The organism is Chryseobacterium sp. RU37D (assembly GCF_900156075.1).
Taxonomy (GTDB): domain Bacteria; phylum Bacteroidota; class Bacteroidia; order Flavobacteriales; family Weeksellaceae; genus Chryseobacterium.
In genome coordinates this window covers 1-44,670 of the sequence record NZ_FTMM01000025.1, presented here as the reverse complement: position 1 = coordinate 44,670, position 44,670 = coordinate 1, and the positions used below count along the sequence as shown (strand labels likewise).

General features: G+C 35.2%; 41 protein-coding genes and 1 riboswitch. Of the genes, 17 read left to right on the top strand and 24 right to left on the bottom strand.

Annotation, left to right across the window (positions count from 1 at the left end):
- Nucleotides 1-234: 234 nt before the first annotated feature.
- On the bottom strand, nt 235-1,548 hold the full coding sequence (gene ahcY, locus BW926_RS11760; protein WP_076447295.1) for an adenosylhomocysteinase: 1,314 nt from the start codon (nt 1,546-1,548) through the stop codon (nt 235-237).
- 54 nt (nt 1,549-1,602) lie between these two features.
- On the opposite strand from ahcY, the gene BW926_RS11755 reads away from it, so the two are divergent.
- On the top strand, nt 1,603-2,217 hold the full coding sequence (locus BW926_RS11755) for a 4'-phosphopantetheinyl transferase family protein (RefSeq protein WP_076447294.1): 615 nt from the start codon (nt 1,603-1,605) through the stop codon (nt 2,215-2,217).
- 103 nt (nt 2,218-2,320) lie between these two features.
- On the opposite strand, the gene BW926_RS11750 is transcribed toward BW926_RS11755, so the two are convergent.
- Nucleotides 2,321-4,594, bottom strand: a complete 2,274-nt coding sequence (locus BW926_RS11750; protein WP_076447292.1) for an FUSC family protein — start codon at nt 4,592-4,594, stop codon at nt 2,321-2,323.
- Nucleotides 4,595-4,840: 246 nt separating this feature from the next.
- Here BW926_RS11750 and BW926_RS11745 point away from each other — a divergent pair, with 246 nt between their 5' ends.
- Nucleotides 4,841-5,221 (top strand): cupin domain-containing protein, encoded by a 381-nt coding sequence (locus tag BW926_RS11745; RefSeq protein WP_076447291.1) that lies wholly within the window; start codon nt 4,841-4,843, stop codon nt 5,219-5,221.
- 75 nt (nt 5,222-5,296) lie between these two features.
- On the opposite strand, the gene porV is transcribed toward BW926_RS11745, so the two are convergent.
- Together porV and porU are read right to left on the bottom strand one after the other, a co-directional pair.
- Entirely contained in the window at nt 5,297-6,460 is a 1,164-nt protein-coding gene (gene porV / locus BW926_RS11740; RefSeq protein ID WP_076447289.1) for a type IX secretion system outer membrane channel protein PorV, read from the bottom strand.
- Nucleotides 6,461-6,520: 60 nt separating this feature from the next.
- Nucleotides 6,521-10,420 carry a type IX secretion system sortase PorU gene (gene porU / locus BW926_RS11735; protein ID WP_076447288.1) on the bottom strand — a complete coding sequence of 1,300 codons (3,900 nt, stop codon included), beginning with the start codon at nt 10,418-10,420 and terminating at the stop codon, nt 6,521-6,523.
- A 164-nt stretch (nt 10,421-10,584) separates the two neighbouring features.
- Here porU and gldJ point away from each other — a divergent pair, with 164 nt between their 5' ends.
- Complete coding sequence (gene gldJ, locus BW926_RS11730) at nt 10,585-12,183, top strand: gliding motility lipoprotein GldJ (protein ID WP_076447286.1); 1,599 nt, start codon at nt 10,585-10,587, stop codon at nt 12,181-12,183.
- Nucleotides 12,184-12,245: 62 nt separating this feature from the next.
- On the top strand, nt 12,246-13,517 hold the full coding sequence (locus BW926_RS11725) for a UDP-N-acetylmuramoyl-tripeptide--D-alanyl-D-alanine ligase (RefSeq protein ID WP_076447285.1): 1,272 nt from the start codon (nt 12,246-12,248) through the stop codon (nt 13,515-13,517).
- Here BW926_RS11725 and BW926_RS11720 read toward each other — a convergent pair.
- Nucleotides 13,510-14,121, bottom strand: a complete 612-nt coding sequence (locus tag BW926_RS11720) for an NUDIX hydrolase (protein WP_076447283.1) — start codon at nt 14,119-14,121, stop codon at nt 13,510-13,512. The genes BW926_RS11725 and BW926_RS11720 overlap by 8 nt on opposite strands.
- 39 nt (nt 14,122-14,160) lie before the next feature.
- Between BW926_RS11720 and BW926_RS11715 the strand changes: the two genes are divergently transcribed.
- Nucleotides 14,161-14,550 (top strand): orotate phosphoribosyltransferase, encoded by a 390-nt coding sequence (locus BW926_RS11715; protein ID WP_076447282.1) that lies wholly within the window; start codon nt 14,161-14,163, stop codon nt 14,548-14,550.
- Nucleotides 14,551-14,601: 51 nt separating this feature from the next.
- Here BW926_RS11715 and BW926_RS11710 read toward each other — a convergent pair whose 3' ends face one another.
- From BW926_RS11710 to BW926_RS11695, 4 genes are read right to left on the bottom strand one after another with little or no spacing between them, the layout of a single operon-like run.
- Nucleotides 14,602-14,859, bottom strand: coding sequence for a hypothetical protein (locus BW926_RS11710; RefSeq protein ID WP_076447280.1), 258 nt, complete (start codon nt 14,857-14,859; stop codon nt 14,602-14,604).
- A gap of 31 nt (nt 14,860-14,890) precedes the next feature.
- Nucleotides 14,891-15,934, bottom strand: a complete 1,044-nt coding sequence (locus tag BW926_RS11705; RefSeq protein WP_076447279.1) for an anhydro-N-acetylmuramic acid kinase — start codon at nt 15,932-15,934, stop codon at nt 14,891-14,893.
- A 3-nt stretch (nt 15,935-15,937) separates the two neighbouring features.
- Nucleotides 15,938-16,531 carry an LPS export ABC transporter periplasmic protein LptC gene (locus tag BW926_RS11700; RefSeq protein WP_076447277.1) on the bottom strand — a complete coding sequence of 198 codons (594 nt, stop codon included), beginning with the start codon at nt 16,529-16,531 and terminating at the stop codon, nt 15,938-15,940.
- Between the two features lies 1 nt (nt 16,532).
- The gene (locus tag BW926_RS11695; RefSeq protein WP_076447276.1) at nt 16,533-17,828 is read right to left on the bottom strand and encodes a hypothetical protein; all 1,296 of its coding nucleotides are present in this window, start codon (nt 17,826-17,828) and stop codon (nt 16,533-16,535) included.
- 365 nt (nt 17,829-18,193) lie between these two features.
- Here BW926_RS11695 and BW926_RS11690 point away from each other — a divergent pair, with 365 nt between their 5' ends.
- The 6 genes from BW926_RS11690 to BW926_RS11665 all read left to right on the top strand — a co-directional run bounded on the left by BW926_RS11690 (nt 18,194) and on the right by BW926_RS11665 (nt 25,717).
- Nucleotides 18,194-19,312, top strand: a complete 1,119-nt coding sequence (locus BW926_RS11690) for a DNA polymerase III subunit (protein ID WP_076447274.1) — start codon at nt 18,194-18,196, stop codon at nt 19,310-19,312.
- Between the two features lie 420 nt (nt 19,313-19,732).
- The gene (locus BW926_RS11685; protein WP_076447273.1) at nt 19,733-20,359 is read left to right on the top strand and encodes a TetR/AcrR family transcriptional regulator; all 627 of its coding nucleotides are present in this window, start codon (nt 19,733-19,735) and stop codon (nt 20,357-20,359) included.
- Nucleotides 20,343-21,656: a TolC family protein gene (locus BW926_RS11680; RefSeq protein WP_076447271.1), complete on the top strand. Its 1,314-nt coding sequence runs from the start codon at nt 20,343-20,345 to the stop codon at nt 21,654-21,656. The genes BW926_RS11685 and BW926_RS11680 overlap by 17 nt, the downstream gene beginning before the upstream one ends.
- 19 nt (nt 21,657-21,675) lie before the next feature.
- On the top strand, nt 21,676-22,779 hold the full coding sequence (locus BW926_RS11675) for an HlyD family secretion protein (RefSeq protein WP_076447269.1): 1,104 nt from the start codon (nt 21,676-21,678) through the stop codon (nt 22,777-22,779).
- 362 nt (nt 22,780-23,141) lie between these two features.
- Nucleotides 23,142-24,719 (top strand): DHA2 family efflux MFS transporter permease subunit, encoded by a 1,578-nt coding sequence (locus tag BW926_RS11670; RefSeq protein ID WP_076447268.1) that lies wholly within the window; start codon nt 23,142-23,144, stop codon nt 24,717-24,719.
- Nucleotides 24,720-25,165: 446 nt separating this feature from the next.
- On the top strand, nt 25,166-25,717 hold the full coding sequence (locus BW926_RS11665; protein ID WP_076447260.1) for a DNA-3-methyladenine glycosylase I: 552 nt from the start codon (nt 25,166-25,168) through the stop codon (nt 25,715-25,717).
- Between the two features lie 236 nt (nt 25,718-25,953).
- Here BW926_RS11665 and BW926_RS11660 read toward each other — a convergent pair whose 3' ends face one another.
- From BW926_RS11660 to BW926_RS11645, 4 genes are all read right to left on the bottom strand, one after another.
- The gene (locus tag BW926_RS11660; RefSeq protein WP_179078012.1) at nt 25,954-27,222 is read right to left on the bottom strand and encodes a voltage-gated chloride channel family protein; all 1,269 of its coding nucleotides are present in this window, start codon (nt 27,220-27,222) and stop codon (nt 25,954-25,956) included.
- 31 nt (nt 27,223-27,253) lie between these two features.
- Nucleotides 27,254-27,322: riboswitch (Fluoride riboswitch) on the bottom strand.
- 16 nt (nt 27,323-27,338) lie between these two features.
- Nucleotides 27,339-28,181, bottom strand: coding sequence for a GLPGLI family protein (locus BW926_RS11655; protein WP_076447300.1), 843 nt, complete (start codon nt 28,179-28,181; stop codon nt 27,339-27,341).
- Between the two features lie 19 nt (nt 28,182-28,200).
- Nucleotides 28,201-28,611, bottom strand: a complete 411-nt coding sequence (locus tag BW926_RS11650) for a sugar phosphate isomerase/epimerase family protein (protein ID WP_083672313.1) — start codon at nt 28,609-28,611, stop codon at nt 28,201-28,203.
- A 19-nt stretch (nt 28,612-28,630) separates the two neighbouring features.
- Nucleotides 28,631-29,098, bottom strand: coding sequence for an acyl-CoA thioesterase (locus BW926_RS11645; RefSeq protein WP_042722539.1), 468 nt, complete (start codon nt 29,096-29,098; stop codon nt 28,631-28,633).
- Nucleotides 29,099-29,189: 91 nt separating this feature from the next.
- Between BW926_RS11645 and BW926_RS11640 the strand changes: the two genes are divergently transcribed.
- Together BW926_RS11640 and BW926_RS14265 are read left to right on the top strand one after the other, a co-directional pair.
- Nucleotides 29,190-29,546 (top strand): arsenate reductase family protein, encoded by a 357-nt coding sequence (locus BW926_RS11640; RefSeq protein ID WP_076447258.1) that lies wholly within the window; start codon nt 29,190-29,192, stop codon nt 29,544-29,546.
- Nucleotides 29,547-29,738: 192 nt separating this feature from the next.
- Nucleotides 29,739-29,993, top strand: coding sequence for a hypothetical protein (locus BW926_RS14265; RefSeq protein WP_143756545.1), 255 nt, complete (start codon nt 29,739-29,741; stop codon nt 29,991-29,993).
- A gap of 59 nt (nt 29,994-30,052) precedes the next feature.
- On the opposite strand, the gene gcvT is transcribed toward BW926_RS14265, so the two are convergent.
- Genes gcvT through idi form a run of 3 tightly spaced genes read right to left on the bottom strand, consistent with a single transcriptional unit; the run spans nt 30,053 to nt 32,132 of the window.
- Nucleotides 30,053-31,129 carry a glycine cleavage system aminomethyltransferase GcvT gene (gene gcvT / locus BW926_RS11630; RefSeq protein ID WP_076447255.1) on the bottom strand — a complete coding sequence of 359 codons (1,077 nt, stop codon included), beginning with the start codon at nt 31,127-31,129 and terminating at the stop codon, nt 30,053-30,055.
- Nucleotides 31,130-31,143: 14 nt separating this feature from the next.
- Nucleotides 31,144-31,620, bottom strand: a complete 477-nt coding sequence (locus BW926_RS11625; RefSeq protein ID WP_228403442.1) for a hypothetical protein — start codon at nt 31,618-31,620, stop codon at nt 31,144-31,146.
- A gap of 2 nt (nt 31,621-31,622) precedes the next feature.
- On the bottom strand, nt 31,623-32,132 hold the full coding sequence (idi, locus tag BW926_RS11620) for an isopentenyl-diphosphate Delta-isomerase (protein WP_076447254.1): 510 nt from the start codon (nt 32,130-32,132) through the stop codon (nt 31,623-31,625).
- Between the two features lie 648 nt (nt 32,133-32,780).
- Here idi and BW926_RS11615 point away from each other — a divergent pair.
- The gene (locus BW926_RS11615; protein ID WP_076447252.1) at nt 32,781-33,185 is read left to right on the top strand and encodes an LNS2 domain-containing protein; all 405 of its coding nucleotides are present in this window, start codon (nt 32,781-32,783) and stop codon (nt 33,183-33,185) included.
- An 81-nt stretch (nt 33,186-33,266) separates the two neighbouring features.
- Nucleotides 33,267-34,226, top strand: a complete 960-nt coding sequence (locus tag BW926_RS11610) for a D-2-hydroxyacid dehydrogenase (RefSeq protein ID WP_076447251.1) — start codon at nt 33,267-33,269, stop codon at nt 34,224-34,226.
- A gap of 417 nt (nt 34,227-34,643) precedes the next feature.
- Here BW926_RS11610 and mscL (BW926_RS11605) read toward each other — a convergent pair whose 3' ends face one another.
- Complete coding sequence (mscL, locus tag BW926_RS11605; RefSeq protein WP_076447249.1) at nt 34,644-35,021, bottom strand: large conductance mechanosensitive channel protein MscL; 378 nt, start codon at nt 35,019-35,021, stop codon at nt 34,644-34,646.
- A gap of 103 nt (nt 35,022-35,124) precedes the next feature.
- Nucleotides 35,125-35,499 carry a large conductance mechanosensitive channel protein MscL gene (mscL, locus tag BW926_RS11600; protein ID WP_076447248.1) on the bottom strand — a complete coding sequence of 125 codons (375 nt, stop codon included), beginning with the start codon at nt 35,497-35,499 and terminating at the stop codon, nt 35,125-35,127.
- Between the two features lie 205 nt (nt 35,500-35,704).
- Between mscL (BW926_RS11600) and BW926_RS11595 the strand changes: the two genes are divergently transcribed.
- Nucleotides 35,705-37,216: a bifunctional ADP-dependent NAD(P)H-hydrate dehydratase/NAD(P)H-hydrate epimerase gene (locus BW926_RS11595; protein ID WP_076447246.1), complete on the top strand. Its 1,512-nt coding sequence runs from the start codon at nt 35,705-35,707 to the stop codon at nt 37,214-37,216.
- Between the two features lie 110 nt (nt 37,217-37,326).
- Here BW926_RS11595 and lgt read toward each other — a convergent pair whose 3' ends face one another.
- A complete protein-coding gene (gene lgt, locus BW926_RS11590; protein ID WP_076447297.1) occupies nt 37,327-38,193 on the bottom strand; it encodes a prolipoprotein diacylglyceryl transferase in 867 nt (288 codons plus the stop codon).
- A 433-nt stretch (nt 38,194-38,626) separates the two neighbouring features.
- Nucleotides 38,627-38,869, bottom strand: a complete 243-nt coding sequence (yidD, locus tag BW926_RS11585) for a membrane protein insertion efficiency factor YidD (protein ID WP_076447245.1) — start codon at nt 38,867-38,869, stop codon at nt 38,627-38,629.
- Between the two features lie 210 nt (nt 38,870-39,079).
- Between yidD and BW926_RS11580 the strand changes: the two genes are divergently transcribed.
- Entirely contained in the window at nt 39,080-40,357 is a 1,278-nt protein-coding gene (locus BW926_RS11580; protein ID WP_076447243.1) for a replication-associated recombination protein A, read from the top strand.
- 50 nt (nt 40,358-40,407) lie between these two features.
- On the opposite strand, the gene BW926_RS11575 is transcribed toward BW926_RS11580, so the two are convergent.
- From BW926_RS11575 to BW926_RS11560, 4 genes are all read right to left on the bottom strand, one after another.
- Complete coding sequence (locus tag BW926_RS11575) at nt 40,408-40,842, bottom strand: hypothetical protein (RefSeq protein WP_076447241.1); 435 nt, start codon at nt 40,840-40,842, stop codon at nt 40,408-40,410.
- A 107-nt stretch (nt 40,843-40,949) separates the two neighbouring features.
- Entirely contained in the window at nt 40,950-43,169 is a 2,220-nt protein-coding gene (locus BW926_RS11570) for a DUF2339 domain-containing protein (RefSeq protein ID WP_076447240.1), read from the bottom strand.
- A 114-nt stretch (nt 43,170-43,283) separates the two neighbouring features.
- A complete protein-coding gene (locus BW926_RS11565) occupies nt 43,284-44,039 on the bottom strand; it encodes a hypothetical protein (RefSeq protein ID WP_076447238.1) in 756 nt (251 codons plus the stop codon).
- A 139-nt stretch (nt 44,040-44,178) separates the two neighbouring features.
- Nucleotides 44,179-44,670 (bottom strand): IS982 family transposase (locus tag BW926_RS11560; RefSeq protein ID WP_143756544.1); only part of this gene is annotated, 492 nt, incomplete at its 5' end.

The window sequence follows — 44,670 nt, the reverse complement described above, 5'->3', positions numbered from 1 at the left end:
TTAAAAGCTGGATCATAGATTTTTCGCCCTTGTTTCATACGTTAAAATTAAGGTTTTATGCTTAACTCTAACTGGAAGCTAAATTAGTATATCCAAAGGAAGTTTAAAAGACAAAAATATAGATATTAATAAGATAATTATTCAGAGATAAAAAACTGTGAACCTTTATAATAAATATATCAAAAAAGCCCCACAAAACGTGAGGCTTTTCTTTTATTTCTTAATAAAGGATTCTTAATATCTGTAATATTCCGGCTTGAAAGGACCTTTCACATCTACACCGATATACTTAGCTTGTTCTTCAGTAAGAGTTTCAAGTTCCACACCTAATTTTTTAAGGTGAAGAGCAGCCACTTTTTCATCCAAATGTTTAGGAAGAGTATACACCTCATTTCCGTATTTATCAGAGTGGTTCCAAAGTTCGATCTGAGCCAAAGTCTGGTTAGAGAAAGAGTTTGACATTACGAAACTTGGGTGTCCTGTAGCGCATCCTAAGTTTACCAATCTGCCTTCTGCAAGAATGATGATCTCGTTTCCGTCTACGTTGTAAACATCTACCTGAGGCTTAACTTCATATTTTGTAGAACCGTAGTTATCGTTTAACCAAGCCATATCGATTTCGTTATCGAAGTGACCGATGTTACAAACGATAGTCTTATCCTTCATTTTTTTGAAGTGAGAACCTTGTACAATGTTGAAGTTACCTGTTGTAGTGATGATGATGTCTGCATTTTCGATTACAGTATCTAATTTTTTCACTTCATAACCTTCCATTGCAGCCTGTAGCGCACAGATAGGGTCGATTTCAGTAACGGTTACGATAGAACCAGCTCCTCTGAATGAAGCAGCAGTACCTTTACCCACATCTCCGAATCCGCAAACGATCACTCTTTTTCCTGCCAACATTACGTCAGTAGCTCTTCTTACAGCATCTACCGCAGATTCTCTACATCCGTATTTATTGTCGAATTTAGATTTTGTTACAGAATCATTTACGTTGATAGCAGGCATTACCAAAGTACCATTCTGCATTCTTTCGTATAGTCTGTGAACTCCTGTCGTTGTTTCTTCAGATAGTCCTTTGATCTCTTTTGTTAATTCAGGGTATTTATCGAAAACCATGTTCGTTAAATCTCCACCATCATCAAGGATCATGTTAAGAGGATTCTTTTCTTCTCCGAAGAATAAAGTTTGCTCGATACACCAGTCAAATTCCTCAGCATTCATACCTTTCCATGCATAAACCGGGATTCCTGCAGCAGCAATAGCAGCAGCAGCGTGATCTTGTGTAGAGAAAATATTACAAGAAGACCAGGTAACTTCAGCACCTAAAGCCACCAATGTCTCGATAAGCACAGCTGTTTGGATCGTCATGTGAAGACATCCAGCAATTCTTGCACCTTTAAGCGGCTGAGACGGTCCGTATTCTTCACGGATAGCCATCAAACCTGGCATTTCAGCCTCTGCAAGAGTGATTTCCTTTCTTCCCCATTCTGCAAGGGAAATGTCCTTTACTTTATAAGGAACGTATTGGGTTGTTGTTTCCATCTATCTGAAAAATTTTTCGCAAATTTACAAACTAAAATCCTGCCAGCCAAAAATATGCCCCTTTATCGCGATTTTTCAGATGACAATGCCACGATTCTCGTATGGAAGTATGATGAAACCGAAGATTTGGATATTAATACACTTCTTGAACCGGAAAATATTGAGAAGGTAAAAGATTATCACCCCAAGAAATTATTGGAAGTGCTAATGGTGCGAAGAATGCTGAAAGGCCTGAAGCCCAATTCAAAAATCCTATATAAAGAAAGAGAGCCTTTTTTGTATCCGCAAGATGCAGAAATTTCCATTACGCATTCTTTTCCTTTTGCGGCGATTGCTATTTCTAAAAATAAAATCGGGATTGATATTGAGAAATTTAATCCTAAAATTTTAAGGGTTATCGATAAATTTACCTACGAAAATGAAAGAGGTTTTATCCCTTTTGACAATGAAGTTACTTTTTATACGATTATCTGGAGTGTGAAAGAAAGCATGTATAAGATCCATCATTCCAATTATTGGTCACTGAAAAAGAATTACGAAGTAAAACCTTTTGAATTAAAGCATCTTCATCATATTAGCTGCCGGGTTTATGACGAACAGTTTTCAGATGAATTCAGGGCCAGGGTGGAGTTTTTTGATGATTACTGCTTTACGATTGTTGAGGAATAGGAGGGATTTAAGGTTGTTGAAATTGAGATTGAGATGCTTCGACAGGCTCAGCATGACACCGCTACAAATTAAAAGTTAATAAAAACAGATAATATTAGAAATGTCATACTGAGCCTGTTGAAGCACCTGGATTATTAGATTCGTTTTTATACTTTTCAATTACTTTTCGCTGCTCTTTGGCTACATCATAGATCAGTTCCAGAATGTCGTGAATATTTTTAAGCTCCGTTAAATGAGATATTTTATCGGGATCTCTCATATCGTAAGCTTCATTTTCTATAAGCTCAAGCTTTCTTTTTAAAATGAGGTCTTCAAGCGAAGAATCTTCAGGCTCGATACGGCTTTCCATATTCAGTGTTTCGGTGATTTTGTCGCCTCTTAATAGATTGGAAACTTTCTGCATTTCGGCTTCAATTTTACGGCTCCAGCTTTCCGCATCTATTTCGGGGTATTTTTCATCATCTTTTACGTATTGTGAAAGAGAAGCTGTATATGCTGTGATAAGGTGTGAAGTGGCTACAAACTGATGAACAATCTCCAGCTTTTTCCGTTGATTTTTAGGTTCGGAAATCATACGTTGAAAATTGTCGGAAAGATTGGCTAATGAAATGATGGCATTTTTACGTTTTACTTTATAATCTTCAATATCATATTTTTCTTCCAGAAACTTAGAAATTACACTTTGGAAATACATTGAATTAGCTTCCGCCGATTTTTTCATTAGATCCAAATTTTGGGTATGCTCCCAAACAGGCAGTACAATGTAGGCTACTAAAGAAGTGATCACTGCTGCAATAACTGTATCACCAATTCTGTCCCTAAAAATAACATCTACATTTCCCGGGCTTAAAAAATTAAAGCTCAGAAAGACATAAATGGTCATAAATAAAACTGCCCAGAAGTATTTTCCCTTCAAAAAACTAAAGCACATGACCATGCTTAAAAGAAGAGTGGCAAATAAAACCTCGCTTGTATGGATGTAGTTGAGGATTCCGTAAGCAATGACAGCTCCTGCAACTGTTCCGTATAAACGTAGCAGATTCCGTTTTTTCGTGATGGAGTAGGCAGGTTTCAAAATGGCTACTACGGTAATTAAAATCCAGTACGTATGCCCGATTCCTAAGAATTGAAAAAGTGAAAATGAATAGCCTATCAGCAAAGCAATAGTGATTCTCAATGCATGACGGAAATGTGATGAAGAGAGAGAAATATTGTTTCTTAGAACTTTAAAATTAAGCTTTTCCTCATTCGGCATGAATTTTTTTAAATCCAGTCCCGTGGAAAGGCTTTTTGCAAGTTTCACGTTTTGGGAAAAGACTTTGTAGATCTCATTGATCTCTTTTGTAATTTCGTTGATACGCATCAGAATCTGGCGCAGGATCATGAAATTTTCAAAATTATCAGGAGAGATTTTTTTATTCCTCAGGTCAAAATAATCATGGTTCAGGCTTTTTAATTCAACTTCGAGGTTAAACATAGGTTTTGCCCTTGTCCCGATCTGCAGCGAAATCCCGATATTGGTAATTTCTTGGGCAAGCAGGCTCAGATAGTCATGAATATTCACGAGTATCATACTGTCGTCAAAGCTCTGTTGGAGCTTTTGATAATCATTTTCTGAGGTCATCAGCTTTTCATGAAGGTCCATAGAATTCAGGAACATCAGCATAAGCAGGCGGCTCGTAGTGGTTGATTCGTTAACTATGATCCGTGTCTTGAATACTGTTTCCCGGGTTTCTTCCTGTAGGTTTTTTATTTCGATCTGTTTAGCGATAACCTGTGTTGTCAGCTTATCAAAATCCGGGTTTTTCTGGTAATAATTGGCTTTAATTTTCAGGAATTCCGCTAGCTGGAGATAGTTTTCTCCAATCATCTGGCTGGCCAGTTTGTAAGGCTGAATGGTGGTTACAATTAAAAATATTAATAAAAACCAGATACATCCGGAAGCGAAAATTAGTAAGCTTTTTAAAATTTCAGTTCCCGTAAGGTGCCCATCAATAAAGATGGCAAGGACAACCAAAGATAATGATCCCACGGCTGCCAATCTTTGCCCGTACACCCCAATCAGAGAGAAAAACATCCCGAAAACGATGATTTCAGTAAAGATCAGCACTTTAATTTTCATAACTAGGCTTGCAATAAGCGCGACAGTGACGAAGCAAACAGTAGCAAACGTCAATGCATTTCTTCTTCGGATAAAAGGTCCCGGCTGATCAGTCAGAGCTACGAAACTCGTCCCAAGAGGGAAGAGGAAATATTCTTTCAGAATCCCGAAATGAGCAAGAGCTACACATGGCAGAACGGTAGCAAGCGTAATCCTGATGGCAGAATATACGTATTGGCTGGTTACAAATTTTTTGAGTTCTGCAGAGTAGTTCATACTACAAAAATAATTATTGAAAATAGAAAAACAGGATAAAATAATAAAATTTATCAGAGAAAAAAGCAATTGAAATTTCCTTGTTACTAAAATCTATTAATTATAATCTTTAAAAGAATTTTTTTCATTATTAAAATCTAAAATATTGAATATTGTGCTTTTTAAACAATTATAAATCATTTGATTTGTGAAATAAAGTATTTAATATTAATTTTAAAAATATTACCATCGCTAAATCGACAAATTATGAAAAATAAATTCTTTTATAAAATTACATTTTTACTTTTAATGGGGATAATGAACATGGCTTTTTTTGCAAATGCACAGCAATTAGCTAAAGGTGAAAAACAAACCATTCTTGAAAGGATTGAAGTATCCGGAAGCTCAAGCTCAATGGTGATGGGGTTGACAGATATCCCTGCAAATGAAACAAAAGATTTTCATATCCACAATTTTCCGGAGGTGGCTTATGTCCTGGAAGGAGAGATTACTATTTTTATACAAAACGGAAAATCTTTTAGTGTAAAAAAAGGGGAGAGCTTCCAAATAAAACCTGATATTAAGCATAAAACAAAAGCCGGACCCAAAGGTGCACAGGTTCTTTTTACAATCTTAAGTAAAAAATAGAATCGAGAAATCAGTTTGTATATAAAATAAAAAAGTCTCATACCAGATGAGACTTTTTTTCTATATTTTTTAATCTTAATTATCTGCGTTTGAAGTTTCATCACCAATGTTCCAGGTAAGGCCGAAACGTAATGTGTTATCCAAAGCAGTATTAATTTTAGACATATTGATCAGGTAAGAAATATCAAGGCCGAAAGAACGGTATTTTAACCCGATACCTGCAGTAGCAAACTGTCTTGCACCCTGCTCTTCACTTTCATGGAAGTAACCACCTCTTACAGAGAATGCATTGTCATACGAATATTCTAATGCCCCGCTATACATAATAGAGTTTTTGTTTTTGAAAGATTTTCCGATACCTGCCATTACACCAACGTTTGGAACTTCATAGATCGGCTGTCTTGTGTTAGGATCAGTTCCTACGAATTCTGAACCCGGAACTAAGATTTTAGAACCTTCAACACTGATCCCGACTCTGTTCATATCATCAAGATACATATCATATCCTACCCCTAATCTTGCCATTGTTGGAAGGTAAGATCTTGAATTTTCGTTTCCTGTGTAATCTAATTTCGGACCTAGATTCTGAACGGCAAAACCGGCATTTACTTTACCGTCATATCCTCCGAAGCTGGAGAACCTAGGCGAGGTGTAGTATCCTGAAATATCTACCGCGAAGGTGTTCGCTGGCTTAAGTGTAGTATCCGTGTTGAAACCTCCGGCTAAATCTGAGCGGATATATCTACCTGTAACGGCCATTGAGTAAGAATCTGAAAGTTTAAGACCATAAGCAACGTCAATAGAGAATTCGTTCGGTTTTGATGTACCCATTGATGTTACTTCATTTCCTACTAATTGAGTCAAATCTACTTCACCCATATTGAAGTAATAGATGCTCGCAGAGATGGTAGATCTTTCTTCCTGCCCTAAAAATTTATGGAACGCTCCATATAATAAAAACACATCATTGGTAAGTTTCCCCATGTAAGGAGTATAGTTCACCCCCACTGAAGAACTTGTTCTGCTGAAAGGATATTTCGCCGCGTTCCAGAATTGTGAAAAGGCATCCGGAGAGGTAACCACACCTTGATCCCCCATACCTCCAGCTCTTGCATCTGGTGCGATTCTTAAGAAAGGAGCCCCGGTTAATACGGGTCTTACCAGGCTTAAATCTTGAGAATAGCCTAAAAAACCAGCACTTAACCCAATTCCTAAAAGCAGTTTAGTAGTTAAATTCATATGTTGTCTTTTATATATTATCAGTTTTTTGTTAATATTATTATTGTTCTCGTTTTAAAATTATTTCAAAAGTACCATTTTTTCTACAGCTGTAGCACTTCCTTTGCATTTTTCTTGATTTTGACTTTTTGCAAATATCTTAAAAATATACGTACCTTTTGCTACTGTAGCACCAAAATCGTCTCTTCCGTCCCATTCAATTGCCTGACGTGGTGTTCTAAAGCCCTGTAGGAACGGTTCCGCAACTACAGGAGTAGATAAAGTTCTAACCAGTTTTCCGGTAATTGTATAAATTTGAACATTCACATCCAAAATATCATCACAATTATGCTCAAACTGAATATATGTTTTATTCGTAAACGGATTCGGCCAGTTCAGAGGTCTGTTGATCACCAAATGCTGATTGGCTTCATCCTTAACTTCAAAGTTTAACGTAGCAGTTGTCGAATTATTGTTTATATCCCAAACTTTAAATGTTAATTGATGTTGTCCTACTGGCAAATTTCTGAAAGGGTAGGTTACATTTCCTTTCTGATAGTCTGCTAGACTGGGGCTCAGACATCCATTTCCTTCACCTGAAGCATAAAAATCATTCAAAACAATGGTATTTATAATTTGCCCGTCCAAATATACAGTAATATCGTGACCGATACCAGACCCTGTGGAATTAATTCCTGTATCATCCGTTACACAAGCTAACAGCATGGGGTTCTGGTTTGTAATACCTCCGTCTGCGAAGTTGGTGTTATTCATATATAATTTTACTTTTGGCGGCTCGTTATCATTGATTCCGTTTGGATTAATGTCTCCTACCTGTACAGACTGATTATTGAAAACATCACTTGCTTTATTATCCGCATATCCTAAGATTCTTCCCTGCCCAATTGCATAGTTGATATCTTTCGGAACGTAAAATTCTACAATAAAAACTCCGTTTACTGCTGTTCCTGAAGCTTTTACAATGGCGCTTCCTTCTTCTGTGTATTGAAGAATAGGAGTCAAATTACCATCATTATTTAAAGTCTGCTTATTTAATCTCTTATCAAAAATGTTGATGACAACCCTTCCATTGAAGGTAGTGTTAAGCGTTCCGTCAGGTTTATTGATATGGCCTTTTACTTTCACAAAATCCAATCCTCTGATCAGTCCCGGAACCGGTGTTTCAATAGCGTCAATCATCAATAATCTTTGAGGTCTGCTTAATTTCATGGCCGGATCTCCAAGGAAATTTACCTTTAAATGTTCTGTAGCAGAACCTTTTTGCTTTTTAGCATTTAAATGGGCGTATCCTAAAGTATCGAAGTCGTCGCTTGTTAATTTAAAAATATTTTGAGTATAAAGATTGGTGAAATCTATGCCGTATCCCACGTCAATTGCACGGCTGGATGTAATCATTGCAGCCGGGCCTCCTTGTTTTAATTTAATGAACTGCTCACCTGCAGAAGAAGTGTCCGGCTCATCCCAAAGTGTAAATTCGCAGGTAATTGTTGATACAAATGGGAATCTGCTGTATACATTAGAGAAATTATTGGCATTTTGAACTTCATCTAAAGTTAAAACCCTTTCCTGAGCCCAACCATTGATTCCACCGTGTCCGAAATAGAAAAGGTATAAGCTGTTTCCTATATCATTGGAAATCGCCTGGTTTACCTGAGGATATCTTTGTCCACCTGCTGTACTTTGCCCTTGGAAAGCATCCAGATAGAGTTTTCTTACATTATATTCTTTAAGATTGTTGGTAGCAGGCTGCTCAAAAGTAGACATCAGTGTATTGTTCATTACCGTATGGAAAGGCATACCACCATCATTATCATCATCCACTACGAAATCTAGCTTCATCCTCCATTCTCCGAAAGGTGTGGATTGTCCTGATAAACTGTTGTAATATGCCAGTGTTTTATCAATCATATTAGCAGCTTCTGTAGCATTGGCAGCTGGAATTCTCCCTACCGGAAGGTCAGGAAGATTGTTGGTAATAAATTCGGTGGTCTGAGGTTTTGTCATCACAATATAATCATCTGTCACAAAAGACCTGATTACATCCATTGATTCTTCACTCTGATAGCTGGAAACCACATTCGTGTTATTGGAAATTCTGTTTTTATAGTCATAAGAAGTGTCTCCTAAAATGAAAACGTACTTTAAAGTTCCAAGCGGTGTATTCAGTTTAGTAACAAAATCCCTGATTGCAGTAAGATCTCTGCTTCCGCTTCCAAATTCATTATAAATTTTATCTGTATCTACAATTTGTACATTGAAGCCATTTTTAGTCTGGTGATAAGTAGCCAGTCTTTGAGCTTGTCCCATCATTTCAGGAGTTGTAATTATCAGATAATCTACATTTTGAAGAGCAGAAAGATTCTGATTATTAATTCTTCCCACAAATTGAGGACTGTAAGCAGCGTCAGCTTTGAAAGCCACAAATTCATTATTAAAATTAGGATCTGAAGTTGTATATGCAAAATTAAAAGTAGTATTTCCTGCAGCTTTGTTTACCCTTCTATTAGCATTGGTAATATCAGTCACATCCCAGATTTGTTCTGCCGAAGAAGCATTGGATAAGCTGAAACCGTAGGTTGTGTTGCTTCCGCTGATCAATGAAAAATCCCTGAAATTCATTTGGCTGCCATTGAAAGCAAGATTGTCTTTATATTGTACTTCCAGATAATCTACATAGAAATTTCCGTTAGGATTTACAGAAATATTTGGTTTTAAATTAAATGTAATCTGGTTGCTGCTTAATCCTGTAATGGTTCCTGAATATCTAGCAGGATAAAAATCATTAGTTCCGCTACTGTTCACTGGAGGAATAGAAACTGTAAAAGGATTTTGAGAATTAATATCAAAAGAAATACTATTTTGCTGAGATTTATAAGCGATTACCTGAGCTCTATATCTGATCTGATCACCTCCCTGAATAGAAGAAGCCGTGGTAAATGTAATGGCTTTATCAGTAGTAAACGATGCGTCTTCTACCCAAATTCTTCCTACCTTCATCAGGTTTTTCTGATCATTATTGATCACCTGGTAGTTATCAAATCTAGTAATTAAAGGTGTTGTCGGAAGATTGATGTCAACAGGCTGCACTCTTTTTCCCGGACCTTTATCAAAGTTGATATAATAGTATGAATAATCTTCATAAATATTTTTCAGGTTTTCGCTTCTGTCGTTTCTGGTATCAACTCTTTTATATCCATTTCCGTTGGATGTATTGTAAAGGTTATATCCATTAGGTCCCTGAGCGTAGAATAAAGCATAATCATTATCATTCCATACCCCATCATCTTCACCTACTACCTGAATGGCATTTTCCTGAAGAGCACTATATTTTATATCCTGATTATGTTCAGGAAGCATGATTCCACCATTTCCATAGATCCTGAAATTTTTAGGATTTACAGAAGAAGGGTTGATCCCGTTATCCTGCAAAAATTGTTTTGTAATTTTGAAAATACCAGATTTATCAACCTTTATTTTATAAAAGTTTCCTGTTGAAAGAGGATTGGTAGTTGTTCCTACTTTCAGAGGGCTTCCAATAATCTTAGATGCATTGGTCTCCGAAATCTCAAATGAAGACAACCTTTGGATCTTTCCCTTGATATTTTTGAATAAAGCGATATTAATGCTTGCATATTTTTCGCCATCAAGATAATAATAGGTGACATCTTTAATCTCATAATCAGGAAGAAGGTCTTTGCTTATTTCATATAAATCCTTGCTGGAAACAGTTTCCCAGACAGGATTAGAAACTTTTAATTGCTTTTCCCCAATTTTTTGTTTAGTAGTTATAAAAATGTTATTTTGGCTGAATGAAAATCCCTGATTTTTAAAATTAGGGAGATTCAGTTTTGTATCGCCGAAGTCTTGGATTTTGGAACCATCCCATTCAATGTTTATTCTTTGAGCCAAAACTGTTGATACAAAACATATTAGAAATAAAAGCGAGATTTTTTGTTTCATGTTTATTATTGAAATTTCTGAATTACAAAATAAATGAAAATTTTATAATTAAATTGTGATACAATAAAATTAATTTGTTAACGTTTTTCAAAAAAATCAACTCTTTACTTGATTTATTGAATAATTTATTTTTTCTTTGTACTTTGAAAATATTTATATCGACTATGAAAAAACTAAAGTTGTTTTCATTAATAGCATTAAGTTCTACACTTGCATTAACCAGTTGTGGTGGAGGTACTAGCAAAGGAGGTGGTACTAAAAAATTTGTCAGCAAAACGGGTTGGAAACCAAACGAAAAACAAGGTTGGTTTTTTGCAGGAAAGCAACAAAAGCAGAAAGGTTGGCCGGGAATGGTATATGTAGAAGGTGGAACTTTTACAATGGGATTAGTGAAAGATGATGTTATGCACGATTGGAATAACTCACCGCACAGAATGCAGGTAAGTTCTTTCTTCATCGGGGAAACAGAAATTACTAACTACGAATACCGCGAATACCTTACATGGTTGAAGTATGTATTCCCTCCAAGTGATCCTAGTTTTAAGGAAATCTACAACGGCGCTTTGCCGGATACCTTATTATGGGACAACAAACTATCTAGAAATGATTACAACGAGACGTATTTCCGTTCTCCTGAATTCGATTACTATCCGGTAGTAGGTGTGTCCTGGACTCAGGCAAACAGATACTGCGAGTGGTTGACAGACAGAGCAAACGAAAAAGCTTTAATGCAAGCGGGTATTATTGCGAAAGATTTGTATATCAACGAATCAAACAATCAAGGTGGAACTGCATTCAACATGGATAAATTCAAATCGAATGATCCTGAAATGCAAGGATATATCAATGAAAAAAGAATGCAGCAGAAGAATGGTATTAAAACTACCAACCAGAGATTGTTAGCTGCTAACAGAGCACCGAGTGCTGCAATGGTTCAGAAATTTAGACTTCCTACTGAAGTAGAATGGGAATATGCTGCGCTAGGTATGGCTAAAAACAGAGAATACAACCAATATTTAGGTAAAGACCCTGAAATTGAAAAATTAAGAGGTACTAAAGGTAGAGATAAAGGAATGTATCTTGAAAACTTCAAGATGGGAGCGGGTGACTACTCTGGTATTGCAGGCTGGAAAAATGATGGTTCTGCAAGAACTTCTGATGTAAGACAATATCCGTCAAACGACCTCGGAATCTACGGTATGTTCGGAAACGTTTCCGAATGGACTGCCGATATCTACAGACCAATCATCGATGAAGATTATAGTGACTTCAACTACTATAGAGGAAATGCTCCTCAGGCCGTTGTAAAAAATGCTGATGGTACTTACAAAATGGTAGATGAAACCAACATTAAATATGATACTTTGGCTGATGGCAGATTAGTTTACAGAAACTTACCAGGTCAGTTTGAAAGAGAAACTATTGCTAATTACGGAAACTATAGAGATGGTGACAGAATGTCTTCTCTTGATTATAGAAGCAATTCAGATTCTGCAGATACAAGCAATTTCTACAATGCTCCTCAAAAAAGGTTCATTGTAGATGCAAAAGGAAAAGTAGTTCTTCAGAAAGACAGAAAAGAAAGAACTTCAGCTATGACAAATGACATCAGGGTAGTAAAAGGTGGTTCCTGGCAGGATACAGCTTACTGGTTAGATCCAGGGCAAAGAAGATATAAGAACCAAGATAAAGCTTATGGATGGATCGGATTCCGTGTTGCTCAGGATGCAAGAGCTAGCGACAAAGGTAGAACTAGAAGATAATATTTATCAAAATAATTTCAAAAAACCTTCCAGAATTCTGGAAGGTTTTTTATTTTTGAACTATGAATATAGAACAGTTTTACTCTTTGTTTTTACAGTCTGAAAAGGTAACTATTGACAGCAGAAAAGTTGGAAAGAATGATATTTTCTTTGCTTTTTCGGGAGAAAATTTCAATGCAGCAACGCTAGCTGAAAAAACTATTGATGAAGGAGCTTTAGCAGTAATCGTTGAGCAAAAGGATTTTGAAAATGAAGCCAGAAATATTTTCTACGTTCCATCCACTTTAGAATTTTTACAGAAACTTGCAATTCATCATAGGAATCAACTGCAAATTCCTGTTATCGGGCTTACGGGAAGCAACGGAAAGACAACTACTAAGGAAATTATCCACGCCGTACTTTCAGAGAAATTCAATGTGCAGTATACTTTTGGAAATCTGAATAATCATATCGGGGTGCCTTTGACCATTCTTTCCATTAAACCAGAGCATGAGATGGCTGTTATAGAGATGGGAGCCAATCACCAGAAAGAAATTGAGCTTTTATGCACCATTTCACAGCCGGATTATGGCTACATTACTAATTTCGGAAAGGCTCATCTTGAAGGTTTCGGAGGATTTGAAGGGGTGATTAAAGGTAAGTCAGAATTATATGATTATCTGAAAAACCATCATAAAACAATAGTTGTTAACGAAAATGATCCAATTCAGGTAGAGAAGACCGAAAATTATTCACCGAAAATTACCTTTGGAGCAGGCAGTTCAGATTATCAATTCGAATTGTTTTCTCAAGAGCATTTTGTTGGATTAAAATATAAAGAATTAAAGGCAGTTTCCAAGCTTACAGGAGAATATAATTTTACCAATCTTTGTACTGCATCCAGCATTGGTCTCCATTTCGGAATTGATTTTCAGAAAATTAAAAACGCTATTGAAAATTATACACCGACAAATATGCGTTCCCAAGTGGTAAAAAAAGAAGGGAAAACCTTGGTACTGGATACTTACAACGCTAATCCAAGCTCAATGGCCGCTTCCCTGCGTAACTTTATAACATTTGAAGGTTCTAAAACAATTATCATTGGTGATATGCTTGAGCTGGGAGAGGAAAGTGAAAAAGAGCATCAAAATATTCTGAAGCTCGCTCAGGAACTAGGGTTTAATGAGATCATTACTGTTGGAAAACAATTTAAAAATATAAATTTTTCGTCAATTTCGTTTGAAAACACTGCAGAGTTAATAGAATATCTGAAACAGAATAAAATCCATTCAGGTAATATTTTATTAAAAGGCTCGAGAGGCATTGCGCTGGAGAAAGCAATTGATTTTATTTAGACTTTATATTCCAAAATTCTTTTACGATCAATTTGATATTTTTGAAGGTGCTTGGGAAGACTTCATTCTCAATCTGAGCTGTATTTTTCCAGGCAACTTCAGTAATTCCTTCCTCAATTTGAGGTTTTGAAGTATCTTCTCCATCAAATCTCATCTCAAACCAGTGGGTACATTTCAATACTTTATCGCCATTTCTTTCAACATAAATATGATACGTGGTATTGATAAACTGTACCAGCTCCACGTCTTTCAGGCCTGTTTCTTCCTCTATCTCTCTTACAGCAGACTCTTCACGGGATTCGCCTTTTTCCATTTTGCCTTTCGGAAGATCCCATTTTCCAAGCCTTTTGATGAAAAGAATATCATCGTCAGAATTATTTACAAGGCCTCCAGCTGCTTCAATGATCCTGAATAGTTTTTGGAATTCCAGCCATACTTCTTCAATATTTTCGCCAAAAACATTCAATTCCCTTACAGATGTATTTTCCAAAAGATCGAGAGCGATCTCCAAAGTTGTGACGTTTTCGTACCCAAGCGTCTTTTCTAAGTTTTCAGATTGCTTAGATAGTAATAATTTTTTTTCGTTCACAAAAACTTTATACATATATTTGTAAGAATTAGAATTTAAATACAAAAATAAAAAATGAATTTAGAAGGACGAAAGATTATTGTCAATAAATCATCTAAAGAGCTTACAGAAATCTTAAAATCTCCAGAAAACTACAAAGAATTCATGCCGGACGGCCTTCAAAAGTTTGAAACGAGAGAGGACGGATTTAAATTCGGGCTACAGGGAATGCCGGAAATTGCTTTAAAAATTGATGAAGTGAATGATCAGAAGGCAGTTTTGAAGTCTGCAAGTTCAAGTTTGGATTTTTCATTAACAGCCACTTTACATCCTATCAATGAAAATCAGACAGAGGTTCAGATGCTGTTTGAAGGAAAATTCAATCCATTTATTAAAATGATGGTAGAAAAGCCTTTACAGAATTTTATAAATACTTTGACCGACAAGATCGAGGCTTACAAATAATAAAATGCTTCATGAGTTTCATGAAGCATTTTTTCAAGGGTTCTATAAGCATTAGAATACATTAAACTTATCTGCCGAAATATGTACCCCGTTTGCAGCAAAAGGACGCAAGCAAAGATCAAAATACTGATCAAATTCATCTGCTTTTAAACATAAAATCCTAAATCCATCTTCTTCTGAAGGATCAATTTCAAATTCTGTTTTTCCTGTTTCTATAATAATTTTGTGGGCAGTAATTTCTTTCCTATTTCCCATTTCATCGGTAATGAAAACCTTTTTAAAAGATTTTGAACTGATTGGCGAATTCATATTTGTAGTTTTTTTATAAGATTTAAATATTTCAGCAAATTATACCCGAACTGTGGTCGTTCGGGCTTCCTGTGGCGGAAGCCAGAACATTGATTTCATTTTTTAGTCTTAAAACTCCCATGAATGCAAAGATCAGAGCTTCTTTATATTCTATGATCTCTTTTTCGGGAATGATGATTTCAGCGTTTGTTTTAGCTTTAATTTTCTCAATTAAATATTGATTGTACGTTCCGCCACCTGTAAAAAGTACTTTATTTATTTTATTTTCATTAAAAACTTTCGTGATTTGTTGAGCAACATGTTCTGTAAAAGTTGCAAGAATATCAATCGTTTCTATATTTTCGAAAAGAGAGAATATATTTTCGTTGCACCATTCAATTCCGAGAGATTTTGGGTGTGGCTGCTGATAGAATTTTAGTGAATTTAATGCAGATAATAATTCTTCATTAATCTTTCCTGTTCTGGATAAGTCTCCGTTTTCGTCAAAATTTTTTTTGAATTTCCGTGCCAGATTATTCAAAATAATGTTGACAGGTGCAATATCAAAGGCAATTCTCTGATTATTAATCTTCAATGAAATATTAGAAAATCCTCCTAAGTTCAGGCAGGCATTATATTGCGAAAATAATAAATCGTCGCCTATAGGGACTAATGGTGCACCGTTTCCACCCATTATAACATCCTGACTTCGGAAGTCGTAGATGACGGGTAAATTAGTTTCCAGTTTAATGGCTCTTCCATCACCGATTTGTAAGGTGAATTTTCTGTGAGGCTGATGAAAAACCGTATGTCCGTGAGAAGCAATAAGATCTATATTTGAAAGCTGGTATTTTTCAATGAAGTTTTTAACGGTTTTCCCGAGGTAAAAGCCATAATCAGAATGTAGTTCCAGTAAATTTTCCGGTGAAAGATGAATGGAATTCCTGAGGCGGTTTTCCCACTCTTCGGAATAGGGAATAGTTTCGGTCTTCAGGATCTTAAAGTTCCAGATATTTTGTTTTTCAAACTTTGCAAAACAAATATCCAAGCCATCTAAGCTGGTTCCCGACATTAAACCTATTGCCTGAAAGATCATAAATTATTTTTTTGATTCTGATAATTTGGTGGTAGCAAAGTCTCCCGAATTCTGGTAAAAAACATATTCTGAGAAATCGTCTTTAGCTGTCATTCCGTGGGCGCCGACAAGGGTAGAGCCGTCCTCCATGGTTACATATACTGTATCGTGGGTATAAATCCGATTTTTTCTCTGGTCCCAAAAAATGCTCTGCATGGCAAATTTTTGCCCTTCGTTGGTAGTAATTTTCACATTGCCTTTGGCTTCGTAGAATTTTTTATATTCAAAAAAGCGGGCATATTTTGCTTTGATAGTTCCGGGAACTTTGGGGTTTTTCTTATCAAAAAACTGAATATCAATCCCTTTTCTGGCAACGGTGTACGGACTGTCGATCAGCTCATATTTTTCAATGATTGGAGCTTTTGCCCGCATGGTTACAAACCCGGAATCTCTCTGGATGATATTGGCATTATTAATGATTTGTGACGGAAAGTTCTTACTTTGTTTGCCGCCGGCTTTCGTGAGGTCTTCTTCACAGGATGTTATGACAAAAAATATAGCACAACTAAAAAGGTATGCTATATTTTTTTTATATGATATGTTTCTAAAAAACTTCATTTTAGTTATATAGAGTCTTTCTGAACCACTTATCAGCAAAATTGAAACCAACTCTGAGGTTGATAAAGTTTTGATTGATCAGATTATTTTTAAGAGTTCCTCTTTTACCAACTTCAAGGCCTAGCTCAAGACCGCTCATTCTTGTTATGCTGCTGTTTTTAAACGGTAAAAGCACTCCCGCAGAAATCCCAAACTTGTTGATGTCCTGGCCGGCAATTTTCAGATTTCCTTTTTCATAGAATGCTCCATATCGGTAAACAACTCTTGAAAAATAGCTTCTGAAGTTATTATAATTAGGTAAATACCATCCTCCTGCTGAAATTCTGTAAGAATCCTGAAGGTCTAATGTATTTCCGAAGTAGGCTATACTTTCTCCTCTTTTATAATCTCCCTGAACGGATAAAAACCATTTGTTTTCCTCTCCATACCCCACACCTACAGAGGCCTGCAGTGGTAAAAGGTTTTTAGAGCTTGTGCTTTTCTGCTCTATAATACTTTCGCTTCCGGTAGCGATATCTCCCGTTGAGTTATAAAAATAAGTGCTGTTTTTATACTCTGTGGCCATATTACCGGTGTTTCCGAAAGTAGTGGTAGCACCTATCGTCAATTTTCTGTCGGTACTTGTATTTAGGCTCTGATAGCTTGCTCCCAAAGTAAAATTAAAGTTACGGACATTGTTTTTAGTCTCATATCCGTTGATAAGCTCTGCATTGGATTGTGTCAATTCATTAAGATCGTAAAGGTTTCCGAAATAATAATTGGCTCTTACACCCACCGCAAACTTCTCATTTACCTTATAGCCTAAAGCAATCTGAGCTGTATTCAGGGTTCCGCTTCCTTTGAATCTGTTGGCTCGTGTAGCATATACTACACCGTTTGAGTTAAGCTCATCGGTATGTATGATTTCATAGCTTTTTGAGCTGTATGGCTGATAAGAAAGCCCCATTTTCAGCTTTGGTGACAAAGGAAATGCTAATGAAATATTAGATAAATACGTAGAATGTTTTGTAGACTTCGTATTGTTGTAATTCGTTTTGAAGTAATTGTTTTCGTTGGAGGCTTCCAGTTTTATACTTGTAAGCTCAAAATTAGCATTATTCGCAGGGTTTGCGAAGTTGAAATTGCTGGTAAAATCACTAATGTATGCTGTTGATATACCTCCCATAGAGGTAGTTTCAATCGTATTATCATATTTTACATCTCCAATTCCATAAGCTGCATAGGGTGAGTTACTTATATTCTGTGCATTTAGGAAGTATCCAACTGATATGAATGATAGTACAAAGATTTTTTTCATTCTTTATTTTTAAAACAATGCGCAAATATCTTAAATATTAATGAATTGTAAAAATTATAAGAGGTTAAAGTTTGTTAAGGGGTATGAATAGGTATAATTATCGTGAATGATGAATTATAAATTAATTCTATTGTCAATTTTATTGCAATAAATTAAACATAAGGTGCGCTTTCAAATTTTCCTTTCCTAGAAGGTTGCGGAAATTAAAAAAACGCATAAAAAAGACGAAGGATATTAAATAGTTAATGTATTACATTTGATAATTTTCAGAATCAATAAAATTTACCATTCTTATGCAAAGCAAAATTCATTTATAAAATAAGATTCACAATCTATCCAACTACAATTTTCTTTATCTTTGAGCCATGAATTGGGAGAACATTGCCGGACAAGAAAATCTGAAAAAACTTCTGAGAGAGAGTATTGCCGAAAACAGAGTAAGCCATGCCCAGCTTTTCGTAGGAAAGGAAGGCTATGGAACGATGCCAATAGTATTGGCTTATGCAAAGGAAGTTTTTAGCTTGGAAAATGAACATGCAGCTTCAAAAGTTGAGCATTTAAATCACTTGGATTTACATTTCAGCTTTCCTGTTTTTACAGATAATAAAAATTCTTTAAGTAAAAATAAATTTGAGGAATTCCGAGAAATGATTATGAATTCCCCTTATTCGAGCTATGACGACTGGACGGCCTTTTTAGAATCCGAAAACAAGCAGCTTTTTATTTCTGCCGATGAAATTGATGACCAGAACCAAAAATTTTCATTAAAAAGTTTTGAAGGAGGAACAAAAATTCTAATCATTTGGAGAGTCGACAAAATGAATGTTGCCGCTTCCAATAAATTTCTGAAATTTTTAGAAGAACCACCCGCAAAAACCGTTATTTTATTAACGGCAGAATCTACCAACGATATCCTACCCACAATTCTTTCCCGAACGCAGGTTGTTGAAGTTCCGAGGATTAATGATGTAGATATTGAAGCTTATTTAAAAAATAATTTTAATGTTTCTGATGAAAGAATCATGGAAATTGTTCATGAAGCTCAGGGAGACCTGAATGATGCCTTAAAATTATTACAATCGGGAAATAAGAATGAAGAATTTGAAAAACTTTTCGTACAGTGGGTTCGTGATGCATTTATGGTAAAAAAGAAGCCAGAGTTTTTAAAAAGCATTATTTTCTGGGCTCGGGAAATTGCCGGTTGGAACCGCGAAAGGCAAAAGAATTTTTTAAATTATTGTTCGGAGATTTTCAGGCTGGCTTTACTTCAGAATTATCAGTCGGAAAGCTTGGTTTATAAAAGGATTGATGCAAATGGCTTTAATTGGGCTGGCTTTTCAAAATTCATTAGCGGAGCAAATATTGAAAACATTCTGGACGAAATAAGCACCGCAGACCTTCATTTGACAAGAAATGGGAACCCTAAAATTATCTGGACAGATTTAGGAATAAAATTATCGAGATATATTCATAAAAATTCATAGAAGCTCCGACTTTGGAAGAGTTTTTAATTGTGAAATTTTTTTAGAAGCTTTTTCCAGCTTTCCACTATATCTTTTGGCACGGCCTCCGCTTTGCTCCGGCCGCGCCAAAAGGATGCCGTTGCAATCTGGGCTAGGAATTTGTGGCTGTTATTCTCACCAAAATAAAAACCTCCAGATATTATACCTTCTTGGTTTCAAAAACTTAAATGTTTGAATTGATAAAGAATCAATAGTACCTTTCATAATATAAAATCTATAATATTAATTCAATTTTTAAACTTATTATAATCGATTGTTTTTCAGATGATTAACAATAAATCTTAGCAAATGTAAATAAATTTACAATAAAAACCAATCAATCGTTTGATTTATATAGAAATCTATTGTACATTTGTACTTTGATAAATGAATGTATAAAAAATGATTTCAAAAGAAGAAAATATATTATTTGCTGCAGAAAAGCTTTTTGCTGAAAAAGGTTTTGAAGGAACTTCCACAAGGGAGATCGCCAAGGCAGCGAATGTGAATATTTCTATGATCTCTTACTATTTTGGTTCAAAAGAAAAGCTTTATGAAAAGCTTGTAGAATATAGAATGAATGAAGGACAGTTCTTCTCAAAAGACATCATTGAGAGAACGGATATCAACGACTGGGAGAAAGTAGAAAAAATCGTGGACCAGTTTGCTGGTAAAGTACGAAATCATAAATGCTTCTACAGAATCATGCAGAGAGAGCAGCTTCACGCAGAAAATCCTCAGATAGTAGAATTTCTGAAGCAGACAAAGATGGGATTTCTTACCATGTATTCAAAAATTTTGGAAAGCGGATTACAAAAAGGAATTTTTACAAAAAACCCTCCTATTTATCTGCTTCATTCGACAGTGAGCGGAACTTTATTCTATGCATCCAATGCAAAAGAAATGTATAAGGAATTCCTTAACAATACAGAAGATGATGAAGCTTTTGAAGAAAAATATTACACAGAACTTAATACTCATATTAAATACTTACTAAAAGACCTTTTAGGTTATGAAGAGAATAAATAACTCAGTCATTGCATTGGCCCTGTTTATAGGGGTTGCAAATGCAAATGCTCAGCAGAAAAAAACACTCACTCTTGATGAAGCTGTGAAGTTGGGTATCCAAAACAGCAAAAATCTTAAGATCGATGCCGCTAAAATTGAAGAAGCTACAGCAGATCTTTTGGAAGCGAAGAACAGACAACTTCCGGAATTGAAGGTTTCGGGAAGCTATATGTACCTTCCGATAAAACCTACCATAGATCTAAAGCTTCCCGGAGTTTCAGCAGGAGGGGGCCCTGAAGTACATCAGGTGCTTTACGGATCTGCAAACCTCAGTGTGCCGATCTACAGCGGCGGGAGAATAAAATACGGTATCCAGTCAGCAAAATATCTGGTGGAAGCATCAAAGCTGAGTACCGAAAATGATAAAGTTGCCATTGCTTATAATGTAGCTCAGGCTTATAATAATTTGTTTAAAGCCAATCAGTCGATCAAAGTTTTGGAAGAAAATCTGGTTGCGTCACAAAAAAGAGATGAAACCTTCCTTAAAATGGAAAACAACGGATTGATCGCCAGAAACGACAGGTTGAAAGCCAATCTTCAGACTTCAAATATTGAGCTGCAATTATTGGAAGCTAAAAACAACTATAATATCGCCAATATCAATATGGATCTTTTGCTGGGCCTTCCGGAAATCATAGAGCTTGAAGTAGATCAGAATTATATTGAAGAAGGAAATGACGTAAAATCAGTGGATTATTATGTGAATACAGCTAGAGAAAATCGTAAGGATCTACAGGCGCTGGACATGCAGAGAAAAGCAGCCGAGCTGGGAACAAAAGCGGCAAAAGCTGAAAATCTGCCTTCAATAGCATTCACCGGAGGGTATGTAGCGGCGGATATTCCTAAATTTTTGACGATCTATAATGCAGTGAATGTAGGAGTTGGGATTTCCTACAACTTATCCAATATCTGGAAGAAAAACTCTTCATTAAAGCAGTCTCAGGCAAGAGAAATGCAGTTGGCAGCTACCAATGAGCTATTAAATGACAATATTAAGCTTGATGTAAACAAGGAATATCAAAACACCGATTATTCTAAAAAGAGAATCACTGTTTTCGAAAAATCTGCTGAACAGGCCAACGAAAATTACAGAATTACAAAAAATAAATATGATAACGGTCTTGCAACCATGACAGAGCTTCTGGATGCAGATGCAGCGCAGATTGCGGCAAACGTTGGTGTAATCAATGCAAAAGCAGATGCAGCATTAGCTTACAGAAAACTATTACAGACTACAGGAACTTTAACTACTAAATAAAATTAAGACGAAACCAACAATGGAAAATAATACTACACAAGCGACTGAACCTAAAAAGAAAAGAACTTTAGTTTTCCCAATAATTTTAGCGGTTGTTTTAATCGGTGGAGGAATTTACGGATACAACGCTTACACATACGGCCAGGCTCACGAAGAAACCGATGATGCCCAAATTGCTTCCAATCTTTCTCCGGTGATTTCTAAAATCTCAGGATATGTAACGGAAGTAAAAGTAAAAGATAACCAGTTTGTAAAAAAAGGAGATACGCTGGTCATTTTAGACAACAGAGATCAGAAAATGGCTCTTGAACAGGCAGAAGCAGCTTTGGCAACAGCAAAAAGCAACATCTCAAACGCCCAGGCTACCACGACTGCAACTTCGAAAAATATTGGTTCTTCCGAAGCAGCAGTAACAACAGCAAATGCGCAGATCGAAGCAGCAAAAGTAAACGTTTGGAAAACTTCACAGGATTTAAAAAGATATGCTAATCTTGTAAAAGATCATTCTATTACAGAACAGCAGTACGAGCAGGCTCTGGCGGCAAAACAAACAGCTGACAAGCAATTGCAGGTCTTAATAGACCAGAGAAACCAGATTGCTCAGCAGACGAATATCGCTTCATCCCAGACTGCTGCAAGCTCTCAACAGATCAGCGTAGCAGGATCAGTAGCAAAACAAAGAGAAGTAGATGTTGAAAATGCAAAATTAAACCTGTCTTACACGGTAATCGTTGCTCCTGAAGACGGATATGTCGGAAAAGTTCCGATTCAGGCAGGGCAATATCTGCAGGCCGGTTCACAGTTATTTGCTTTAGTGAAGAACGACCAGAAATGGGTAGTGGCCAACTTCAAAGAAACTCAGGTTGATAAAATGGTGGAAGGTCAAAAAGTGAAAATCGAGATCGATGCATTCCCTGACAAAGAATTTAATGGTATCGTAAGCTCTTTCTCACCTGCAACCGGTGCTACTTTCTCTATTCTTCCTCCGGATAATGCCAGCGGAAACTTCGTAAAAGTAGTTCAGAGACTTCCTATAAAAATAGATTTTGTGAATCTTGACAAAGACGTTGCAAAAAGACTGAGAACAGGAATGAATGTGAAAGCGGAGGTTTCATTGAAATAATATAATAATGAGCTGCCGATTTTGAAGAAGAAAGTCAAATTTATGAATGAAAATGAAGTAGTAAAATTTAAAATTGACAACAAAATTGATAATCATTCAGCATAGACTTTTAAATGAGGTTGATAATTATCTGCAGTTCACTTTTAAAATTAAGATATTGAGAGATTCGGAAACGGTCTGTGTTGATAATCGGTTGTGTTAAAATAATATAGCCGACGAGCGAATAAGTTTTTAACCTGAACCTTAGCCTAAACATAACCACAGATTAATAAGCAATAAGTTAGTTCGTAAAAAAACCTATTTGATTTTTTAAATCTCTGGATCTTAAAATTTCTTAATTTTTTTTAAATATTAAAAAAACTATGCAAGATTCATTAGTAGAATATGGAGCCCGAAGAGTAATCATCACGATTACGGCTATTCTTTGTGCTCTGCTTGAAATTGTGGATTCCACGATTGTAAACGTTGCCCTCAACGAAATGAAGGGTAACCTGGGAGCCACACTTTCAGAAGTAGGCTGGGTGATTACGGCTTATGCTATAGGTAACGTGATTATCGTACCTATGACCAGCTGGCTGTCTCAGCAGTTCGGGCGTAGAAACTACTTTGCGGCTTCCATTATAATATTTACAGTATTCTCATTCTTGTGCGGAAATGCCACCAATATCTGGGAACTGGTATTTTTCCGTCTGATGCAGGGTATTGGCGGGGGAGCGCTTCTGGTGACTTCACAGACGATCATTACGGAATCTTACCCGATTGAAAAAAGAAGTATGGCCCAGGCAATTTATGGCCTTGGGGTAATTATCGGTCCTACTTTGGGCCCGCCGTTGGGAGGATATATCGTTGATAATTTCAGCTGGCCATATATTTTCTATATTAATATTCCGATTGGGATTGCTGCGACATTAATGACGCTTCAGTTTGTAAGAAGTCCGAAATATGCAGAAAAACGTAAGGTTTCGGATGTAGACTGGCTCGGGATTGCATTATTGGCGGTTACGGTAGGTTCATTGCAGTTTATCCTGGAAAGAGGTCATGAAGAAGATTGGTTTGCCAGCGGAATGATCGTAGCATTTACTGTAACAGCAGTTTTAGGATTTATTTTATTTCTCTGGAGGGAGCTTACCTTCAAATACCCGATCGTGGAACTGCGTGTTTTGAAAAACGGAAACCTAAGAATCGGAACGATGATGTCTTTTGTATTAGGATTTGGATTATATGGTTCTACTTTTGTGGTTCCTTTGTATACCCAGAGTATCTTGGGATGGACAGCCCTTCAGTCGGGAGCTTTAATGATTCCGGCAGCTTTGACGACGGCCTTTATGATGCCAATCATCGGAAGATTATTGTCAAAAGGGGCTAAGCAGCAGATTCTGGTTTCTTTAGGGTTATTCCTTTTCTTTATTTACAGCTTCTGGGGCTATAAAATTTTGACACCGGATACCAGTAAAGATGCCTTTTTCTGGATGCTGATTGTAAGAGGAGCCGGATTAGGCCTGTTATTTATCCCGATTACTTCATTGTCTTTAAGTACGCTGAAAGGGCAGGAGATCGGTCAGGGAGCCGCCTTTACAGGGATGATGAGACAGCTTGGAGGATCTTTCGGAATTGCGGCGATCACTACATTTATCGCGAATGCCGGACAAAAATACAGACTGAATTTAATTTCTCACCTTGATGAAACCGATTTTGCAGTCCAGCAAAGATTACAGGCCTTAAAAGCAAGCTTCATGGCTAAAGGAATGACACCTGATGCCGCCATGAATGCCGCCTACAAAATGCTCGACTTATCGGTAACCAAGCAGGCAACAGTACTGTCTTATATGGATGTTTTCCTTTATTTAGGGGTGATATTCCTGGTGTGTATCCCGTTTATCCTTTTTATTAAGGAAAGAAAGACTAAAGAAAAAATTGATTTGAGTGAGGCGATGCATTAGATTATATTAAATTAAACCGCAGAGATTTTCTGCGGTTTAATGCTTTAATTTGGAGAATATTCATAATGAATCTTTTCCATTTTTGAATTCTTGAATTATTAGATAGCAAAAACCGTAGAAAATCTCTGCGATTTAATTTTATTTATTTTTTTATAAATTTTGTATCATGACACCCACATTACCATCAATCAATTATCAGAAAAAGTAATAGAATTGTACGAAGACGTATTAAGGAGCTAAAAGAACAAATAGAATTCCTGAAAAATAAATAAAACTAGAGCAATCCCATCCAAAAATGCAGGTTGAGGCTGCTAGAAGTTCAGACAACGCAAACTTATATTTTTTGATGAATATTGTAATATTTTACAATTAAATATGCTTTAATTATAATCCTCCTGCCATACAGTTGTCAGTAACTTACTTATCTTTGCAAATAAAATTTCACAATGAGTTATTGTTCAGCAATTGAAAGGATGCAGCCCGAAAGTAGGAAAGAGCTTCATAAAAATTACCATGATAATCATTATGGTTACCCGATTCATGATGATAATGAGCTGTTCGGGAGATTAATTATGGAGATCAATCAGGCTGGATTAAGCTGGGAAACAATTTTAAAAAAAGAAGAAAGCTTCAGGCTGGCTTATGATAATTTTGATATTCATAAAATAGCGGCCTATACCGAGCAGGATCGTGAAAGATTACTTAGTGATCCAGGAATTATCAGGAACAAATTAAAGGTAAATGCAGCCATAGAAAATGCAAAAACAATTATCGGATTGCAGAAAGAATTTGGCTCTTTCGAGAAATGGCTCGAACACCATCATCCGAAAACATTACAGGAATGGATGAAATTATTCAAAAAAACTTTCAAGTTCACAGGAGGGGAAATTGTCAATGAATTTTTGATGAGCATCGGGTATTTGAAAGGGGCACACTCAGAAAGCTGCTCTTTGTATGAGAAGGTTTTGAGACATGAACCGATGTGGAGGAAAATATAATTTCTGAGGTGCTTCGACAGGTTCAGCATGGCACCTGCAATTGGCAAAATTCCAGTTAAAAAGAATCTCTTTGATGATTTCCTTTTTTCTTTTTCCTTAGTTTTATAGGCGGTCAACACTAAAATCTTCCAACTCCCCAAAGTATGTTTCGGGGGTAATCATTCCTATCGGGACTAGGCTATCAGTCGCCAAGTAATAATCTCAACTCAATACTCAAATACTCCAAACCAAAAAACTCAAGTTTTTCCTTTCATCTCGCCAATTCTCTGCTTGGCATAAATCCCATTATATCCCGAAACAAGGTAAGAAACCACACAGGCAATCGCTGCATAAACACCACATTCGGCTCCGAATAATTCTATAGCCATCAGAGTACAGGCCAATGGAGTATTTGTTGCACCTGCAAAAACCGCAACAAAGCCCATTCCTGCGAGTAATCCATAGGGAAGGGGGATGATTAAAGATAACGCACTTCCTAAAGTAGCCCCGATAAAAAATAATGGAGTCACTTCTCCGCCTTTAAAGCCGGCAGAAAGGGTAATAATTGTAAAAATCATTTTTAAGGCAAAATCATAAAATGGTAGTTGTGTTTTAAAAGACTCAATAATAGCTGGGATTCCCAGTCCGACATACCTTGTCGTTCCCATTGTAAAAACCGCAGCGGCTATGATGATTCCGCCGATTACAGGACGGAATGGAGGATATTTAATTTTTGATTTAAAAGACGAACCAATCCAATGAATCACTTTACCGAAAGCCGCCGCACAGATTCCAAATGCAATTCCTGCCAAAATACTGTATAATACAGGCATAAATTCGAGCTTAGGGACGATATCAATATGATAATGGGTATGTTTAACATTCCATAAGTTAGTAGCCCAGTCCGCCAGAATAGCCGATGCAAAAGCCGGAAAAATAGCATTATATCTTATCCTTCCTATCAAGAAAACTTCCAGCCCAAAAACAGCACCTGCCAAAGGAGTCCCGAAAATCGAACCGAAACCTGCCGCAATTGCAGAAATAATCAATATTTTTCTTTCATTAGAATTAAGCCTGAAAGGTTTGCTGAATTGATCTGCAATAGCTCCGGCCATTTGAAGCGCTGTACCTTCCCGTCCCGCAGATCCTCCGAAAAAGTGAGTCACGATCGTTCCCAGATAAATAAAAGGGGCCATTTTAAAAGGAATAATTTCTTTGGGATCATGAATGCTGTCGATCAGAAGGTTATTCCCGGGCTCAATTTCTTTTCCCAAATAATGGTATAAAAGGCCGATCAAAAAACCAGCAACCGGCAAAAAAACAATCAGCCAGATGTGATTTTCCCTGAAATTCGTAGCCCACTCCAAAGACTGTAAAAATCCCGCAGAAGCCGTTCCGACTAATGCTCCGATGATGAGACTGATACAAAGCCACTTAAAAATATAAGGCAAAGCCGGATATTTTCTGAAAAAAAACCTTATATGAAATTTTGTTTTAGAGCTTAAATTTCGTGGATGTTTAGACATAATTTTCCTGATCAAATTACTGTTAATAATCTTTTAATCAGGCGTCATCAGCTTTTTGAAAAGCGGTTGGGTAAGGAAGAACACCATTTCCTTTTGTACAAATATAGTTATTATTTTTAATTTTTATAATGGATGGCTTTATCTATTTCCACTGGGTTATTGTATTTTCTTATAATCTCCTGCATGTTTTTTACCTGTGTGTTGAGTTCATCGATGCTATGTATTTCTTTTCCTCCGATATTGATGTTCAGATTATTATTGTTTGTCTTACTGAAATTTGTTCGCTCAAATGAAAAAGGATCATTATAAAATTCCAGTAAAAGCTTTTGTTTTTGCTTTTCATTAATGGGAATGGCCTTATTTCCAAAGTTAGATTCCAGAAAATCTTCGGTAGGGTAGATGGTTGGGAGTTCCTGGCTTTTTACAAGATGGTAGTTGAAATTTTTACCAGTATCAGAGATTTCAAAAACCAGTCCCGGAAGCCCGGAAAATTTGAAAGGACCTTCATTAAAGGGAATATCTTTATTAAACCAAGCAATCCAATTTCTTCCTCCGAATTTTGTTGTTGCCTTTTGTAATGTATAATTCTGCACCTGTTTAGTCTCGTTGGTGATATTCCAGTTTACTTTGTCATTGGTTTTGAAAGAATAATACTCGAATTTAATATTGATGAAATTTTCATTATCAGCAGTATTTACTTTTCGTTTAATGACTTGTCCGTTCATATCCACATGTTTATTATCCATATTTCCGAGTTTCTTGTTCAGTGAATCGGCGATGAGAAGATTGCGTCCATAGAATTTTACATACTTGGAATTAATATCAAGATTCATGTTAAATTTTTGATAATCAGATTCCGTTGAGTCCATTTTTAATTGAAGCTCATAAATAAATCTGTGGGTTTGTGAGCTTAGGCAAGCGACGAAAAGTAAACAAAAAAATGACAGAAAATTTTTCATGGTTAGAATCTTTAGAAATTTATTTAAAATAAGAATGATCAAGAATATATTTTTTGCTGATGGCAATGCTTTCGAAAATATCTTTATCGCTGGAATCCTGTTCTACAAACCAGTGCTGAAGCTCTGCTTTTTCTCCGGCTTCAAAAATTCTTTTAAAATTAATTATCCCGTTGCCAATTTCTGCGAAATCTTTTGTACCGTCTTTCATATCTTTTATGTGCCACAACGGAAATCTTTTAGGATATTTTTCAAAATAAGTTAACGGGTCGATGCCTGCTTTTGAAATCCAATATAAATCCAGCTCCATTTTAACCCATTCCGGTGAAGAATTTTTTAAGATAAAATCAGACACATTTTGGCTTTCATCAAATTTTTCAAATTCAAAATCGTGATTGTGGTAGGCAAATTGAATTCCGACCTGCTTTGTCATTCCACCTGATTTCTTTCCGTTATAAAAACGGTTTCATTTCGTCTTCTATTTGTGTTCTAAGTTCCATCAGACGTTTTGCGTATTGCTCCTGTTGTTTCTCTTCTTCTGTTTCAGGAATCCATTTGGGAACCGGAAGTTTTTTCCCGTTTTCATCCACAGCTACAAAAACAATGATGCAGTGTGTTTTTTTGTCAAAATTCGGCTGCTTTAGATTTCTTGAGAAAACATTAATCGAAATATGCATACTTGATGAACCTGTATAAATAACCTGTGCCTCTACCTTTACAATTTCCCCGATTTTGATGGGTTCATAGAAACGTATTCCGCCAACGTAAACTGTCACGGAATAATTTCCGCTCCAAGTGGTTGCACAGGCATAACCAGCCTGGTCAATCCATTTCATAACACTTCCACCGTGAACGTTTCCACCGTAATTGACATCTGAAGGTTCGGAAATAAATTGAAAAGTAATAGGTTTGTTATCCATTCTTATTAAAATTTGAATAAAGGTATTTAATAATTTTCAAAATCTTAGATTAAATCCTACTTTTGGAGACTAAAATTTAAGATAAACTTTAATGAAAAAAGTATTCTATTTAAATACCTGTGATACCTGCAGAAAAATCTTAGCGCAATTCGACCTTTCTGACTGGGAATTTCGTGAGATCAAAAAAGAGCCTGTCACAAAAGAAGAATTGGCTGAAATGTATAAGAAAACAAAATCTTATGAAGCTTTATTCAGCAAAAAGTCTACCCAGATTAAATTGAGAGAATTAGACGTAAAATCTTTAACTGAAAATGATTTTAAGAAGCTGCTGCTGGATCATTATACGTTTTTAAAGCGCCCTGTTTTCCTTACTGGTGATAAAATTTTCGTCGGAAATGATAAGAAAAATGTGGCAGCTTTACAGGATTTTTTTGGAATAACGGAATAATATAAAATATTGAAGACCAGGTTTCTACTATTTGCTTTGTGTTTTTTGAGTATTGTTTTTAATGCTCAAAAGAAAAGTATTTTAAAGCCGGTTGTTAGTAAAAAATCATTAGATACTTTAAATTACCTTAAAAATTTTGAAGTTAATAAATCAGAATTTATCGGAAAACCATTCTCTTATTTGCTAAGTAAGATGAATAAAATACAGCCACAAACTGTTTGGATTGTTCCTAATCCTATTGATAATACAATGGTTGAAAAATCAATATTCAGGTTTTATGATATGAATTATACCATCATGAATGAAGTAAAAATACTGATTTCATGGGAAAACGGAATGGATTATAAAACAGTAAGTTTTAACAATAAAAGAAATAAATTCTACTTTTCAGATTCTGAGAAAAAAATTTTACGGAACCAAAATTGTGAAAAATATTTTGGTGTATAGATAATTTCTAAAATTAAACCTTCAAGGTTTTCAAAGCCTTGAAGGTTTATAAGTTTAAGTTAAACAAAAGGAGTTTTTACCACTTTTGCAGGGATATTTTTATTTCTTACCTGGATAAATATTTCAGACCCTAATTTAAAATATGGCTTATCAACATAAGCAAGCCCTAAACCGACCTTTTTCATAGGAGACTGAGTTCCTGAAGTTACCTTTCCGATTACGTTTCCTTCTGTATCTACAACGGGGTAATCGTGTCTTGGAACACCTTTGTCAGTCAGCTCAAAACCAACTAATTTTCTTGCAACACCTTCTTCTTTTTGTTTTGCGAAAGAGTCTTTAGAAACAAAATCCTTATCAAATTTTGTGATCCATCCGAGCCCCGCCTCAATTGGTGAAGTTGTATCATCAATATCGTTTCCGTAAAGGCAGAATCCTTTTTCAAGTCTTAAAGTATCTCTGGCAGCCAATCCGCAAGGGATTATTCCTTCTTCTGCACCGGCTTTAATGACTTCGTCCCAAAGTTTTTCAGCAGACTCATTTTTGAAATAAATTTCAAAACCTCCGCTCCCGGTATATCCTGTATTTGAGATGATTACATCATTCACGCCAGCAACTGAACCCACCGTGAAATGATAATAAGGAATTTCTGAAAGATTCGTTTCTGTTAATTTCTGAAGAATTTCGGTAGCTTTTGGCCCCTGAACAGCTAATAACGACATTTCATCGGAAGCGTTTGTCATTTTTGCCCCAAAACTATTATATTTTGAAATATGATTCCAGTCTTTATCAATATTTGAAGCATTAACAACCACGAAATATTTATTGTCTTCCATTTTATAAACGATAAGGTCGTCTACAATTCCTCCGTTTTCGTTCGGCAGGCAGGAATATTGGGCTTTCCCGTTTTCAAGAGCATCAACATTATTGGTCGTTACCAATTGCAGAAGTTCTTTAGAACCAGGTCCTTCAATAAAAAACTGTCCCATGTGGGAAACATCAAATAAGCCTGCTTTTTCTCTTACTGCAAAATGCTCTTCCGTTACTCCGGAATATTGTACAGGCATCTCAAAACCTGCGAAAGGTACAATTTTTGCTCCCAAAGAAACGTGTTTGTCGTACAATGCTGTTTTCTTCATATTAAAATTTATTTCTATTTTTTTACTTTAAAACTGTCAAAAGTATCATTAAAAAGCTTCATATAGTTTCCGTTCCAATATTTTTGTTCACAATTGATGGAAACAAGGAATAGGTTTTTATCTTTCTGTAAAACTTTTGTAATCCAGAACAATTTTTCTTTTTCGTCGAAGTATTCGTAAAAATATTCTGTGTATCCTTTCTTTCCACTTTTACTTTTAATCTTCTTTTCGTTGTCGGAAGATTTGTAAAGGGCAAGGATGAATTTTTTTGTTTCCGTTTTAGGAAGATTCAAATTATGGTATTCCGAAATGGTGATAGCTCCGATTTGATTACTTGGGAAAATATTGATAATCTCATTATCATTGGTCACTTTCCAACCTTCAGGAAGTGTAATGGAATAATTTTCACTTTCATACACTTTCATCGGAACAGTTTGGGCAGATAAAAAAGATCCTATGAAAAATAATAATGCTAAAATTTTTTTCTTCATTATTAAAAATGGTGTTTGTATTCTTCCAAAATGATCTTGAACCATTCTGTAAAATTTTCGGGATTTTCAGCAATTTCTTTATCGAGATCTTCAATGGAAATATATCTTACTTCGGCAACTTCATTTTTATTTAAATGAAATTCATTTTCAAAATTTCCTACAAACACATGGTCGAGTTCATGCTCCCAAAGTCCGTTTCCAACATAAGCTTTATAAATAAAATTGAACTTTTCTGTAATTTCAACGTCAATTCCCAGCTCTTCTTTTATCCTGCGTTTTGCACCTTCAAGATAAGTTTCGCCGTTTTTTGGATGTGAGCAGACAGCATTGGTCCATTTTAAAGGAGAATGATATTTTCCGGAGGCTCTTTTTTGTAAAAGCATTTCGCCTTTATTGTTAAACAAAAAAACAGAGAAAGCACGGTGTAACAGGCCATTGATGTGAGCCTGCTGTTTTTCCATCAAACCAAGAACTTTATCTTCAGGATTTACTAAAACTACAAATTCTTCCATTTCTACAAATGTAAGTGTAATAAATGTATTTTGGAAATTTTTGGTGAAACATCATGTATTTGAAATAATATCTGCTGGTGGCTGAATTTTCATACGGCCAATTCGTTTATTTATTTTATCACAAGGCTAGACTAAGATTTTCTTTTAATTTATTTCTTCTTGTTTAAATAGGGGACAATAACCATAGTCCCGATTGTAACGGCATCCTTTTGTGTAGCGAAGCGAAACAAAACATATAGTGAAAAGCGGGAAATTGCTCCTAAAAAGTTTTAACAAGTTTATGAAATAGGATACAACGAATAATAAACAGCCCATTTTGAAATTTATCTATAATTCAATCTGCTTTTATTTTCGTACAAAATTCCCCAAAATAAAGTGTTGAGTCCTGAAACATTAAGTAAAACTACATGATAGCAGCAAACCAGCCTGTCAGCAAGAATACCCAAACTAAAATTTTTATCATATTTTTTAAAGTGCTATTCAAGTGTAGTATAAAAAGAAAAATTTAAACTAAAAGTAAACAATCAATTCATTTTAGATTTATTTTATTCATTAAATGTCAAAAATTAATATCAAAAAATTAATCTAAAGAAACTTTAATGCCAGTTTTAATATAAAAACTATAACTTTGTAATTCAAATTTTAATGATGGAGTTAGAATACAAAGATCACATAAGTCCGATTCTGAAGGACGGAATAAAGAATTACCTAATCGATATCGATGGGACGATCACAGAAGATGTTCCCAATGAAGAACCTGAAAGAATGGTAACATGCGAGCCTTTTTCTGACGCTCTGGAAACTATCAATAAATGGTATGACGAAGGTCACCAGATCTGTTTTTTTACTTCAAGAACGGAAAACCTGAAGCAGATCACAATCGATTGGCTGGATAAACATGGTTTTAAATACCACAGTGTGCTTTGCGGAAAACCAAGAGGAGGGAACTACCATTGGATTGATAATCATCTTGTAAGGGCTACCAGATACAAAGGAAAATTCACTGATTTGGTTGAAAAGCAAGTTACAATTGAAGTTTTCAAAGAAGAATAAAAATTTTAATATCAAAGATTAAATAATTAATAGTATTTTTTTTAATCTTTATCTTACGTTATTATAAATAGTAAATCATTTATGAAAGTTTTAGCAAACGATGGCCTCGATCAATCAGGAATTGATGCCCTTACTGAGAAAGGTTTTGAAGTAATTACAACAAAGGTGCCTCAGGAATTTTTAGTAGATTACATTAATGAGCATAAAATCCGTACACTTTTGGTACGTAGTGCAACGCAGGTGCAAAAAGATATTATTGATAACTGCCCGTCTCTTGGGATTATTGGAAGAGGTGGTGTAGGAATGGATAATATCAATGTAGATTATGCCAGAGAAAAAGGAATTCATGTGATCAATACCCCTTCGGCATCGTCAGAATCTGTGGCTGAGCTGGTTTTTGCACATTTGTTTTCAGGAGCTAGGTTTTTACAAGATTCTAATAGAAAAATGCCGGTTATAGGTGATATAGAATTTGCTAACCTTAAAAAATCTTATGCTGCTGGTATTGAATTAAAAGGAAAAACCATTGGTATTGTCGGCATGGGAAGAATTGGCCAGGAAGTTGCGAAAATTGCGCTGGGCCTCGGTATGAGAGTAATTGCTGCGGATAATAATATAGGTAAAGCAAGTATAAAGGTGACTTTTTACAATAACCAGTTTATCAATGTGGATATTGAAACTGAGCCACTTCAGGATGTGCTGAAGCATTCTGATTTTATTACTCTTCACGTTCCGGCCCAAAAGGATGGGTACATGATCGGGAAAAATGAATTCGAAATAATGAAGGATGGTGTTGCAATTGTGAACTGCTCAAGAGGTGGAGTGATTGATGAAGTAGCTTTAATAGAGGCTTTGGATTCTGGAAAAGTAAGATTTGCAGGGCTTGATGTTTTCATTAATGAACCTACACCTTCTAAAGAAATTCTTAATCATCAGAAAATTTCTTTAACACCTCACACCGGGGCATCTACTCTGGAGGCGCAGGACAGGATTGGTCTGTCTTTGGCGGAACAGATTTCCAGTATTTTACAGATTCAATAATGGGGCTATAATAATCTTGAGTCGTCCTAAAATAGGTTGACAAGTTTTACAGTAAAATTATATTAACCAGTCGGCATTTGCTGACTGGTTTTTTTGTGTATAAAGTCAGACTGGTGTTTCCTTTGATTTAGACATAACTGATAGATTAGGCTTACTCCAATCTAAGTACCATATTTTCTAAGCCAGACCAAAACAGTGCTTCTATCCAGGATGCCGTAAACGGATTGGGCTTGATTATAAGTCTTATACGCGGGGAATAAAATAATGGCCAATTTAAAAGCATATTGTAATTCTTTTGACTACGCTTGATGCAAAAGGTTTCTTTGTCTTTCATAATAAGTCGAATTGGTGCCAACTTATTTCAGGACGGAACATCTATTAATAAAAAAAACACTTCTGAAAAGTGCTTTTTTATTATCAGTTATTTTTATTTTTCAAAAGATCTCGGATTTCCATTAATAATTTTTGATCGGCTGTAGGTTCGGTAGAAGTAGGTTCTGGTTTTTTTGAAATTTTATTAGCACCTTTAATGACCCAGAAAAGAACCAGTGCAATGCAGAAAAAGCTGATGACTGCTGATAAAAAGTTTCCATATGTCACCCCGTTCCAGGAAAGCTTTGAGATGTCTTCTGCACCTGCCGCCTTTAGGGCGGGAGTTAATAGTAAAGGAGTAATAACATCGGCCACCAAAGATGAAATAATCTTTCCAAAGGCTCCTCCAATTATTACACCTACCGCCAAATCAATTACGTTGCCTTTAAATGCAAACTCTTTAAATTCTTTTAAAAATCCCATAATTCACTTCAGTTTGCAGACAAATATAAATAAAAAAAGAAATTTTTAAAATAGAAATAGTTGTTTTATCAAAAAATTACTTCAATTTGAGGTAGTTTTGCTATTACATGTTTTTATTTTTAAGAATATCTCTGATTTCCATTAATAATTTTTGGTCTTCCGTAGGGCCTGAAAGAGCAGGGGCTTTTTTTATAAATTTATTGGCACCTTTAATAATCCAGAAAAGAACAAGGGCAATACAGAAAAAACTAATTACTGCTGAAAGGAAATTTCCATAAGTAAAACCGTTCCATTGCAGTTTTGAAATATTTTCTGCACCTGCAGTTTTTAACGCAGGATTCAGCATTAAAGGCGTGATTAGATCTTCCACTAAAGATGAAACAATTTTTCCGAAAGCACTTCCGATAATTACACCGACTGCCAGGTCAAGTACATTGCCTTTAAACACAAACTGTCTAAATTCTTTTACTAATCCCATAATTTATATTTTAAATAAAAATAGAGATTTAAGGTAAAAAAATATATTTTTCATTCTTTTATGATTAAATATTGGTGAATTGTTTTTTATTATGTTTATTATAAATATTTATCATAAAGGGCTATACAGATTATGTTTATAAATTTTACTATTCTTTTTTCGTAAATTGCTGATAGAATACAATACATTAAAATAAACTTTATCTATGAAAATTTTCACAACAGAGCAAATTCGTAAATGTGATCAATATACAATTACTTATGAGTCGGTTTCATCACTTCAGCTTATGGAAAGATCAGCGCAGTCATGTGTAGACTGGATTTCTGAAAATTGTAAGAACCATAGAAATTTTGCAATTTTTTGCGGTAATGGAAATAATGGCGGTGATGGTTTTGTAATCGCAAAAATGCTTTATATGAAAGGATTTGATGTAGATGTTTTTACCAATTCAAAGGCAAAATTTTCTGCTGATGCTAATACTAATTTCAAAGAGCTGAAAGAAATTTCAGGAGTAGCAATTAATAATTTTAAAGAAGCCGAGCTTTATCGTTTTGACAATAGAACGGTTATTATTGATGCCATTTTCGGGACAGGTTTGTCAAGAAAATTAGATGGAGAATTTAAAGACTTAATTGATTTTTTGAATTCTAAAAATAATCCAAAAATTTCCATTGATATTCCGTCCGGGCTTTTTGCGGATGATATTTTAGAAGATTCTACGGTTTTCAAAGCGGATTATACACTCAGCTTCCAGTTTTGGAAAAAAAGTTTCCTTCATCCTGAAACTGGAAAATACACTGGAAAAATTGAAATTTTAAATATTAATTTAAATAAAGATTATATCTCTGAAACTGGAAGTGAAAATTTCGTTATAGGTGAGGAGATGGTTGAAAATATCTTTAAGCCTAGAGATGATTTTTCCCATAAAGGGACATTTGGAAATGCGCTTATTGCCGGTGGAAGCTATGGTAAGATCGGAGCCGGGGTACTTTCAACAAAAGCAGCATTGAGGTCCGGTGCCGGATTGACCTTTACATTGGCTCCGAAATGCGGGTACGAAATTCTCCAAACATCATGTCCGGAAGCAATGTTTATTGAAGGCGGGGATGATTATATTGAAAATTTCAAGGTTGAGGAAAATGTTGTCTGCGGAATTGGTCCTGGTCTTGGTACGGATGAGAAAACTGCAGAAAATTTTCTTAAGTTCTTAAAAGAATACTCGAAACCATTAATCATAGATGCAGATGCATTGAATATTATTTCTAAAGATAAGAAGAATCTAAATTTTATTCCTAAAAAATCAATCATAACACCACATCCAAAAGAATTTGAGAGATTATTCGGAACAAGCAAGAACTCTTTTGAAAGAATAGAAAAGGCCCGTAAAAAAGCAGAAGAACTTGAAATATATATTGTTTTAAAAGACCACCATACTCAGGTTATAACACCGGAAGGAAATGTTTTTTATAATATTACCGGAAATTCCGGGCTGGCAAAAGGAGGGAGTGGCGACATTCTCACGGGAATTTTGACTTCTTTCCTGGCTCAAAAATATTCGGAAGAGGAAGCAGCGCTTTTGGGAGTCTGGTTTCACGGTAAAGCTGCAGAATTTGCTTCTGAAAAATATTCTAAAGAAGCAGTGATTCCAACGGATGTTATTAATGAATTTGGAAGTGTTTTTGAAGAATTGAATAGCAAAGTGTCCCAATCGCTATAAATGATAGACCATAAGCTGACAACAATTATAACAGCAACAAAATAAAAGTCAAATTTGAAATTTCAAATTTGACTTTTTATGTTTAAATAAAAACTTCTGTTGAAAGCCTGTTACTCAGGCTTTTGGTTTTCTTCCTCCGTGATTTTGAACTTTTTAGAGACGATCATAATAATCACACCGGCAATCATGAAAGGAATTGAAAGCACTTGTCCGGTATTCAATCCTGCGAACTGGATAAACTCGTCGCCCTGTGGTTCTTTTAGGAATTCTACAAAGAATCTGATGGCCCAAAGAATGATAAAAAACAATCCAAATAGCCACCCCTGCTGGTATTTTTTATCGGTTTTTTTATATAAAATCCATAAAAGTATAAACAGGCAAATATATCCGAAAGCTTCAAATAACTGTGATGGATAACGTGGAACTGTTACTCCGTACTCGCTGCTCTGCTGTGGAAAAAGTATTGCAAAAGGAGAGCTAGGATCTACAGGCTTCCCAATAATTTCAGAGTTGAAAAAATTCCCAAGTCTTACGAAAGCTCCTCCTAAGGAAACAACAATTCCTAATCTGTCATATACCCAGAACGGATTTTTTTTAATGATTTTAAATGAATAATATAAAGTGGTGAAAATCAATGCGATAGTTGCTCCGTGGCTGGCCAGACCTGAAAAACCTGTAAATTTTAAACCATTTTTTGTGCTGATTGGCAAAAAGACACTCCAGAAATCTTCTCGGAAAAGTTCCGGCTGATAAAAAATAACATGTCCCAATCTTGCTCCAAGGATCGTTCCGATAAGGGTCCAGGTAAAAAGCGGTTCTAAATATTTTTGATTAATATTGTCGATTTTAAAAATTCTATTCATTAAAATATATCCGAAACCAAATGCAAAAATGAACATCAAACTGTAGAAATGCAATGTAATCGGGCCTAGCTGCAGACCTTTTGAGGGATCCCAGATTTTGAAGGGAGTTTCCAGGGATACATTATCCGACGCTGTAATTGGCTTGTCTGATTTTACGGCATATTTAAAATTTTCAATATTTTGCTGAGTTGCCGGAGTTGTGATCAACTTAAATTTTTTATCTAAAAGCTGATAACCGTATTCTTTAAATTTTACTAAAGTTGCCGTACTATAATTAAAATAAGCAGGTTCAAAATTCGATTCATTAAGGATGACTACTACATTGCTGTTGATTTTTTTGTCCGGAAATCCATTCAGATCCTCTACTTCTGTTGTAGAATAAATTTTTATGGGAACAGTGTTGGAATTGATCTTTAAGCTTCCGTCAGACATTCCGTCAGGATAATTTTGCGCAAAAAAACATTGCGTGATCAACGCAAATATTACGAGATAAATTCTGAAAAAAATATTACTCATTTCTATTTTTTAGTAATTTTATTAATTGATATTATTTTTTAGGCGGAACAGGATCATATCCGCTTCCTCCCCATGGATGGCATCTTGAAATTCTTTTCATTCCCAGCCAAAATCCGTTAAAAATCCCATGAACCTGTAATGCTTTTACCATATAGTGTGAGCAGCTAGGTTCATAACGGCAGTTTTTGGGTAGTAATGGCGATATAAACCATTGGTAAAATCTTATCAAAATTACCAGAGGAAATGTAATGATTTTATTGAATGTAAGTTTCAAAACGCTACAAAAATAGGGTAAAAAATTTAAAATTAGTTTAAATTTGTTAGAAGTTTCAATGGCAGAATACTTGAATGTATTTATCTGGAGTTGTTTGGATATAATAGTAATATGAAAAATATAAATTCAATTTTAATTTAAAAAAAGTTATATCATTAGAAATTCCACACGAAAAAATTATCAGTCAATTTAATAAATTAAATAAAAATCTTGAATCAAAATATCCCACTAGCTGAAAAATTAAGACCTAAAACATTAGACGATGTTCTTGGGCAGGAGCACCTTACCGGGGAAAAAGGAACGATTAGGAAAATGCTGGAAAACAATACATTGAATTCTCTTATTTTCTGGGGACCGCCGGGAACGGGTAAAACGACGATGGCGGAAATCATATCCGAAAAGTCGGGACGGAAATTTTATAAGCTTTCTGCGGTTTCTTCGGGGGTGAAGGATGTTCGTGATGTGATTGAGGATGCAAAGAAACAGAACCTGTTTTCCGGAAAATCACCGATTTTATTCATTGATGAAATTCACCGTTTTAATAAGTCTCAGCAAGATTCCCTGCTTCATGCAGTTGAAAAAGGCTGGATCGTTTTAATTGGTGCTACCACAGAAAATCCGAGCTTTGAGGTGGTTTCGGCATTGCTTTCCAGAAGCCAGGTTTATATTCTCAAGGCACTGAACTATGAAAAACTAGAAGAACTAATTGACATTGCTTCGGAAAAATATAATAATGATGAAAAGACGGGTTTTAAAATTATTGAAAAAGAAGCTTTTATACAATATTCTGGTGGTGACGCCAGGAAACTTATCAATTCCGTGGAATTGGTTTTAAATCAATATAGAAATTCTGATAAAAAGCAGGTTAAAAATGAAGATGTTCTAGAAGTTTTACAAGAAACGATGGCGCTTTATGATAAAAACGGAGAGCAACATTACGATATTATTTCAGCTTTTATTAAATCGATGCGGGGAAGTGATCCGAATGGCACAGTGTATTGGTTGGCGAGAATGATCGCGGGTGGGGAAGATATTAAATTTATTGCCAGAAGAATGCTGATCCTGGCGGCTGAAGATATTGGACTGGCCAATCCGAACGCGTTGGTGATGGCTAATAACTGCTTCCAGGCCGTGAATGTGATCGGAAACCCGGAAGCGAGGATCATCTTAAGTGAAACGGCTGTGTATCTGGCAGTTTCCCCAAAAAGTAATTCGACGTATATGGCTATTAATGATGCAATGGCTTTGGTAAAACAGACAGGAAATCTGCCGGTTCCGTTACATCTGAGAAATGCGCCGACAAAGCTGATGAAAGATCTGGATTATGGCAAAGAATATAAATATGCCCATTCTTACGAAGGGAATTTTGTAGACCAAGATTTTCTTCCTCAGGAAATAAAGGATGTAAAGCTCTATGAGCCCGGAAACAATGCCACAGAGAAGAAAATTTATGAAGAATTAAAGAGAAAATGGAATAATAAATATTAAAAAAGGATACTCATCTGACCATCCTTTTCATTTAAATATGATCTAGGAAATTACTTTTTTGTGGTAACTGATACAGCTTTTTTTCCGCCTCTGTCAACGACTTCCATATTGTTCAGTATATTTCCGAATACTAATGTATTGGTATCTGCAAACTCATAGCCGTCAATAAGAACCGGAGTGTCTTTAGGAAGGCCGAACTGCACATTAAGGTCTGAAAGCGGAAGCCTGTCGATATTATCCTGACCTTTTTTCATTTTGATTTCCGTTAATCCGTTTTCTGCAATATAGCTGTATTTCTTAAGGTTTGCCGGAAGATTTGCAGGTGTTTTATAAACATTCATACTTTGAATAACATTATTATAAGGGCTGAACATTTCTACTGTACCCACAATATCATTGGAAATTGCAAATTTGGTTGAAGGATTCTTCTGTGCAAACAGAGTAGCTGAAGATAATAATAAAAAAGAGTAGAATAATTTTTTCATAACTTTCAGGAATAAGTGACTGTTAAAACTTGATAAATATAGTTATTTTTTAGAAATTATGAATAAAAATTCACATTCAATTAAATAATCATTATTAATATATTGATTTATTGTGATTCTGTGTTCTCTCTTTTCATGTCTTCGGGCTTCTTTTCAACCATATTTTTAATGATTTTTTTAAGCCTTTGAAATAAAAATGAGCTTAATAATAATATGATTCCCAGTATGATAAATGCTATGATTCTTGACACATTATCCATCTCCCAGACATCATAAGTGTAAAGCTTCAAAATAGTTATTGCAATCAGTACAAAACCTATTTTTTTGTATTCGGAATTTTCTGTCTTTAATCCTTTATAAATAAGAATGCTCGCCAGAATTGCCCAGATAATTGGTAAATAAAGTATTCTGAAATGCTCTCCCAGCTTATTGATTTCCGAAATTCCATTGGTGTTTATTAAAAGGTATGCATTATAAAGCTCGCAGCTGATGGCTATAATAAACGCTAAAGAAACAAACCAGTATGAGAATTTTATTTTTAAAAAGTGTGATTTTGGTAAAAATTTTAAAAGGATAAAAGCAAAGGGTATCCAGTAGAGAAGATAAAAAAAATAATGATTCAGCGGAACTTTTTTCAATAAAAAATTAAAAATAAGTCCCGATCCGGAAACTGATGCATTGATCATAATTAATGATAAAAATATATAAATAAGCCCTGTTTCAAGAATTTGATTAATCTCAAGTTTCTTCCTGGATAATACAATTAAGGAAATATAATATAAGCTGAAAAGAACAGCAATACTAAAAATAATAATCCACGGTCTTCCGGAAATATGGTAAATTATTTCTAATAATAGAGCAATATAAATGATTCCGTAACTTAAAATGGTAAGGATATTTTCAAAAAAACCAATACTTTTTTTATTACTGTCTGAAAATTTCCTTAATAAAATTAAATTGACAAAACTGGTAATCACGGTTATTGAGCTTGTTAAAAAAACAGGATTAAAGATGATGGCAAGGTTTTTAGCGTCAGCATATTCTAACCATGTAATGAGCTGAGCAATAATAGTTAAAGGGAATAATACATAAAAACAAAATTTAAAAATGGTAAGATTGGTCTTCTTCCATATGAATAGCAGCAGGGTAGCTTCTACAGCCCAGACACTTGTAATAAGGTGGGTCTTAAACTGTAATGCAATCGCTATGGTAAAAAGACTTATGGTAATACCTGCAAAAACAGAATAGCTTATACCAAAATTCTTTTTTGAATATTCTCTGTAAAGTAAAAATAAATTGACAATAGCAAAGCTAATCGGGAAAATAATAACGGGTTCATAGTGCAATTTATTAAAAATATAAACCAAACCTATAATGCTGCTAAAGTTAATTAAAACCAGCATCAAAATATCAAGGGAAGATAAAATTCTTACTTTAATATAATTTCTCAACGCAAAGGCGTAGAAAATAATATAGGTAAGTATATAGAAATAAATGCTTAAAAACGCTGTCTTTTCTACAGTCCAGTAAAAAAGATAAATACTGGTGAAGACAAAAGCAATCCAGCCCACGCTTTTCCAGTTTTTCAGGAAAAAAACAGACAGCATACCGATGTTTAAAACCGTTAAATAAGCAAATAAAAACGGGTAATTGCTCTGCCCCGTACTAATCATCAACGGAGCAAGAAAGCCTCCGAATAAAGAAAAAATAATTAAAATCTCACTTTTATAGTAATAAGAAAGAGCGATAGAAATGAGCGTAATCAAACAGGTGATTGAAAAAGCAACAGACTGTGAAAACAAATGGTATTCCCGGAAAGCAATAGTTGTTGTAAAATACAAAACAGCAATTCCGCCCCCGGTAATAATTGATGAAAAAGCAGTATAATTTTTCCTTAGAAAATGCCCCGTTATCATAATTGCAGCTCCTGTCAGAAGTCCGATCCCCGCCCTCGCAGCTTCGCCGATCCAGTTTTTATCAATAGCATATTTCACGAAATAGCCTATGCCCAGAACAAGGGTAAATATCCCGATAATTGCCAGTGCATTGTGTTTTAGAAAATCAAATGCAGGATTTAGCTTGTTATAGATTGATGTATGCGGGATTTCTTCGTTGATTTTTACGTCTGTATCATTTGAAGTTCTTTGATTTTTGACAGAAAATTGTACGAGCGGGGTAATATTCTCTTTTGCTTCAGCTTCAGGGTTTTTTTTGAGCTTTTTGCTGAGCTCTTTAATTTCTCTTTCAAGCCTCAGGATTTTCTGGTTCAGATTATTAAAGATAATAATCATAAGAATGATGAGTAAAATGATAAGGGGATAAATCATTGTATGTTTTTTGATAGTCAAATATAAACAATTTATATGCCTTTAAAAATAAGTAATCCGTTATACTTTGTACAACGGATTGCTTCTATAGAGTGATTAAACTGTGTAAAATATTTAGTTCGAAACTTTATATATGTAAAATGAGCTTATACTGGAGCCCAATGCACCCACTTCCAGAACCGAAGCTCTTGTAATTCCGAAAGAAATCTTATCTCCTGCCTGGAAAGTAAAGAGATTATTAATGCTTGATTCGGAAATTGTTAAGCTCAGTAAACCAAGATTAGCACCATTGAAAGTGCGGTTATCAATCAGAGTTGATGCTCCTGCCCTTGTTCTTAAGATTCCTACTCCTGGTGAGCTGGATAATAAAGCTGCCTGTAAACCTGTGCCGTAACGGAAGGAGAAACCTACTGCATAAACACCGTGGGTAGGAACTATATAAGTATAATCTGTATCGGAAAATAATGATTCTAGGCCTAATTTTCTCTCAGTAGTCGAAAAATTGACGGGTCTGAAACCACTTGGTAAAACACCTACGTTAATAAGGCTGAGCCCTGATGTTTTTCTCGCCGCATATACTGATGTAGAAATTCCATTGGTCGTATTTACTTGGCCTATTACATAATCAGAAATAAGTTGAGGGGTTATTTGTGCAACCTGGAAATCCCCACCTGTGTTTAAGTTAACAGCTAAAATCTGATACCCTGGAAGAGCTGGAGCTACTGGAGTTTGTCTGATTTTCATTGTTCCGTTTACATCTAGATTAGCGTGGGGATTCGGAGTACTAATCCCAACCCATCCGGTCTGGCTCTGAGCGGATGAAGAGATAGTCATAAGAGCTAAAAAAGCACTATAAAACTTAGTTTTCATGTTTAAAAAATTTATTATTTAATGGTTTATCTCAGTTAATCTTCTAAGATACAATAATTATTGTACAAACACTTTGATTGATATTAAATAAATTTTAATATTTAATTGAATTTTATATTTTATTTACCCGTTGTGCATTTTAAATAATGCTGACTTTTAAGTTATTTATATTTCGATTGAAATAGGCTTTATTGATGAATTGCACAACGGTTAAAGCTGTTATTTTAGCTAATATCCTTGTTTTGAACCCATCAAAGGATTTAGCATAATTACGTCTAATCATAAATTGGTCACATAATTGCGAAAACAGTGTCTCGATCCTCTTTCGCTGTTTTTTGAACAAATAAAATTGAGGTCTGTAATCTTTCTGGTTCACTCTTTTAGGTGTTTCCAATTCAATATGTGCGTAATTGAACAGATCAATTTGAATTTCAGTCGACAAATATCCCTTGTCGCCAAGCAATGTACAATCTGATAATTGTTCTCTAATATCTTTTAAATAGTGAATGTCGTGAACAGATGCCGGGCTCAAATCTATACTTTGAAAAATACCACTTATAGAACAAACCGCATGAAGTTTATAACCATAAAAATGCATTTGCTGAGAGGCACAAAAACCTCTGTTTGGATA

Excerpts from the sequence above, each read along its gene's own strand:
- BW926_RS11665 (WP_076447260.1), top strand. The coding sequence starts at position 25,166 with ATGAGTTATTGTTCAGCAATTGAAAGGATGCAGCCCGAAAGTAGGAAA.
- BW926_RS11750 (WP_076447292.1), bottom strand. The coding sequence starts at position 4,594 with ATGAACTACTCTGCAGAACTCAAAAAATTTGTAACCAGCCAATACGTA.
- BW926_RS11670 (WP_076447268.1), top strand. The coding sequence starts at position 23,142 with ATGCAAGATTCATTAGTAGAATATGGAGCCCGAAGAGTAATCATCACG.
- BW926_RS11690 (WP_076447274.1), top strand. The coding sequence starts at position 18,194 with ATGAATTGGGAGAACATTGCCGGACAAGAAAATCTGAAAAAACTTCTG.
- BW926_RS11595 (WP_076447246.1), top strand. The coding sequence starts at position 35,705 with ATGAAAATTTTCACAACAGAGCAAATTCGTAAATGTGATCAATATACA.
- BW926_RS11710 (WP_076447280.1), bottom strand. The coding sequence starts at position 14,859 with ATGAATTCGCCAATCAGTTCAAAATCTTTTAAAAAGGTTTTCATTACC.
- BW926_RS11700 (WP_076447277.1), bottom strand. The coding sequence starts at position 16,531 with ATGAAGTTTTTTAGAAACATATCATATAAAAAAAATATAGCATACCTT.
- BW926_RS11725 (WP_076447285.1), top strand. The coding sequence starts at position 12,246 with ATGAATATAGAACAGTTTTACTCTTTGTTTTTACAGTCTGAAAAGGTA.
- BW926_RS11680 (WP_076447271.1), top strand. The coding sequence starts at position 20,343 with ATGAAGAGAATAAATAACTCAGTCATTGCATTGGCCCTGTTTATAGGG.
- BW926_RS11565 (WP_076447238.1), bottom strand. The coding sequence starts at position 44,039 with ATGAAAACTAAGTTTTATAGTGCTTTTTTAGCTCTTATGACTATCTCT.
- BW926_RS11615 (WP_076447252.1), top strand. The coding sequence starts at position 32,781 with ATGGAGTTAGAATACAAAGATCACATAAGTCCGATTCTGAAGGACGGA.
- gldJ (WP_076447286.1), top strand. The coding sequence starts at position 10,585 with ATGAAAAAACTAAAGTTGTTTTCATTAATAGCATTAAGTTCTACACTT.
- BW926_RS11715 (WP_076447282.1), top strand. The coding sequence starts at position 14,161 with ATGAATTTAGAAGGACGAAAGATTATTGTCAATAAATCATCTAAAGAG.
- BW926_RS11695 (WP_076447276.1), bottom strand. The coding sequence starts at position 17,828 with ATGAAAAAAATCTTTGTACTATCATTCATATCAGTTGGATACTTCCTA.
- BW926_RS11675 (WP_076447269.1), top strand. The coding sequence starts at position 21,676 with ATGGAAAATAATACTACACAAGCGACTGAACCTAAAAAGAAAAGAACT.
- mscL (WP_076447248.1), bottom strand. The coding sequence starts at position 35,499 with ATGGGATTAGTAAAAGAATTTAGACAGTTTGTGTTTAAAGGCAATGTA.
- BW926_RS11640 (WP_076447258.1), top strand. The coding sequence starts at position 29,190 with ATGAAAAAAGTATTCTATTTAAATACCTGTGATACCTGCAGAAAAATC.
- BW926_RS11625 (WP_228403442.1), bottom strand. The coding sequence starts at position 31,620 with ATGAAGAAAAAAATTTTAGCATTATTATTTTTCATAGGATCTTTTTTA.
- BW926_RS11570 (WP_076447240.1), bottom strand. The coding sequence starts at position 43,169 with ATGATTTATCCCCTTATCATTTTACTCATCATTCTTATGATTATTATC.
- BW926_RS14265 (WP_143756545.1), top strand. The coding sequence starts at position 29,739 with ATGAATAAAATACAGCCACAAACTGTTTGGATTGTTCCTAATCCTATT.
- BW926_RS11755 (WP_076447294.1), top strand. The coding sequence starts at position 1,603 with ATGCCCCTTTATCGCGATTTTTCAGATGACAATGCCACGATTCTCGTA.
- BW926_RS11745 (WP_076447291.1), top strand. The coding sequence starts at position 4,841 with ATGAAAAATAAATTCTTTTATAAAATTACATTTTTACTTTTAATGGGG.
- BW926_RS11650 (WP_083672313.1), bottom strand. The coding sequence starts at position 28,611 with ATGACAAAGCAGGTCGGAATTCAATTTGCCTACCACAATCACGATTTT.
- porV (WP_076447289.1), bottom strand. The coding sequence starts at position 6,460 with ATGAATTTAACTACTAAACTGCTTTTAGGAATTGGGTTAAGTGCTGGT.
- BW926_RS11575 (WP_076447241.1), bottom strand. The coding sequence starts at position 40,842 with ATGAAAAAATTATTCTACTCTTTTTTATTATTATCTTCAGCTACTCTG.
- BW926_RS11705 (WP_076447279.1), bottom strand. The coding sequence starts at position 15,934 with ATGATCTTTCAGGCAATAGGTTTAATGTCGGGAACCAGCTTAGATGGC.
- porU (WP_076447288.1), bottom strand. The coding sequence starts at position 10,420 with ATGAAACAAAAAATCTCGCTTTTATTTCTAATATGTTTTGTATCAACA.
- idi (WP_076447254.1), bottom strand. The coding sequence starts at position 32,132 with ATGGAAGAATTTGTAGTTTTAGTAAATCCTGAAGATAAAGTTCTTGGT.
- gcvT (WP_076447255.1), bottom strand. The coding sequence starts at position 31,129 with ATGAAGAAAACAGCATTGTACGACAAACACGTTTCTTTGGGAGCAAAA.
- BW926_RS11645 (WP_042722539.1), bottom strand. The coding sequence starts at position 29,098 with ATGGATAACAAACCTATTACTTTTCAATTTATTTCCGAACCTTCAGAT.
- BW926_RS11660 (WP_179078012.1), bottom strand. The coding sequence starts at position 27,222 with ATGTCTAAACATCCACGAAATTTAAGCTCTAAAACAAAATTTCATATA.
- BW926_RS11610 (WP_076447251.1), top strand. The coding sequence starts at position 33,267 with ATGAAAGTTTTAGCAAACGATGGCCTCGATCAATCAGGAATTGATGCC.
- BW926_RS11655 (WP_076447300.1), bottom strand. The coding sequence starts at position 28,181 with ATGAAAAATTTTCTGTCATTTTTTTGTTTACTTTTCGTCGCTTGCCTA.
- mscL (WP_076447249.1), bottom strand. The coding sequence starts at position 35,021 with ATGGGATTTTTAAAAGAATTTAAAGAGTTTGCATTTAAAGGCAACGTA.
- BW926_RS11720 (WP_076447283.1), bottom strand. The coding sequence starts at position 14,121 with ATGTATAAAGTTTTTGTGAACGAAAAAAAATTATTACTATCTAAGCAA.
- ahcY (WP_076447295.1), bottom strand. The coding sequence starts at position 1,548 with ATGGAAACAACAACCCAATACGTTCCTTATAAAGTAAAGGACATTTCC.
- BW926_RS11685 (WP_076447273.1), top strand. The coding sequence starts at position 19,733 with ATGATTTCAAAAGAAGAAAATATATTATTTGCTGCAGAAAAGCTTTTT.